Genomic DNA, 56,174 nt, shown 5'->3' on the forward strand with positions numbered 1-56,174 from the left:
CCGGCTACCGCTTCGACCGTACCACCTCGGCATCGGAACTTCCCGCTTCCCCTCTCGCGCCTCGTTCGGCTTGGCGCGAAAGAGGCGTGATTGTAGGCATAAGCTCCGTACCCCGCAAGGGGGTTTCGATAAATTTTTTGTCCCTCATAGATTCACACTCCGAGCGCCCTCGCATATTTTCTATACAGAAGACTGCCAGAAGGCCGGCAAACCGCAGAACAAACGCGGAACGGACTAAAATGACAGGTTCCTCGCATCCAACCATGTCAATCTATGCGCCAGCGAACCGCTAAACGCCTCCCTCCCGATGCCGACAAACTGGTCGGTCTGTCGCTCGCGCTGTTTGCGTCCGGCAGCCGCGTCGAAGATCGCTTCTGGGAAGCCAAGCTCGACGCCTTGCTCGCAAAGATCGTCCGCAACGGCAATCAGACCACGCTCGATGCCGCGCTCGATCATCTCCAGCAGAATCATCCGGACGCCTACGGCGCTCTCGCCGACATGGCCGAGACGCACAGCGAATCGCTGTCCGTCGAGCACGACGGCAAGCCGTACGAAGCGCTCCTCGTCGCCGTCCCAGTGCTCGCGTGGACCCGCTACATGATTCCGTCGGGCTCGCTCAAGACCGAGATCGCCGACGTGTTGCGCACCCATTTGCAAGCGCACGTGCTCGCGCAAGACACGCTCGTCGCGATGGCTCCCTTTCTCTACAGCATCGACCAGTTGCCGCGCCATCACGTCGAGACTTATCGCCTCGCCCAGCAACTCGCGCACGCGGCGCTCGGCAACCATCCGGTCAAGCTGAGCTTCGGCGACCTGCCCGAAACGTCGCCGATTCTCGCCGATCCGCGCTTCCTGCTCGCCGTCGTGGCCGCGCCCGCCGGCGCCCCGCTCTTCCGCTGGCAGGAGGAAGAGCACGGTTCGCGCATCGAGCGCGGCCAATGCCTCGAGCAATGGGCCGCGCAAGGCGGCGTCAACCTGTCCGCCGCGCTGCCCGGCTGCGAATTCGAGAGCCTGCTGCCCGACGCGTACTACTCCGCGTGCCGCGACGCAGACGAGCGAATCCGTCCGCATACCGTGCGCACCGCGATCCGCTATCTGTTCGACACGATCGGCGCCGCGCCGCAGGAACTGCGCGCCGTGATCGCCGGCTTCGGCGAGCGCCGGATCGACGAATATCGCGTCGCATTCACTCGCCGCGGCAGCAACGATGTCATCTATGGCGTCGTCTGGCCGCTCTATGGCCGCGAGAACGGCGAGACGCCGGTCGACGAAGCGACGCTCGAAGCCGAATCGCCCGCCGACGGGCCGCTCGAAGAAATCGCTTCGCTGCTGAAGGAAGCGGGCGTGACCGACATCAGGCGCCACGCCGGCCGTTTCGAACCCGAATACTGCGACGATTGCGGCGTCCCGCTGTACGCGGACCCGCTCGGCGAAATCGTCCACGCGGAGATGCCGGAGGACGCGACGCCCGCGCAGCCGCATTTCCACTAAAGCGCCGCGCCGACCGGCGCGAAAAGTCAGCCGAAGGCCGCCTCGAGCACCCGCTCGAGGCGGCCTTCGCGTTTTTGCTTGTCTGAATTTTTCTTATGACTTTCAGCTAGGCCGACATTTTGTAATGTATTTGTCATTATTGTGGAGATGGCACTCGTCGTTTTCTCGATCAATCGGATAAGCGGAGGCATTACATGAGGTTTCTGGTGCTTAATTCTGACGCTGAGCGTCGTGACGGCTTGAAAACCCTGCTGCGTCAAATCGACCGGCATGCCGGCTACAACGACGCCAAGGACTGGCGGCAGGCACAGCAGCTCATCAAACAACAGGGCTTCGACTTGATCGCGGTCGACTGGCAGGACATCAAGCGGCTCGGCGACCTGCACGCGCTTTGTCAGGCCTGCGCGCCGACGCCCGTCGCCGCGCTCACCGACGACGCGTCACCCGAGCACGCGCAGGCGCTCTTCGACGCCGGCGTGCTCGGCGTCATTCCACGTTCGACGCGCCCGCACCTCATCGTTCTCGCGCTGGAAATGGTGCTGCTCGGCGGGCGCTACGTCCCGCCGAGCGCGCTCAACCTCACCGAGCCGGCCTCACGTGCGAGGGACGGCCGCGTCGATGCGATCGTGAGCCAGCTCCCGCGCAGGAAGCGCTCGCCGTGCAGCCTGCTGTCGCCGCGCCAGGCGCAGATCATGCGTTTCGTCCACATGGGCAGCACGAACAAAATGATCGCGCGCACGCTAGGCATCAGCGAAGGCACCGTCAAGATTCATCTGGCCAGCATCTTCCAGCAACTGGGTGCGACAAATCGCGCCGCCGCGGTCGCGATCTACAACGGCTGGCTACCGCCGCATCTCGAAGTGCTGCTGTCCGCGCGCGACAGCTCGCCGAAGCCCGTGCACGGCGCGGCCGGCCCCGTGCCGCTGCGCGTGGCGAAACCGCAGCACAAGTACCCGCTTGTCGCAGAAAACGAATCGTCTGCCGAGCCGCTCGTCGCGGCCGAACCGCCCGCGCCGTTCAAAGCGAACGAATAGCCGGTAAAACCCGTGTAGAGGGTGAATCCATTCCCATCTTTCGTATTCAACGAGTAATATAAAAACATGGGTTTCCTCTACACGCCGCTTCCGTTCTGGGTCGCTGTCGGTGGCTGGATCGCCGCCGTGGCCCTGCTCGCCCTCGCGCTGTGGAAGCGCCCGTTCGGCCGTTTGCAGGATGCGACGCTGCAGCACGTGTGGCTCGCGCTCGTGACCACGATCGCGGTGCTATGGGCATCCAATGCGTGGCTCGACGACGGCCTCGTCATGCATCTGCTCGGCGCGACGCTGCTCGTCACGCTGTTCGACTGGACCCTCGCGCTCGTCGGGATGGCCGCCGTGATCGGCGTCGCGGCCGTCGTGTTCGACGCGACGTGGCAAGGCGTCGGACTCACCTATCTCGTATACGGCGCGCTGCCCGTCGCGGTGTCGACGCTGCTGCAGCGCGCCGCGCTCGCGTGGCTGCCGCACAACCTGCCCGCGCTCATCGTCGGCCAGGGCTTCGTATCGCCGGCGATCGCCGTGGGCGTCGTCGCGGCCGCGGCGGCCGGGGTGCAGATCGCGCTAGCCGAAGGCACGCTCGTCGTCGTGCCATCCGGCTATGCGCTCAACGCATTGCTGCTCGCGCTCGGCGAAGCGTGGTTCACCGGCATGGCGACCGCGCTGATCGCGGTCTACCGGCCCGCGTGGGTCACGACCTCCGACGTGCGCCGCTATCGGCTCGGCGGGCCGCGCGCATGAGCTTGGCCGTCTGACGGCAGGCGCGCCGACGCGTGCGCGCTCGGCCATGCGGACAACCGCTCTACTGCCGCGCCGGAAAATTACGCTAAGATGGAACCCTGCTCTTCATCGGGCATCTCATGTGCCTGGTGTCTCTATCGCGCTTATCTCATACCTTCTAGATGGACAGCTTTCCCGCCTCGCACCGCCTGCTCGGCGCGCTCGGCAAGCTGACGGCCTGTGTCGCGGGCCTGTCGCTCACGTTTGCCGCGCCCGCGTTCGCCGACTTGCTCGATCAACGCGCCGAACTCATCAACAAGTACGTCAACGAAATGCATGCCGATCCGCTCGTCGCGGACTGCGCCGCGCATGGCAACTTCATCGCCGGCACGTCAAGCGCCTTCGACCATGTCGAATTTCCGCCGAACGCGTTCGACAGCGGCAACGCATCGATCACGCCCTGGAACGATTCATTCGACGAAGGCAAGCAGCGCGTGAAGGTCGACAACATCGTGACCGTCGAGGGCCTCGGCGTGCGCAGCAGCGGCGGCGAGCCGGAGCACCTGAAGTTCCGCTGCGGCTACGTCGGCACGCAGATGCTCGCGTTCAGCTGGAACGATCCCGTGCCGCCCGCGAAGCCGCGCGTCGAGCGCGCGACGTCGTCGAAGAAAAAGCTTCGCGCGCACTCGGGCAAAGGCAAGATCAAGGCGAAAGCCACGGGCAAGAGCGGCAAACGGTCGGCGTCGACGAAGAAGTCCGGCGCGACGAAGAAAACCGTGAAGAAGCGGTCGACGCGAAAGTCGTGAAGCCTCCGATCGGAGGTCGGGCCGCGCGACCGCACGGACGCCCCCACGGACGACCGCACGGCCGATAGAGGCGTCTGGCGCCGCGTCGCGCTCGGCCGCCATCGGCCCGACAAAAAAGCCGGGGTGCGGCGTCGCGCTCCGGCTTTTTCATGCGCGCCCGAATCCGCTCGAACGCGCGCCCCTCACACGCGCAAGCGCGCGCTCAGGCGAACGTCTGCACGTGCTCGAGAATCGCGCCCAGCATCGCCGCACCGAGCGACGCGCTGCGCGCGCCGTTCCAGCCGACGTGCTCGTCGGGCAGGTTCGCATTGTCCTTGAACGGCATCTCGAGCGTGAGCGACAGGCAGCCGAACCGATGGCCGATGTACTTCGACGCGAGCTTGAGCGCATCTTCCTTGTACTTGCCGGGCGGATAGCCGTGCTCGTCCTGGAAATCGGGGCTCGCGCGCTTGAACGCGCCGATGAACGCGCGCTGCTCGACACGCTGCTGCTCGGTGAAGCCCGGCAGCATCTCCGAGCCGGCCGCGAACACGTACGGCAGATCTTCGTCGCCGTGGATATCGAAGAAGAGATCGCAGCCGATCGCATGAATCGCGTCGCGCACGACGAGCACCTCGGGGCTGCGCTCGGCGTCGGGCTCCATCCATTCGCGATTCAGGTTCGCGCCCGCGGCGTTCGTGCGCAGGTTGCCGCGCACGCTGCCGTCCGGATTCATGTTCGACACGATGTAGAACGTCGCGCGATCGCAGAGCTTGCGCGCGACCGGATCGCCCGACCAGTCGCCCCAGCCGACAAGCCGCTTCACGAGCCCTTCGACGAACCATTCCGCCATCGATTCGCCCGGATGCTGGCGCGCGATGATCCACACCTTCTTCTTCGCGACGCCCGCTTCGTCGGGCGTGCCGAGCACGACGAGCGACATCGGCCGCCCTTCGACGGTGCGGCCCAGCTCGACGACGTTCGCGTGCGGCATCTGCTGAACCGCGCCGAGAAATTCCGAATGCCGCTCTTCGCTGTACGGCTCGAAGTACGCGTAATAGACGCTGTCGAAATCGGGCGTATGGTCGATCGTCAGCACCTGGCCGTCAAACGAAGTCGGCACGCGGAACCAGTTGACCCGGTCGTAGCTCGCGACCGCGCGATAGTTGCGCCAGCCGGCCGGATACGCGCACGCATCCGCGTTCTCGAACGTCATCACGCAGCGCTCGCCGCGCGCGCCCGTCAGGCGGAAATAGAACCACTGCGCGAACTCGGCGCGATTGTCGCCGCGCACGCGCAGCCGGATCGCATCCGCGCGCTCGCACGACAGGACATCGATCGCGCCCGCGTCGAAATTGCTCGTGATCGAGAGAGTCATGGCATCTCCTGGTTGCGGCGGCCGCGCCGGGCCGCCGGATGTGCGTCGCGGCCAGCTTGCCCGGCCGCCGAGAATTCAAGCGCCGACGCGCCGGCGAAACACGTAGGTGTCGTCGTTCGACGCGGCTTCGTCGAACGCATAGCCTTCCGACGCGAAATCCTTCAGCGCGTCGGGCGCGCCGATCCGCCCTTCGACGATGTAGCGCGCCATCAGCCCGCGCGCGCGCTTCGCGTGGAAGCTGATGATCTTGTAGCGGCCGTCCTTCCAGTCCTCGAACACCGGCGTGACGACGCGCGCATCGAGCAGCTTCGGCCTCACCGACTTGAAGTACTCGGCCGACGCGCAATTGACGAGCACGCGCGACGCGCCGTCGCGCGACTTCAGCTCGGCGTTCAGCGCCTGCGTGATCCGCCCGCCCCAGAACGCGTACAGATCCTTGCCGCGTGCGTTCGCGAAGCGCGTGCCCATTTCGAGCCGGTACGGCTGCAGCAGGTCGAGCGGCCGCAACAGCCCGTAGAGCCCCGACAGCACACGCACGTGCCGCTGCGCGTAGTCGAGATCGTCGGCCGACAGCGAGCGCGCGTCGAAGCCTTCGTAGACGTCGCCGTTGAACGCGAGCACCGCCTGCTTCGCGTTAGCGGGCGTCGACGTGCGCGACCACTGCGCGTAGCGCTGGAAATTCAGGCGCGCGAGCGGATCGGAAATGCTCATCAGCGTCCCGATCTGCTGCGGCGACAGGCGGCGCAGCTCGCCGATCAGCTCGGCCGCGTCGTCGGCGAACTGGGGCAGCGTGTGGGTGCGAACGTGAGGCGGGGTTTCGTAGTCGAGCGATTTCGCCGGGGAGAGAACGATTATCATAGGGGCTCGCCGGCACGCCGTGCCGCGCAATCAGACGAAAACCACCGATTGTAACGAATGCCCAGCCCCGACGCTTCCCGCGCCGGTCGTCGCGTGGTGCTCGATTCGAATGTCTGGATCGACATCCTCGTGTTCGACGACCCCGCCGCCCGCCCGATCCGCGATGCCCTTGAAACGGGCGCCATCACGGCGCTCATCGACGTCCGCTGCCTGGTCGAGCTCGAACGCGTGCTCGACTACCCGCAGTTCAAGGCGCGCGCGGTCGACAAGGCGGCCGCGCTCGCGGCGCTCGCGCGCCTGTCGGAGCGCGTCGCGGGGCCCGATCGCGGCGAATCGCGCGAATCGCGCGGGTCAGCCGCGACGAACGCCGACGGCGCGTCGGCGGCCGCATCGCCCGCGCACGCGCCCGATGCCCGGAATGCGCCGGGCGGACCGGACGGCCGGCACGCGCCGGACGCGCAAACGCGCCGCGCGAGCGCGCCGCCGTCAGGCGACGCGGCGGCGGCATCGCCCGCCGAAGACGCGCCGCCACGCCCGCTGCCGAAGTGCAAGGATCGCGACGACCAGAAATTCCTCGAACTCGCCTACGCGGCGCGCGCCGACTGGCTCATATCGAAGGACCGCGCGCTTCTGAAGCTCGCACGCCGCACCGAGCGCGATTTCGGATTCCGGATCGCGCAGCCCGCGCCGTTCGCGGCCAGCGCGCTCGCAGCCGACGCATCCGAGCCGGCATGAGCGACGCGCCGCCCCGACACTTTTCGCGCAAGCCACGATGAACGCACCGCACGACATGCCTACGACGCCCACTCTCCTCTCCCGCCTGCCCGACGTCGGCACGACGATCTTCACGGTCATGAGCGCGCTCGCCGCCGAAAAAGGCGCGGTCAACCTCGGCCAGGGCTTCCCCGATTTCGATTGCGATCCTCGCATCGTCGACGCGGTCGCGCGCGCGATGCGCGACGGCCACAACCAGTATCCGCCGATGGCGGGCGTCGCGCCGCTGCGCGAGGCGATCGCGGACAAGATCGAGCGGCTCTACGGCCGCCGCTACGACGCCGCGACCGAAATCACCGTGACGGCGGGCGCGACGCAGGCGCTCCTGACCGCGATCCTTTGCGCCGTGCATCCGGGCGACGAAGTGATCGTGGTCGAGCCGACCTACGACAGCTATCTGCCGTCGATCGCGCTCGCGGGCGCAACGGCCGTGTTCGTCACGCTCGACGCGCCCGACTATGCGATTCCGTTCGACAAGCTCGCCGCGGCGATCACGCCGAAGACGCGCGCGATCCTGATCAACACGCCGCACAATCCGACGGGCACCGTGTGGCGCGAAGCGGACATGCGCGCGCTCGAGGACATCGTGCGCGGCACCAATCTGCTGATCGTGTCCGACGAGGTCTACGAGCACATGGTCTACGACGGCGCGCGACACGAAAGCGTCGCCCGCCATCCGGAGCTCGCGGCGCGCAGCATCGTCGTGTCGAGCTTCGGCAAGACGTTCCACGTGACGGGCTGGAAGATCGGCTACGTCGCCGCGCCCGCGCCGCTGATGGCCGAGTTCCGCAAGGTGCACCAGTTCAACGTGTTCACGGTGAACACGCCGATGCAGTTCGGCATCGCCGAATACCTGCGCGACCCCGAGCCGTACCTGACGCTGCCCGCGTTCTATCAGAAAAAGCGCGACTTCTTCCGGGCCGGGCTCGCGAACACGCGCTTCAAGTTGCTGCCGTGCGCGGGCACGTATTTCCAGTGCGTCGATTATTCGGCGATCAGCGATTTGCCCGAGGCGGAATTCGCGAAATGGCTGACAGCCGAGATCGGCGTCGCCGCGATTCCGGTGTCGGCGTTCTATCACGAGCCGCACGAATCGGGCGTCGTGCGCTTTTGCTTCGCGAAGCGCGAGGCAACGCTCGCGACCGCGCTCGAACGGCTCGCACGCTTGTAAGTCACGACGATCCGGCGCGTGCGCGACTTTCGCGCGCGTCGCCGCAATCGTCCGTGCTCCGCGCGCGCTCGAGCGGCCCAACGGCTCGCGCCGCCGCGCGCGACGCGGCAAGGACACGCGACGCGCGCGACGGCGAACCGCCTTCGCGCGTCGTGCCCGCATCACGCCAGCATCACGCCCATCGTCGCGTCAGCTATCCTTCGCGAGCCCCGCGATGAACGCCTTGCGCTCTTCGCTCACGCGCTTCGCGGCCGGCCGCTCCTCCTCGATGCGCTTCACGTACGACTTCCAGTCGATCCCCGCGTCGGCGACGAAATCGCGGCCGTAGACAGCCTTCGTCGCGAGCGCGACGACCGGCAAATGGATGAACGCGGCGATATCGGCGATGCAGAACGCGTCGCCGAGCACGTAAGGCGAGAATTTCGCGAGCCGCTTGAAACCGTCCAGCGCGCGCGGCATGCGCTTCTCGACGTGCGCCTTCGTGCCGTCGCTCACCTGGCCGCCGAAGAACGCCTGCGGAAACAGCTCGCGCACGTTCCATTCGAGATACAGCTCGAGCACGGCCGTGATCTCGCGCGCCTTCGCCGCCGCGAACGGATCGGCCGGAAAGATGCGCTTGTCGGGATGGATCGCGGCGAGGTATTCGACGATCGCCTGCGATTCGCTGATCGCGCCGTGCTCGGTGAGCAGATACGGCACCTTGCCGAGCGGCGTGTCGACGAACAGCGCGGGATCATCGATCGGCAGCTTGACGAGCGTTTCGTCGAACGAAATGTCGTGCTCGAGCAGTACGAACTTGACCTTGTTGTAATAGTTGGACAACGGTAAGCCACAGAGCCGCAGCATCGAAGTCTCCTTCTTCATGGGAAAAGGGCCGCGCGCGATGTATCCCGCGCGTCGGTCGGCGTGACGCCGAAAAGCACGTTCATGCTAGTCTAAAGCAACTTCGAAACGCGCCGCGCGTTTCGAGCGCCGCTTCAAAACATGCCGGCCAAGCCGGCCGGGACGATGTCCGCCCGCGCGGCGCGCGAGCGCGGCGCATCGCGCCCGACGCCTGTCGCATTCAAGGAGACTCACCGCATGAGCGCAGAACTGCTCGCGTCGCGCCCGCCGGAAAGCGAATCGACGCTCGTCCTCACGCTGTCCAACCCCGGCGCGCGCAACGCGCTTCACCCCGACATGTACGCGGCCGGCCTCGAGGCGCTCAATACCGCCGAGCGCGATCCGTCGATCCGCGCGGTCGTGCTGACCGGCGCGGACCGCTTTTTCTGCGCGGGCGGCAACCTGAACCGGCTGCTCGACAATCGCGCGAAGGAGCCCGCCGTGCAGGCGGCGAGCATCGATCTGCTCGGCGAATGGGTCACCGCGATCAACACGGTGACGAAGCCCGTGATCGCCGCCGTGGAGGGCGCGGCGGCCGGCGCGGGCTTCTCGCTCGCGCTCGCGTGCGATCTCCTCGTCGCCGCCGACGACGCGAAGTTCGTGATGTCGTACGCACGCGTCGCGCTCACGCCCGACGGCGGGGGCTCGTGGTTCCTCGCGCGCGCGCTGCCCCGCGCGCTCGCGGCCGAGATCCTGTTCGAGGGCAAGCCGGCCGCCGCAACGCGGCTGCATGCGCTCGGCGTCGTGAACCGCCTGACGAAGCCGGGCGCCGCGCGCGACGAGGCGATCGCGTGGGCCGACGAGCTCGGCAGGATGTCGCCGAACGCGCTCGCGCGGATCAAATCGCTGATCGCCGACGCGCAGACGCAGCCGCTCGCCGCGCATCTCGCCGCCGAGCGCGATCACTTCGTCGCGTCGCTGCACCATGCGGACGCGCTCGAAGGCATCACCGCGTTCCTCGACAAGCGCGCTCCTATCTACAAACGCTAACGTCCACCCATGCCCTATCAATTGCCGAAGCGCCGCCGCATCTATCTGATGCGCCACGGCGACGTCACCTATTTCGATGCGAGCGGCCGCCCGTTCGACCAGGACGCCGTGCCGCTCAACGAGCGCGGCCGCATGCAGGCGCGCGCCGCCGGGCGCGTGTTCGCCGAGCAGAACGTGCGTTTCGACCGCGTGATCACGAGCGGCCTGCCGCGCACGATCGAGACCGCGCAGCGCGTGCTTGCCGAGGCCGGCCAGCAGCTCGACATCGATATCGAGCCCGCGTGGCGAGAGATCCGCGGCGGCTTTCTCGCCGACATCCCGCCCGAGGAACAGGAAGCCGCGTTCCTGCGCGTGCTCGACGGCATCGTCGCCGAGCACACGCGCTTTCTCGGCGGCGAGACGATCGGCGAGCTGATCGACCGCGTGCTGCCGCCGCTCGCCGCACTGCGCGCGAATCCGTCGTGGGACACGGTGCTGCTCGTGCTGCACGGCGGCGTGAATTGCGCGCTGCTCTCGCATGCGACGGTGCCCGGGCATCGGCTCTTCATCGGCACGCTGTCACAGTCGGCGGGCTGCATCAACGCGCTCGACGTCGGCGAGCGCGACGACGACTGGGTCGTGCGGCTCGTCAACTATTCGCCGCCCGAGGCGCTGCACCGCGACATGCGCAACACGACGATGGAAGTGCTGTACCACCAGTTCTTGCAGAGCACGCGCGAGTAGGCGCGTCGAACGGCCCCGGAGGAGACGATGGCAGCCGAGCACGATCCGCAGTCCAAGCCGACCGATTACGCCGCATTCGAAGGCACGCGCCCTGTCGGCGACGCGCAGCGCTTCGACGCCGACGCGCTCGCCGCGTGGCTCGCGAAGCACGTCGACGGCTTCGCCGGCCCGCTTTCCGTCGAGCAGTTCAAGGGCGGCCAGTCGAATCCGACGTTCAAGCTCGTCACGCCCGCGCGCAGCTACGTGCTGCGCGCGAAACCCGCGCCCGCGGCGAAGCTGCTGCCGTCCGCGCACGCGATCGAGCGCGAGTATCGGGTAATGGCCGCGCTCGCGGGCACGGACGTGCCCGTCGCGCGGATGCTCGCGCTTTGCGACGACGAAAGCGTGATCGGCCGCGCGTTCTACGTGATGGCGTTCGTCGACGGCCGCGTGCTGTGGGACCCGTCGCTGCCCGGCATGACGCCCGCCGAGCGCGGCCGCCATTACGACGAAATGAACCGCGTGATCGCCGCGCTGCATTCGATCGATCCGCACACGGTCGGGCTCGCCGACTACGGCAAGGCCGGCAACTATCTCGCGCGCCAGATCGCGCGCTGGAGCAAGCAGTACCTCGCGTCGGAGACCGAGCCGATCGACGCGATGCACCGGCTGATCGACTGGCTGCCGCGGCATCTGCGCCCGGAAGCCGAAACCGACGCGCGCGTGTCGATCGTGCACGGCGACTATCGGCTCGACAACCTGATCTTCGATCCGCACGCGCCGCGCGTGCTCGCCGTGCTCGACTGGGAACTGTCGACGCTCGGCGATCCGCTCGCCGACTTCGCGTATCACTGCATGGCGTGGCACGTCGCGCCGGAGAGCTTTCGCGGCATCGCGGGGCTCGATCTGCCGGCGCTCGGAATTCCCGACGAAACGCATTACGTCGCGCGTTACTGCGAGCGCACGGGCCTCACGATTCCCGAGAACTGGAACTTCTATCTCGCATACAACATGTTCCGGATCGCGGCGATCCTGCAAGGCATCATGAAGCGCGTCGTCGACGGCACCGCATCGAGCGCGCAGGCGCTCGACGCCGGCCGGCGCGCGCGGCCGATGGCCGAGCTTGCGTGGCGCTACGCGCAGCGCACGCGTTAGCGGCGCGCCCTTCCCTCACCGAACCGACCGACCAGCGAGGCAGCCATGCATTTCGATTACTCCCCGAAAGTCGACGCGCTGCGCGCGCGGCTCAACGCGTTCTTCGACGAGCACATCTTTCCGAACGAGCGCGCGTTCCACGAAGAGATCGCGCGCAACCGGCGCGCCGGCAACGCATGGCAGCCGGTGGAGCTGATCGAGACGCTGAAGCCGAAGGCGCGCGCGGCGGGCTTGTGGAACCTGTTCCTCCCCGCTTCGACGCGCGGCGCGGGTCTCACGAATCTCGAGTACGCGCCGCTTTGCGAAATCATGGGCCGTGTGCCGTGGGCGCCCGAAGTCTTCAACTGCAACGCGCCCGACACCGGCAACATGGAGACGCTCGAGCGTTACGGCACCGACGCGCACAAGGCGGCGTGGCTCGAGCCGCTCCTCGACGGCGCGATCCGCTCGGCGTTCCTGATGACGGAGCCCGAAGTCGCGTCGTCGGATGCGACGAACATCCGGACCCGCATCGAGCGCGACGGCGGCGACTACGTGATCAACGGTCACAAGTGGTGGTCGTCGGGCGCGGGCGATCCGCGCTGCAAGCTCTATATCGTGATGGGCAAGACGGACCCCGACGCGCCCCGCCACGCGCAGCAATCGATGATCCTCGTGCCGTCGGAGGCGCCCGGCGTCACCGTGCATCGGCCGCTCAACGTGTTCGGCTACGACGACGCGCCGCACGGCCACATGGAGATCACGCTCGAGAACGTGCGCGTGCCGGCGTCGAACCTGCTGCTCGGCGAAGGACGCGGCTTCGAGATCGCGCAGGGCCGGCTCGGGCCGGGCCGCATCCATCACTGCATGCGGCTCATCGGGCTCGCGGAGCGCGCGCTCGAGCTGATGTGCCGGCGTGCGTCGGAGCGGATCGCGTTCGGCAAGCCGGTCGCCGCGCAGACGGTCACGCAGGAGCGGATCGCCGAAGCGCGCTGCATGATCGAACAGGCGCGGCTCCTCACGCTGAAGACCGCGTACATGATGGACACCGTCGGCAACAAGGGCGCGCGCGGCGAGATCGCGATGATCAAGGTGGTTGCGCCGAACATGGCGTGCCAGGTGATCGACTGGGCGATCCAGGCGCACGGCGGCGGCGGCGTCAGCGACGACTTCCCGCTTGCGTATGCGTACGCGTCGGCCCGCACGCTGCGTTTCGCGGACGGGCCGGACGAGGTCCATCGCAACGCGATCGCGAAGCTCGAGCTCGCACGTCACGCGCCGCCGCCCGCCTGAGGCGCGCTTCGCGCCGCGAAGCGAACACCCGGCGGGCCATGCGCGCGGCCGCCCCGCCACCGTCCCTCGACGCCGCCGCGACGCGCCGCGTCCACTCCGGCTCCCGCGCCGACGCAACGCGCGGCCCCACACGTCCGTCGCGGAAAGAACCGCGATGCGCCACCGCGAATGGGCGGCAAACCACGCGCGGACCAAAGCCGCTAAGCGCCTGCCGCAAGTACTCGCGCACCTGCGGCAGGCGCGCGACGTTCGCTCCGGTGATCGTCAAGCCGTCCGTCGCCGAGCACCCTGCCGGCGACGCGAGTGCGGCGCCGTCGAGCGTATTCGCCACGCACACGATCTGGCCCGCCGCGCAGCCCGGCGCCTGCTGCAACGCGATCGGCGTGTCGCCGATCGACGCGAGCGCATTGCGCGACACGCGCAACTGGCAGACGTTGCCGAGCGCTCGTATGCCGGCGTACTGGACTCGGGAAATCCGGTTGTCGGTCACGGACACGCCCGTCGCCTTGCCCGACCAGGTGTTGACGTCGATCGCGGCCATGTAGGCCGGCGAGCGCGTGTTGTTCGGATCGGGCAATTCGATCTCCGACACCGTGTTGTTCGACACGATGACGTTGCGCGCATCGTAGGTGTTCCAGCCGTCCTCCTGCCCCACGAGGATTCCGGCGGCCTTCTGCACGTTCTGCACCGTGTTGCCGGTGATCGTCACGTCCGCTCCGCCGACCACGGTCGCGCCGCGCCCCCAGTGGTTGCCGAGCAGCTTGTTGTTCTGGATCAGCACGTTGCTGCTGAGCTTGCCGTCCGCCTGGTAGCTGACGACCGCGACCATGTCGTCGCCGGTGTTGCGCACCGTGTTGTCGCGCACCAGCACGTTGCGCGAACCGTACGTGGCGTGGATGCCGTCGGCCAGCGTGTCCTGGACGGTGTTGCCGACAATGGCGACGTCCGCGCCGCCGAACACGAAGATGCCCGCGCTCGCGCCGCCGCGCACCGTGACGTCGAGCACCTGAACGCCCGCGCCCGTCACGTCCACCTTCGCCGATTCCGGCGTCGACAGCCGCGTCGCGCCCGTGCCGACCAGCGTGACGCCGACGAGCGTCGAATTCTGGCCGCGCATCTCGATGGTCTGGTCGGCGTCGTTCGTCGCGACGAGCGTCGCGCCGTAGCCGGACACCACGACCTGCGTGTTCCTCACGATCAGCGAACGCCCGACGGCGTACTGCCCCGGCGCGAGCACGAGGCGCTGGCCGGTCTGCAACGCATCGAGCGCCCGTTGCAGCGCGTCGGCCTGGTCGCCGCCATTGCCCGCCGGATAGACGGTGACGTCGGCGGGCGCGGCCCATGCCCGCGCCGTGCCGCCGGCGGCGAGCGCCCACGCGGCGGCGAATACGGCGAGAACTCGCTGTGATCGGTTCATCATCGTCCCCTTCCTGATCGTTGTAAGGGCACGATATGTTTTCGAAAGGTCGCATGTCCGTGCGTCAAACCACACTCGCCTGCGCCGCGCGAACCCCGCTCAGAAATAATGCAGCGTGATGAACTCGGCCGCGCAGGCCGGCACCGGCTCGCCGCCCAGCTCGACCTCCACCGACACCGCCCAGACCGCCTGCACGCCGCCCTGCTTCGCCGGCCCCGTCTCCTTCAGCGCGAAGAGCGCACGCACGCGCGAGCCGACCGGCACCGGCTTCAGGAAGCGCACGCGATTCAGGCCGTAGTTCACGCCCATCCGCTGCTCGAAGCGCAGCGTGTCCGTCATCAGCGCCGGAATCAGCGACAGCGTAAGGAAGCCGTGCGCGATCGGGCCGCCGAACGGCGACTCGCGCGCGGCGCGCTCGGGATCGACGTGGATCCACTGATGATCGTCCGTCGCGGCGGCGAACCGGTCGACGCGCGCCTGGCCGACGTCGATCCAGCCGCTCGCGAGCGGCGCCGCGCCGACCCGCGCGCGCAGCGCATCGGCCGACGCGACGAGCGGCGGATCGCTCGCGCCCGCCGTCATGCGCCCCCCTGCGGCGAACGCAACCCGAAGATCACCTTCGAGCGCACGGTGATGACGGTCTCGCCCGCTTCGTTGACGCCCTCCCATTCGGTCGTCACGATCCCGCGATCCGGCCGGCTCGCGGACAGCCGCTTGTCGAGGACCTTGCTGTACATCGTGATCGTGTCGCCCGCGCGCACCGGCTTGATCCAGCGGATCTCCTCGATGCCGGGCGAGCCCATGCTCGTCGAGCCCTGCAGCACGTTGCGCACGAGCATGCCCATGAACACCGAGCACGTGTGCCAGCCGCTCGCGACGAGCCCGCCGAACATCGACGCCTTCGCCGCTTCCGAGTCGACGTGAAAAGGTTGCGGATCGTACGCCTGAGCGAACGTGACGATCTCGTCGTCCGTGAATCGATGCTTGCCGACTTCAGTGCTGCCGCCGACTTCCAGGTCTTCGTAACTGATACCCATCGAGCTTCTCCGTGAAATGAAACGGGCGGGGGGCGCCGCCCGCTCAGGCATCCTGCAGCGCCGCGAAATCCGGCAGCGACGCAAAGCGTGCGAGGTGATGATCGACGTCGCCGAGCGTCGTTTCGATGATCGACAGGCGCTTGAACAGATGCGCGGCCGCGACTTCATCGGTGACGCCCATCCCGCCGTGCAGTTGCACCGCCTGCTGGCCGACGAAGCGCGCGGCCTGGCCGACGCGGACCTTCGCCGCCGACACCGCCTTGCGGCGCGCGTTCGCATCGTCGCTCGCGTAGCGCACCGCCGCGAGATACGTGAGCGAGCGCGCCTGCTCGGCGTGGATCAGCATGTCGACCATCCGGTGCTGCAGCGCCTGGAAGCGCGCGATCGGCACGCCGAACTGCTGGCGCGTCTTCGTATAGTCGAGCGTCGCGCGGTTGAGCGCGTCGAGCGCGCCGATCGCTTCGCCGCACAACAGCACGATCCCGTAATCCGCGATCCGCTCGAGTGCGGCCGCGTCGCGCTCGCCGCCCGCGAGCGCGCGCGCGGGCGTGTTCGACAGGCGGATCGTCGCCGCGCGCTGGCCGTCGATCGTCCGGTAGTCGACGACGTCCGCGCCCGCCGCGCCGCGTGCGATGGCGAACAGACCGATCGCGCCGTTCGGCAGCCGCGCGGGCGCGATCAGCACGTCCGCCTGCGCGCCGTGCCGGACGACCGACTTGACGCCGCTCAGCACGAATGCTTCGCCGTCGGGCCGCGCGGTCGTCTCGATCGCGAACAGATCGTGGCGCGCGTGCGGCTCGTGGAACGCGACCGCGAGCTTCGCGTCGCCCTGCGCGACACGCTCGAGGAGCGCGGCGTCCTCGCCGCCGCCCGAGCCCGCGACGCGCACCGCCTCGATCCCGACCGCCGTCGCCCAATAGGGCTCGACGACGAGCGCGCGCCCGAGCTCCTGCGTCGCGACGAGCATGTCGACGGCGCCGCCGCCGAAGCCGCCGTGCGCTTCGGGCACGGGCAGCGCGGTAAGGCCGAGCTCGGCGAACGCGCGCCACTGGTCGGCGGATACGCCCGCGTCCGAATGGACGATCGCGCGCCGCGCGTCGAAGCCGTAGCGCTCGTCGAGATACCGGCGCAGCGCGTCCGCGAATTGCTGTTGTTCTTCGCTGAAGGTGAAGTTCATGGCGGCGCTCCTCACAGTCCGAGAATCATCTGCGCGATGATGTTCTTCTGGATTTCGTTCGAACCGCCGTAGATCGACGTCTTGCGGTAGTTGAAGTAATACGCGGCGAGCGGCGCCGCGTCGTCGTCGCCCGCGACGCTGTGCTCGCGCTCGCCTTCGAGGAACGGCGCGTCGAACGGCGCGGCGAGCGGCCCGATCGCGTCGACCATCAGCTCGGTCAGCGCCTGCTGGATCTCGGTGCCCTTGATCTTCAGCATCGACGCCTCGGGCCCCGGCCCGCGCCCGCTCGCCTCGCTGCTGACGACGCGCAGCACCGTCACTTCCAGCGCCATCAGCTCGATCTCGAGCGCGGCGATCTTCGCGGCGAACACGGGATCGGCGATGAGCGGCTTGCCGTTCTTGCGCTCGCGCGACGCGATGCGCTTGAGGAAATCGAGCTCGCGCTTCGACGCGCCGACGCGCGCGATCCCGCTGCGCTCGTGCCCGAGCAGATACTTCGCATAGGTCCAGCCGCGATTTTCCTCGCCGACGAGATTCTCGACGGGCACCTTCACGTCCTCGAAGAACACTTCGTTGACTTCGTGATCCTCGTCTAGCGTGATGATCGGGCGCACGGTGATGCCGGGCGATTTCATGTCGATCAGCAGGAACGAGATCCCTTCCTGCTTCTTCGCTTCGGGATCGGTGCGCACGAGGCAAAACATCATGTCGGCGTACTGGCCGAGCGTCGTCCAGGTCTTCTGGCCGTTGACGACGTAATGATCGCCGCGGCGTTCGGCGCGCGTGCGCAGCGACGCGAGATCCGAGCCCGAGCCGGGCTCCGAGTAGCCCTGGCACCACCAGTCGGTGCCGTCGAGAATTCGCGGCAGATAGTGGCGCTTTTGCGCTTCGCTGCCGTACTTCATCAGTACCGGCGCGACCATCGACACGCCGAACGGCAGCACGGGCGGCGCGCCGATTCGCGCGCACTCCTCATCCCAGATGTGGCGCTGCGTCGCGTTCCAGCCGGGACCGCCGTACTCGGCGGGCCACGCGGAAGCGGACCAGCCTCGCGCGCCGAGCAGCCGGTGCCAGCTCGCGAAATCGTCGCGATTCAGACGCTTGTGGTTGAGAACCTTGTCGCGCAGCGCGCGAGGCAGATTCGCCTCGAGCCAGGCGCGGACTTCGGCGCGGAACGCGTCGTCGGCGGGGGAATAATCGAGATCCATGCGCAGTGTCTCCTCTGACCGCACCGGCGGCCGCCTGCGGCCGCGCAGCGATCAGCGATCGATCACTGCAGAGGCTCTTTCAGCGCGGCGGGAACCGGCAGCGGCATCACGTCGATGCCCTCTTCGGCCAAGGCTTGCGCGTCTTCGGGCGTGGTCACGCCGCGAATGTTGCGCGCGGGCGCTTCGTTGTAATGAATGCGCCGCGCTTCCTCGGCGAAGCGCTCGCCCACGTTCTCGGTCTTCGCGAGCACCTCGCGCAGCGCACGCATCGCCTGCGCCTGCAGTTCGCGCGGATCGACCGGCTGCGCCTGCGTCGCACCCGACAAATTCAGGCGCGGCGCGGACGGCATGCGGCTGACCTCGGTCGCACCGCAAGCCGGACATTCGACCAGCTTGCGGGACAACTGCGCTTCGAACTCATCGGCCGACGCGAACCAGCCTTCGAACCGATGGCCTTGCGGGCACTGTAAATCGAGGACCTTCATGCTGAATCAGGGCGTGCTGCCAGTGTATCGCAAATGGAAATTTTTTGAACGATCGTGCTAAATTCAGTCCGAAAAAGGACGCGATCGAGCGAACCGTCGCACCGATTGTATCCCTTCGCAAAATGTCCCGCTCGGCCCGACTTTATGGCCGGATCGCGTCGCCGAGCGGCCACGCGCCGGACATCGCCTTCTCCAGCCACATCGTGCCGATGATCGTCTTGACGTCGCTGATCCGGCCGGTGCGCACCCATTCGAGCAGATCCGGCAACGTCGCCGTGAACGTCTCGAGGAACTCGCCGTCGTCGAGCTTGCGCTCGCCCGCCGTCAGGCCGCGCGCGAGATAGACGTCGATGAATTCCGTCGAATACGAAATGATCGGATGAATCCGCGTGAGGAACACGTACTCGCGCGCGCTATAGCCGGTTTCCTCGCGCAGCTCGCGAACCGCGCATGCGAGCGCGCCTTCGTCCGGATCGAGCTTGCCCGCCGGAAATTCGGCCATCACCTTGCCGATCGGATAGCGGTACTGGCTCTCCATCAGCACACGGCCGTCGTCGAAGAGCGGAATGACCATCACGGCGCCCGGATGCGTCACGTATTCGCGGGTCGCATGCTTGCCGTCGGGCAGGCGCACCGTATCGCGCCTGACCTTCAGGAACGAGCCGTCGTAGACGGCTTCGCTTTCGATGCAGGTTTCGGTGAGGGTGGCGTCGTGATTCGGCAAGTCGGCCATCGGCGGCTCCGCAGTGGGGCGCGACGGCCTACGCCGTCAGCGCCGTTTGACGAGATACTGGAACGTGAAGCCGGGAAACGCGAACACCACGAAAAGACTGAAGGTGATCGCGTAGAACTGCCAGCCCTGTTCGAAGCGGTTGCCGGCGCGCGATTCGAGCCAGAAGCCCAGCGCGCCGACGACGAAATACAGCACGATCAGCTCGCCGATCCGCAGCCATGCGCTCTTTTTCGCCGTCGCCCCGCTCTTGAGCGGCACGACGGCGAACAGGCGCTGATTCAGGAACGGCAAGTTGGCGCCGGCGAGCGCCAACAGCACGATGAACCAGCCGGCCGCCGACATTACAGCGGCAGCGTGTGGCTGATCGCCTGCAGGCAGACCGTCATCAGCGGGCCCGGCACGATGCCGAGCACGACGACGGCGAGGCCGTTCAGCACGAGGATCGTGCGCTTGCACGCGTCGCCCGCGATCGGCGTCGTGTCCTGCGGCGCGTCGAAGTACATCAGCTTGACGATGCGCAGATAGTAGAACGCACCGAACAGCGACGTGATGACGGCAAGCACGGCGAGCCACGTGAGGCCGGCGTTGACCGTCGCCTCGAGGACTGCGAGCTTCGCGTAGAAGCCGACCGCCGGCGGAATGCCGGCGAGCGAGAACATCATCACCATCATCACGAACGCGAACACCGGGCTGCGCTTGTTGAGGCCCTTGAAGTCGTCGAGCGTTTCGGCTTCGAAGTCGCGACGGGCGAGCAGCATCACGACGCCGAACGAGCCGAGCGTCGTCACGAGGTAGACGATCATGTAGAACATCGCCGAGCTGTACGCGCTCGCCGCCGACGCCGGATTGCCGTTGACGACGCCCGCGAGCAGGCCGAGCAGCACGAAGCCCATGTTCGAGATCGCCGAGTACGCGAGCATCCGCTTGATGTTGCGCTGGACGATGCCGGTGATGTTGCCGACGATGAGCGACAGCGCCGCGAGGATCACGAGCATTTCCTGCCAATCGACCGCGAGCGGCAACAGGCCCATCACGAGGAAGCGCAGGCCCCACGCGAACGCCGCGACCTTCGGGCCGCCGCCGACAAAGAGCGTCATCGCGGTCGGCGCGCCCTGGTAGACGTCCGGCACCCACATGTGGAACGGCACCGCGCCGAGCTTGAACGCAACGCCCGCGACGATGAAGATCACGCCGAACAGCAGCACCGCGTCGTTGATGCGGCCCGATGCGACCGCCTTCAGCACTTCGTTCAGCTCGAGCGAACCCGTCGCGCCGTACAGCATCGAGATCCCGTACAGCACGAAACCCGAGGCGAGCGCGCCGAGCACGTAGTACTTCATCGCCGCTTCGCTCGATTGCGCCGCGTCGCGGCGCAGCGCGATCACCGCGTACAGCGACAGCGACATCAGCTCGAGGCCGAGGTACAGCGTCAGGAAGTTGTTGCCCGAGATCATCACGAGCTGGCCGAGCAGCGAGAACATGCCGAGCAGGAACACGTCGCCGCGGAACAGGTCGCGATCCTCGAGATACCTGCGCGAGTAGACGAGCGTCACGGCGAAGCCGATCGACACCACCGCCTTCATCGCGCTCGCGAACGAATCGACGACGACCATCCGCGAGAAGAAGTAGTACTGCTGCGGGTCGAGCGCTTGCAGCGCGAACCACACGCCCGCCGCGGCCGACGCGACGACCGCGATCAGATACGTGAGGCGGCGGCCGGCCGCGCCGACGAAGGTGTCGTTCAGCCACGCGACGACGATGGCGACCATCACCAGCGCATCAGGCAACAGGACATTCATAGGTGCGTTTTGCATGATCTTTGTATCCTCCGCTCGGGCTTACTGGGCCAGCGGCAGTTTCGACTGCGCGACGTGGGAGAGGAGGTTTTCCACGGAAACGTGCATCACGTCGGTAAAGGGCTTCGGATAAAGGCCCATCAGCAGCGTGAACGCGGCGAGCACGGCGAGCATCGTGAATTCGCGGCGGCTGATGTCCTTCAGCTTCGCAACGTGATCGTTCGCCACCGCGCCGAAGTACACGCGCTTGTACATCCACAGCGTGTACGCCGCACCGAGAATCAGCGTGAACGCCGCGCCGAACGCGATCCAGAAATTGAACTGGACGGCGGCGAGGATCACCATGAACTCGCCGACGAAACCCGACGTGCCCGGCAGGCCGCAGTTGGCCATCGAGAACAGCATCGCGAACGCGGCGAACTTCGGCATCACGTTGACGACGCCGCCGTAATCGGCGATCTGGCGCGAATGCACGCGGTCGTACAGCACGCCGATGCAAAGGAACATCGCGCCCGACACGAAGCCGTGCGAGATCATCTGGACGATCGCGCCTTCGACGCCAAGCTGGTTGAAGATGAAGAAGCCGAGCGTGACGAAGCCCATGTGCGCGATCGACGAATATGCGACGAGCTTCTTCATGTCCGCCTGCACCATCGCGACGAGGCCGATGTAGATCACCGCAATCAGCGACAGCGCGATCACGACGGGCGCGAAGAAGTGGCTCGCGTCCGGCGTAATAGGCAGGGAGAAGCGCAGGAAACCGTATGCGCCGAGCTTCAGCATGATCGCGGCCAGCACGACCGAGCCGCCCGTCGGCGCTTCCACGTGCGCGTCCGGCAGCCAGGTGTGCACCGGCCACATCGGCACCTTCACCGCGAACGCGAGGAAGAACGCGATGAAGAGCAGCACCTGCGGCGTCATCGCGATCTTCGCGTTCTGCCACGTAGCCAGGTCGAACGAATGCGTTTCCGTGTACAGGTAGATCAGCGCGACCAGCATCAGCAGCGAGCCGGCGAGCGTGTACAGGAAGAACTTGAACGCCGCGTACACGCGGTTCGGGCCGCCCCACACGCCGATGATGATGTACATCGGAATCAGCGTCGCCTCGAAGAACACGTAGAACAGCAGGCCGTCAGCCGACGAGAACACGCCGATCATGATCCCCGAGAGGATCAGGAACGCGGCGAGATACTGCGACACGTGCTCGGTGATCACCTCCCAGCCGGCGATCACGACGATCACCGTGATGAGCGCGGTCAGCACGACGAACCACATCGAGATGCCGTCGACGCCCAGGTGATACGTGATGTTGAAACGTTCGATCCAGCTCGTTTGCTCGACGAACTGCAGCGCGGCGGTGCTCGAGTCGAAGCCCGTGATCAGCGGGATCGTGACGGCGAGGCCGGCGAGCGAGCCGATCAGCGCGATCCAGCGCGCCGCGCCCGGATTCTTGTCGGAGCCGACCGCGAGCACGATGAGGCCGAAGACGATCGGCAACCAGATCGCGGTACTGAGAATCGGAAAAGAGTGCATTAGTCGTCCCCGCCTTATTTGCCGCCAAGCGTTACAAACAGGGTCAGGAGCCCCAGCATGCCGATGATCATGGCGAACGCGTAGTGATAGATGTAACCGGATTGGAGGAAGCGGATCACGCCGGCGAACCAGCCGATGAAGCGCGCGCTGCCGTTGACGAGGCCGTCGATCACCACGACGTCGCCTTCCTTCCACAGACCGCGGCCGATCGCGACCGAACCCTTCGCGAACACGACCTCGTTGATCTTGTCCATGTAGTACTTGTTGTCGAGCAGCGTGTAGATCGGACCGAACGCGCGACGGATCGCGGCCGGCAGATCCGGGCGCTTCAGGTACAGGAACCACGCGACGACGACGCCCGCGAGCGCGAACCAGAGCGGCAGCGACGAGATCGAATGCAGACCGAGCGCCGCCCAGCCGTGGAACTCCTCCGCCATCTCGGCGAGCGCCGGGTGGTTCTGGCCGATGAAGATCACCTTGTCGAACGCGACGCCGTGCTGGAAGAAGTCGCCGTACAGCATCGGGCCGATCGCGATCGCACCGATGACGACCGACGGAATCGCGAGCAGCACGAGCGGCAGCCAGACAACCCAAGGCGTTTCGTGCGGTTCGTGCGCGTGGCCGTGACCATGGTCATCATCATGGCCGTGATGCGCGGCCGATTCGGCGCCGTGGTTGTTGCCGAATTCCTTCGGATGACGGAAGCGCTCTTCGCCGTGGAAGACGAGGAAGTACATCCGGAACGAATACAGCGCGGTGACGAACACGCTCGCGACGACCGCGAAATACGCGAAGCCCGAGCCCGGCAGGTGCGACAGCTTCACCGCGTCGATGATCGAGTCCTTCGAGTAGAAGCCCGAGAAGAACGGCGTGCCGATCAGCGCGAGCGAGCCGACGAGCGACGTGATCCACGTGATCGGCATGTATTTGCGCAGGCCGCCCATGTTGCGCATGTCCTGATCGTGGTGCATGCCGATGATCACCGAGCCCGCGCCGAGGAACAGGAGCGCCTTGAAGAACGCGTGCGTCATCAGGTGGAACACGGCGACCGGGTACGCGGACACGCCGAGCGCGACCGTCATGTAGCCGAGCTGCGACAGCGTCGAGTAAGCGACGACGCGCTTGATGTCGTTCTGGACGATGCCGAGGAAGCCCATGAAGAGCGCCGTGATCGCGCCGATCACCGTGATGAACGACAGCGCGGCGTCGGACAGCTCGAAGAGCGGCGACATGCGCGTGACCATGAAGATGCCGGCCGTCACCATCGTCGCCGCGTGAATCAGCGCGGAGATCGGCGTCGGGCCTTCCATCGAGTCGGGCAGCCACACGTGCAGCGGGAACTGCGCGGATTTACCCATCGCGCCGATGAAGAGGCAAATGCACGCGACGGTCAGCAGGCCCCACTGGGTGCCCGGAAAATGCAGCGCCGCGAGTTCCGCGCGCTTCGCGAACACTTCGCCGTAGTTCATCGAGCCCGCGTACGCGAGGATGAGGCCGATGCCGAGCAAAAAGCCGAAGTCGCCGACGCGGTTCACGAGGAACGCCTTCATGTTCGCGTAGATCGCGCTCTCACGCGTGAAGTAGAAGCCGATCAGCAGGTACGACACGAGCCCCACCGCTTCCCAGCCGAAGAACAGCTGCAGGAAGTTGTTGCTCATCACGAGCATCAGCATCGAGAACGTGAAGAGCGAAATGTACGAGAAGAAGCGCTGATAGCCGTCCTCTTCCGACATGTAGCCGATCGTGTAGACGTGCACCATCAGCGACACGAACGTGACGACCACCATCATCATCGCGGTCAGCGTGTCGACGAGGAAGCCTACCTCGAGCTTCAGCGAGCCGACGTTCATCCATTCGTAGACGGTCGCGTTGTAGCTCGCGCCGTCCAGCACCTGGAAGAACACCATCGCGGAAAGGATGAACGAGATCGCGACGCCGAGAATCGTCACGCGGTGCGCGCCTTTGCGGCCCACCGCGTTGCCGAACAGCCCCGCAATCAGCGAGCCGGCCAGCGGAGCGAGCGGAATCGCCAGCAGCAGGTTTTCATTGAGTGTCGTTGACATAACAGCGTTGCCTGAAATTAACCTTTGAGCTGATCGAGATCCTCGACATTGATCGTGTCGAGCTTACGGAACAGAGTCACCAGAATCGCGAGGCCGATCGCGGCTTCCGCTGCGGCGACGGTCAGCACGAAGAACACGAAGATCTGGCCGTGCACGTCGCCCAGGTAGTGCGAGAACGCGACGAAGTTGGTGTTCACCGCGAGCAGCATCAGTTCGATCGCCATCAGGATGATGATGATGTTGCGGCGGTTCAGGAAAATCCCGACGATCGCGATCGCGAACAGGATCGCGCCGAGCACGAGGTAATGAGCCAAGGTCAACATAGATTCTTCTCCTCCGCTTAGCCGTTGTTCCCGCCCGACGCGGCGTCGCTCGCGGCGGTTTCCGGCTGCGGCTTGTCGGCTTGCATCTTCACGAGGCGCACGCGATCCTCGCGGCGCACCTTCACCTGCTCGGACACGCGCTGGCGCTTGCTGTCCTTGCCCTTCTGCGCGGTCAGCGCGACTGCGGCGATGATCGCGACGAGCAGCACGAGCCCCGCGATTTCGAACGCGAAGATGTAGTCGGTGTAGATGACCTTGCCGATCAGCTTCGTGTTCGGCATGCCGGCGAGCGCGCCCGCGGCCATGTCGCGCACGGGCGAGGCCGTCGCGCCGTAGCCGCGCCAGAGGATCAGCGCCGTCTCGACGACGATGATCGCGCCGATCACGGTCGCCATCGGCACGAAGCGCTTGAAGTCTCGGCGCAGCACGTCGACGTTGATGTCGAGCATCATCACGACGAAGAGGAACAGCACCATCACCGCGCCCACGTAGACGAGCACCAGCAGGATCGCGAGGAACTCGGCCTCGAGCAGCATCCAGATCGCGGCCGCGTTGAAGAACGCGAGCACGAGGAAGAGCGCAGACGCCACCGGGTTGCGCGAAGTGATCACCTTCAGCCCCGACACCACGAGGAGCAGCGAGAAGATGTAGAAGAGTACGGTCGTGAAGTCCATGATTACCGGTTCATCATTAGGCCATTGTCAGGCGCGGTTGGCTGGCACCGCCGGGCGTGCCGCGGCTTCGCCGCAGCTTGCCGGCCCGCTCCCGGGCCGGCGCATCGGATTAGCGATACCGCGCATCGGCGGCCTTCGCGGCCGCGATCTCCTTCTCGTAGCGATCACCCACCGCGAGCAGCATTTCCTTCGTGAAGTACAGATCGCCGCGCTTCTCGCCGTGGTATTCGAGGATCTGCGTCTCGACGATCGAATCGACCGGGCAGCTCTCCTCGCAGAAACCGCAGAAGATGCACTTCGTCAGGTCGATGTCGTAGCGCGTCGTGCGGCGGGTGTTGTCCGCGCGCGTCTCCGATTCGATCGTGATCGCCATGGCCGGGCACACCGCTTCGCACAGCTTGCACGCGATGCACCGCTCCTCGCCGTTCTCGTAGCGCCGCAGCGCATGCAGCCCGCGAAAGCGCGGCGAAATCGGCGTCTTCTCCTCGGGGAACTGCACGGTGAACTTGCGCTTGAACGTGTAGCGCCCCGTCAGCGCGAGTCCCTTCAGCAGCTCGGTCAGGAAGAAGGTCTTAAAAAAATGTTGGATTGCCGTCATGATTTCGTCCGCCCCTTATTTCCAGATATTCAGCGGCGACATCATCCAGAAACCGACCACGATCACCCAGATCACGCAGACCGGCAGGAATACCTTCCAGCCGAGGCGCATGATCTGGTCGTAGCGGTAGCGCGGGAACGTCGCACGGGCCCAAATGAACACCGACAGCAGCGCGAAGACTTTCAGCACCAGCCAGAAGATGCCCGGAATGAACGACAGGAATTCGAACGGCGCATCCCAGCCGCCGAGGAACAGCGTCGCCGCAAGCGCCGAGATCACGATCATGTTGATGTACTCGGCGAGGAAGAACAGCGCGAACGCCATCCCCGAGTAGTCGATCATGTGACCCGCGACGATTTCCGACTCGCCTTCCACCACGTCGAACGGGTGGCGGTTCGTCTCGGCGATGCCCGAGATGAAATAGATGACGAAGACGGGCAGCAGCGGCAGCCAGTTCCACGACAGGAAGTTGACGCCGTGGCCCGCGAAGAAGCCGTGTTGCTGCGAGCCGACGATCTCCGACAGGTTCAGGCTGCCCGCCGTCATCAGCACGAGCACGAGCGCGAAGCCCATCGAGATTTCGTACGACACCATCTGCGCGGCCGCGCGCATCGCGCCGAGGAACGCGTACTTCGAGTTCGACGCCCAGCCGGCGAGAATCACCGCGTAGACGCCGATCGACGAGATCGCCATCGCGTACAGCAGCCCCGCGTTGACGTTCGCGAGCACCGCGCCCGCCTGGAACGGGATCACCGCCCACACGGCGAACGCCGGCACGACCGTCATGACGGGCGCGATCAGATACAGCCAACGGCTCGCGGCCGTCGGATGAATCACTTCCTTCAGCAGCAGCTTCAGCACGTCGGCGATCGGCTGCAAGAGGCCCGCAGGGCCGACGCGGTTCGGACCGAGACGCACGTGCATCCAGCCGATCAGCTTGCGCTCCCACAGAATCAGGTACGCGACGCTCAGCAGGATCGCGACGGCGACGACGAGGATGCGCACGAGCGCCCACACCGTCGGCCATGCGACGCCGAGAAGCTGGGCTCCGCCCGAGTTGATCGTATCGAACAAGCTCATTTACGCCTTCTCCACCACCAGTTCACCGGACAGGCTGCCGAGCGCTGCGCCGGCAGGCGTGGCCGCCGACACGCGAACGACGGCTTCCGCAAGATTCTCGTCGCGCACGGCCGGCAACTGCACCGTGCGATCGCCCTGGCGCACGCGCACCGCGTCGCCGTTCTTCAGACCGAGCTTGTCGAACAGCGCGGCGGGCAGGCCCACCTTGTGCGCCGTCTTCGCGGCGGCCGTCAGGTGCAGCGCGCCCGCGCGGCGCGACAGCGCGTCGGCATGATAGATCGGCACGTCGGCGAGGCGCTCGAGGCCCCCGTTGGCCGCCTTCGCGGCCGCGCGCGCCGGCGCCGCCGCGGTCTTGTTCGACAGGCGCGGCGCGATCTCGCCGTCGCCGAGCGCGGCGAGGCGCACTTCTTCCGACGTCTCGTATTCGAAGTTCGGCAGGCCGAGCAGGCTGCCGAGCACGCGCAGCACCTTCCACGCGGGGCGCGTGTCGCCGAGCGGACGCACGACGCCGTTGAACGACTGCGCGCGGCCCTCCGCGTTCACGTACGTGCCGGCCGTCTCGGTGAACGGCGCGATCGGCAGCAGCACGTCCGCGTAATCGAGGCCGTACTTGAACGGCGACAGCACGACGACCGTCTCCGCCTGCTTCAGCGCGGCGATCGCCTGCGCCGGATCGGCGGTGTCGAATTCGGGTTCGACGTTCAGGAGCACGTAGCCCTTGCGCGGCTGCGCGAACGCGTCGCGCGCGTTCAGGCCGTTCGCGCCCGGCAGCGCGCCGACGAGGTGCGCGCCGACCGTGTTCGCCGCTTCCGTCAGGAAGCCGAGCGTCGCGCCCGTGTTGTCCGCGATCCACTGCGCGATCGCGTGGATCTGCGCGAATTGCGGATGCTGGACCGCGCTGTTGCCAAGCAGCACGACGCGGCGCTCGCCGTTGACGAGCGATTGCGCGACCGCTTGCGCCGCGGCCGACGCGTCGACGCCCGCGAGCGCGTCCGGCAGCGCGACGCCGCGCGCCTGCGCGACGGCGGCCGCGATGCCCGCAAGCGTGTCGAGCCATGCCGACGGCGCGGCGACGATGCGTTGCGCGGTGGGGATCAGCGCGTCGTCGCCCGTCGCGTGCAGCAGGTGCAGCTTCGCGCCGCTCTTCGCCGCCTGGCGCAGACGCGCCGCGAAGAGCGGATGATCGCGACGCAGGAACGAGCCGACGACGAGCGCGGCATCGACATCCGACAGATCGGCGATCGGCATGCCGAGCCACGGCGCGCCTTGCGCGGCCGCGGAGAAATCGGTCTGACGCAGACGGAAGTCGACGTTCGGCGTCTTCAGCTCGTGCGCGAGCTGCTTGAGCAGGAACAGTTCCTCGACCGTGCTGTGCGGGCTCGCGAGCGTGGCGAGCGCGGACGCGCCGTGGTCGTCGCTGATGCCCTTCAGGCCGCGCGCGACGTATTCGAGCGCGGTCTGCCAGTCGACTTCGCGCCACTCGCCGCCCTGCTTGATCATCGGCTTGGTCAGGCGCTCGTCGCTGTTCAGGCTTTCGTACGAGAAGCGGTCCTTGTCCGAGATCCAGCACTCGTTGACGGCTTCGTTCTCGAACGGCAGCACGCGCATCACGCGGTTGTTCTTCACTTGCACGACGAGGTTCGCGCCGACGGAATCGTGCGGGCTCACCGATTTGCGGCGCGACAGCTCCCACGTGCGGGCGCTGTAGCGGAACGGCTTGCTCGTCAGCGCGCCGACCGGGCACAGGTCGATCATGTTGCCCGACAGCTCGGAGTCGACCGTCTTGCCGACGAACGTCGTGATTTCCGAATGCTCGCCGCGGCCCAGCATGCCGAACTCCATCACGCCGGCGATTTCCTGGCCGAAGCGCACGCAGCGCGTGCAATGGATGCAGCGCGACATCTCTTCCATCGAGATGAGCGGGCCGACGTCCTTGTGGAACACGACGCGCTTTTCTTCCGCATAACGCGACGTCGACTTGCCGTAGCCGACCGCGAGATCCTGCAGCTGGCATTCGCCGCCCTGATCGCAGATCGGGCAGTCGAGCGGATGGTTGATGAGCAGGAACTCCATCACCGACTGCTGCGCCTTCACGGCCTTGTCGGATTGCGTATGGACGATCATGCCGGCCGAGACGGGCGTCGCGCACGCGGGCACGGCCTTCGGCATCTTCTCGACTTCGACGAGACACATCCGGCAGTTGGCCGCAACCGACAGCTTCTTGTGATAGCAGAAGTGAGGAATGTACGTGTCCGCCTTGTGCGCAGCCTGGATCACCATGCTGCCTTCGGGCACCTCGACCTTCTTGCCGTCTATTTCAAGTTCAACCATGATGGTGAATGGTCCTTAACCTATTACCGCTCGCCCGCGTCCGCTCGACCGGGCGCTCGAATTCTGCAATCGGGTTGCGCCGTCAGGCCGCGGCCGCGTGCGCGTGGCCGCCGACCATGCAGCGCTTATGCTCGACGTGGTACGCGAACTCGTCCCAGTAGTGCTTGAGCATCCCGCGCACCGGCATCGCCGCCGCGTCGCCGAGCGCGCAGATCGTGCGGCCCATGATGTTCTCCGCGACCGAGTTCAGCAGATCCAGGTCTTCCTGGCGGCCTTCGCCGTGCTCGATGCGGTTCACGACGCGGTACAGCCAGCCCGTGCCTTCGCGGCACGGCGTGCACTGGCCGCACGACTCTTCGTAATAGAAGTACGACAGGCGCAGGAGCGAACGCACCATGCAGCGCGTCTCGTCCATCACGATCACCGCGCCGGAGCCGAGCATCGAGCCCGCCTTCGCGATCGAGTCGTAGTCCAGATCGGTCTGCATCATGATGTCGCCCGGAATCACCGGCGCCGACGAGCCGCCCGGAATCACCGCCTTGATCTTCTTGCCGCCGCGCATGCCGCCCGCGAGCTCCATCAGCGTCGCGAACGGCGTGCCGAGCGGCACTTCATAGTTGCCCGGACGCTCGACGTCGCCCGATACCGAGAAGATCTTCGTGCCGCCGTTGTTCGGCTTGCCCATCTCGAGATAATTCTGCGGACCGACTGCGAGCAGGAACGGCACCGCGGCGAACGTCTCGGTGTTGTTGATCGTGGTCGGCTTGCCATAGACGCCGAAGCTCGCCGGGAACGGCGGCTTGAAGCGCGGCTGGCCCTTCTTGCCTTCGAGCGATTCGAGGAGCGCGGTTTCCTCGCCGCAGATGTACGCGCCGTAACCATGGTGCGCGTGCAGCTGGAACGAGAAATCCGAGCCCATGATCTTCTCGCCGAGGAAGCCCGCGCGGCGCGCTTCCTCGAGCGCCGCTTCGAAGCGCCGATACACTTCGAAGATCTCGCCGTGGATGTAGTTGTAGCCGACGGTGATGCCCATCGCGTATGCGCCGATGGCCATGCCTTCGATCAGCGCGTGCGGATTCCAGCGCAGGATGTCGCGATCCTTGAACGTGCCCGGCTCGCCTTCGTCCGAATTGCAGACGAGATACTTCTGGCCCGGGAACTGACGCGGCATGAAGCTCCACTTCAGGCCGGTCGGGAAACCCGCGCCGCCGCGGCCGCGCAGCCCCGACGCCTTCACGTCGGCAATCACCTGCTCGGGCGGAATCTTTTCTTCGAGGATGCGGCGCAGCTGCTTGTAGCCGCCGCGCGCGACGTAGTCTTCGAGATGCCAGTTCTCGCCGTCGAGGCCGGCGAGGATCAGCGGTTTGATGTGACGATCGTGGAGGGACGTCATTTCGAGAGCTCCTCAAGCAGCTGGTCGATCTTCTCGCGGCTCATGAAGCTGCACATTTTGTGGTTGTTGAGCAGCAGCACCGGCGCATCGCCGCACGCGCCGAAGCACTCGCCTTCCTTCAGCGTGAACTTGCCGTCAGGCGTCGTCTCGCCGAAATCGATGCCGAGCTTCTGCTTCAGATAGTCGGCCGTCGCTTCGGCGCCGCCGTGCGGCCCGAGCTGGCACGGCAGGTTCGTGCAGAGCGTGATCTTGTGCTTGCCGACGGGCGCGAGCTCGTACATCGTGTAGAACGTCGCGACTTCCTGGACCGCAATGGCCGGCATGCCGAGATAGTCCGCGACGAACTGCATCAGTTCGGACGACAGCCAGCCATGCTCTTCCTGAGCGACGGCCAACGCCGACATCACAGCGGACTGTTTCTGATCGGCGGGGTACTTCGCGATCGCTCGATCGATTTCTTTCAGGCCTTCAGCTGAGATCATTTTCAGACACGACTCTTTCAATTCCTACCGCACGAACAACCTGCCGCATGACCGATGCGGCAGACCTGGCGCTCACTGTTGACAGCTTGTTGCGACGGCGAGCCCGAGGCGCGCGCCGCGTGTGACTCGCCGCGCGCGGCCCGGCCGGGCCCGCGAGCGGCGCGACCGTCAGCGGTCGACTTCGCCGAACACGATGTCCTGCGTACCGATGATCGTGACGGCGTCGGCGATCATGTGCCCGCGCGCCATTTCGTCGAGCGCGGACAGATGGGCGTAGCCCGGTGCACGGATCTTGAGGCGATACGGCTTGTTTGCGCCGTCCGACACGAGATAGATGCCGAACTCGCCCTTCGGGTGCTCGACGGCCGCATACGTCTCGCCTTCGGGCACGTGAAAACCTTCCGTGAAGAGCTTGAAATGGTGGATCAGATCCTCCATGTTCGTCTTCATGCCGACACGCGACGGCGGCGCGATCTTGTGATTGTCGGTGATCACTGGACCGGGATTCTTACGAAGCCACTCAATACACTGTTTCGCGATACGCGTCGACTGGCGCATTTCCTCGACACGCACGAGATAACGGTCGTAGCAATCGCCGTTCACGCCGACCGGGATATCGAAGTCGAGGCGGTCGTACACTTCATACGGCTGCTTCTTGCGCAGATCCCATGCAATGCCGGAGCCGCGGATCATCGGACCCGTCAGGCCGAGCTGCAGCGCACGTTCCGGCGTCACGACGCCGATGCCGACGAGACGCTGCTTCCAGATCCGGTTGTCGGTCAGGAGCGTTTCGTATTCGTCGACGCACTTCGGGAAGCGCGTGAAGAAGTCGTCGATGAAGTCGAGCACCGAGCCCTGGCGCGCTTCGTTCATCCTCGCGAGCGCCTTCTCGTTGCGGATCTTCGACGCCTTGTACTGCGGCATCGCGTCCGGCAGATCGCGATAGACGCCGCCCGGGCGATAGTACGCGGCGTGCATGCGCGCGCCGGACACGGCCTCGTACACGTCCATCAGATCTTCGCGCTCGCGGAACGCATAGAGGAATACCGCCATCGCGCCCACGTCGAGCGCGTGCGCGCCGATCCACATCAGGTGGTTCAGCACGCGCGTGATTTCGTCGAACAGCACGCGAATGTACTGCGCGCGCTCCGGCACGTCGATGCCGAGCAGCTTCTCGATCGCGAGCACGTAGCCGTGTTCGTTCACCATCATCGACACGTAGTCGAGACGATCCATGTACGGCACGGACTGGATGAACGTCTTGTTTTCGGCAAGCTTCTCGGTCGCCCGATGCAACAGGCCGATGTGCGGATCGGCGCGCTGGATCACTTCGCCGTCGAGCTCGAGCACGAGGCGCAGCACGCCGTGCGCCGCCGGGTGTTGCGGACCGAAGTTGAGCGTGTAGTTCTTGATTTCAGCCATGACGCCCTCTCAATGTTTCAGACCGCCATAGCGATCCTCGCGGATCACGCGCGGTGTGATTTCGCGCGGCTCGATCGTCACCGGCTGGTACACGACGCGCTTCTCTTCCGGGTCGTAACGCATTTCGACGTAGCCGGAAACCGGGAAATCCTTGCGGAACGGGTGACCGATGAAGCCGTAGTCGGTGAGGATGCGGCGCAAGTCCGGGTGGCCTTCGAACACGATGCCGTAGAGGTCGAACGCTTCGCGCTCGTACCAGTTCGCCGAACTCCAGACATCGACGACCGACGACACGATCGGCAGATCGTCGTCGGGCGCGAACACGCGCACGCGCAGGCGCCAGTTGTTCGCGACCGACAGCAGGTGCAGGACGGCGGCAAAACGCAGCCCTTCGTAGGCCCCGTCGCCGTAGGTTTGATAGTCGACGCCGCAGAGGTCGATCAGTTGCTCGAAGCCGAGCGAGCGATCGTCGCGCAGCTGCTTCGCGACTTCGAAATAATCGTTCGCCTTCACGACGAGCGTGAGCTCGCCAACCGCTTCTACGAGGCTCACCACGCGCGCGCCGAGCGCGGCTTCGAGGTTCGCCTTGAGGGTCTCGATTTTGCTTGCCATGTTGTGGGGTGCTCGATGCTTTATTGACGGGCGATGGTGCTCGTGCGGCGGATCTTCGCCTGCAGCTGGATCACACCGTAGACGAGCGCCTCGGCGGTCGGCGGACAGCCCGGCACGTAGACGTCGACGGGCACGATCCGATCGCAGCCGCGCACCACCGAATACGAGTAGTGGTAGTAGCCGCCGCCGTTCGCGCACGACCCCATCGAGATCACCCAGCGCGGCTCGGCCATCTGGTCGTAGACGCGACGCAGCGCGGGCGCCATCTTGTTGCAGAGCGTACCCGCGACGATCATCACGTCGGATTGACGCGGGCTCGGACGAAACACGACGCCGAACCGGTCGAGGTCGTAGCGGGCGGCGCCCGCATGCATCATTTCCACTGCGCAGCACGCGAGCCCGAACGTCATCGGCCACAGCGAGCCGGTACGCGTCCAGTTGATCAGTTTGTCAGCCGTCGTGGTGACAAACCCTTCCTTCAAGACCCCTTCGATACTCATTTGCTTTCCACTCCAGACAGGCGGCGACGCGTGGCCGCCCATGCAAACCGGCGATTAGCCCGTCACTCCCAGTCGAGGCCGCCCTTCTTCCAGATATAGGCAAAGCCGAGCAGGAATTCGAGCAGGAAAATCATCATTGCGATGAAACCGGGCCAGCCGATCTCGCGCAGGGCAACGCCCCACGGAAACAGGAACGCGGTTTCGAGATCGAAGATGATGAACAGAATCGCAACGAGGTAGTAGCGCACGTCGAACTTCATGCGCGCGTCCTCGAACGCCTCGAAGCCGCACTCGTAGGGCGCGTTCTTCTCGCTGTCGGGCTTGTTGGGACCGAGGATCTTGCCGATGCTGACCAGCGCTATACCTAAACCAGTGCCCACCAGGAGGAACAACAAGACGGGGTAATAGGCTGCGAGGTTCAAGGCTATCCTCTATTGGTTGGTTCCGAGCGTTCCGGAGAATAACACCGTTCCGGGGAAAGGATCATTTCGGACTACCGGAGAACCCAAGCCGAGCGCAAGGGTAGCCCAGAAATGAAAAATGCCAGCCACACGAAGCGGCTGGCATTGAGTAACTTTGGTGCCGACGGCGAGACTCGAACTCGCACAGCTTTCGCCACTACCCCCTCAAGATAGCGTGTCTACCAATTTCACCACGTCGGCACTGCATGCAACCCGGGAAGAACTTTGTATCCCGCGAATCGCTTCAAGATTTAAATTCTAACCCGCTTCCTCAAATTGTTCAACGCACAAGCGCGAATTTTTTGAATTTATTTCGGCACGTCCTGACCAGGCGCGGACGCGGCCGACACGGCGGCCGGCGCGGATGCCGCGGGCGCCTGCGATGCCGCAACCGACGACGCCGCGGGCGCGGGAGCCGCACCGAGCACACCGACCGACGGCGCCGACTTGTACGAGCCGAGGTACGTCAGCGCGAGCGTCGCGACGAAGAAGATCGTCGCCAGAACGGCCGTCGTGCGCGACAGGAAGTTCGCCGAGCCCGTCGCACCAAAGAGACTGCCCGACGCCCCGCTGCCGAACGCGGCACCCATATCCGCGCCCTTGCCATGCTGCAGCAGCACGAGGCCGATCACGCCGAGCGCGGACAGCAGTTGGACCACGATAATCAAGACTTTCAAGTACGGCATATACATTCACCTGTTTGGTTTCAAGCAATCGGCGCACCCGCCGGCCGCCCCGCTATTCTTCGCGCGCCCGCGTCGTGCGAACGCTTACTGCGCTGCCTGGCAGATCGCCAGAAAATCGCCGCTCTTCAACGACGCGCCGCCGATCAGGCCGCCGTCGATATCGGGCTGGCCGAACAGTTCGACCGCGTTGTCGGCCTTCACGCTACCGCCGTACAGCAGCGACACGTGCTCCGCCCCCTTCGCCGCGAGCCGTGCGCGCAGGAACGCGTGCACCTGCTGCGCCTGCTCGGCCGTCGCGCTCTTGCCCGTGCCGATTGCCCAGACGGGCTCGTACGCGACGACGATGCGCGCCGCCTCGTCCGAGGACAGCGCCGCGAGCACCGCGTCGAGTTGCGCGCCGACGACCGGCTCGGTCGCGCCCGCCTCGCGCTCGGCGAGCGTCTCGCCGACGCACACGATGGGCGTCAGACCCGCAGCGAGCGCGCGCTGCGTCTTCGCCGCGACGGTCTCGTTCGACTCACCGTGATACGCACGGCGCTCCGAGTGCCCGACGATCGCGTAAGCCGCACCGAACTCCGCCACCATGCCTGCCGCGACTTCGCCGGTGTAGGCGCCCTGCTCGTGCGCGGACACGTCCTGCGCGCCCCACGCGACGCGGCCGCCCTGAAGCTGCGCCCGCGCTTGCGCGAGGTACGGGAACGGCACGCACACGCCGATGCCGACGTTATCGCCCACCGCTTGCGCGCCCTGCGCGACTTCGTTCAGCAACGCCTGGTTGCCGCTCAGGCGACCGTGCATCTTCCAGTTGCCGATCACCCGCTTGATTCTTTGTTTCGACATCGTTTGTCTCGTCGTGGACGCACCGAAGCCGGGCGTCGTGTTCATCTGGCGAAGCGAACCCGCGATTTTACTGCGGCGCTCGAGAACCGGTCAAACGACCGATGTCAAGCGTTCGCACCCCAATCGAGCACGATCTTGCCGACGTGCTCGCTGCTCTCCATCAGCGCATGCGCGTCCGCGGCCTGCGCGGCCGGCAGCACTCGATAGACGACGGGCTTCACGCGCCCGTCCTCGATGAGCGGCCACACATGCGCCTTCAGCTGCGCGGCGATGCGCGCCTTGAATTCGACGGGCCTCGGCCGCAGCGTCGAGCCCGTGATCGTCAAGCGCCGCCGCAGGATCTCGGCGAGGTTGATCTCCGACTTCGCCCCGCCGAGGAGCGCGATCACGACGAGCCGGCCGCCGTCGGCAAGCGCCGTCAGCTCGCGCGGCACGTACGCGCCCGCGACCATGTCGAGGATCACGTCGACGCCCCGATCGTGCGTGAGCGACTTCACGACCTCGACGAAATCCTCGGTCTTGTAGTTGATCGCGCGCTCCGCGCCGAGCTTCTCGCATGCGCGGCACTTGTCGTCGGTGCCCGCCGTCGCGAACACGCGAAAACCGCGCGCATGCGCGATCTGGATCGCCGTCACGCCGATGCCGCTCGAGCCGCCCTGCACGAGAAGCGTCTCCTGCGCGCCGCCTTCGCCCGCACCCAGTTGCGCGCGATCGAACACGTTGCTCCACACGGTGAAGAACGTTTCCGGCAACGAGGCGGCCTCGACGTCGGTCAATCCGCTCGGCACCGGCAGGCACTGCGCGAGCGGCGCGGCCACGTATTGCGCGTAGCCGCCGCCCGCGAGCAGCGCGCAAACGCGGTCGCCGAGCTTCAGGCCGAACGGGTTCGCCGCGGGGTCGGAAAGATCGCCGCCGACGATCTCGCCGGCGACCTCGAGGCCCGGCAGATCCGATGCGCCGGGAGGCGGCGCATAAGCGCCCTTTCTCTGGAACACGTCCGGACGGTTGACGCCGGACGCCGCCACCTTGATCAGCACCTCGCCGCGCCTCGGCTCCGGCTGCGGCCGCTCCGTCAGCTTCAGCACGTCGGGCGCGCCGAATTCGGTGATTTCGATCGCTTTCATGCACGTCGCTCCAAGATCGTGACGGGTTTGCGCACGCGATGCGCGCTCCGCAAACCGGTCCATCCTATGAAAAACGGCCGGCGCGCCTTCGCGCTGCCGGCCGTTGCGTCGCCGCTTACTGCTGCGGCGGCGTGTCCGTCTGAGCCGCCGCCTCGTTCAGCAGCGCCTTGGCCGACAGACGCACGCGACCCTTTTCGTCCGTCTGGATCACCTTGACCTTCACCTGCTGGCCTTCCTTCAGGTAGTCGTTGATGTCCTTCACGCGCTCGTTGACGATCTCCGAGATGTGCAGCAGACCGTCCTTGCCCGGCAGCAGGTTCACGATCGCGCCGAAATCGAGCAGCTTCAGCACGGTGCCTTCGTACACCTGACCGACTTCGATCTCGGCCGTGATGTTCTCGATGCGCTTCTTCGCTTCGGCCATGCCTTCGCTGTTCGTGCTCGCGATCGTCACGACGCCGTCATCCGAGATGTCGATCGTCGTGCCGGTCTCTTCGGTCAGCGCGCGGATCACCGAGCCGCCCTTGCCGATCACGTCGCGGATCTTTTCCGGGTTGATCTTGATCGTGATCATGCGCGGCGCGAATTCCGACAGCTGCGTGTTCGCTCCGGCGACCGCTTCCTTCATCTTGCCGAGGATGTGCATGCGGCCTTCCTTCGCCTGCGCGAGCGCGACCTGCATGATTTCCTTCGTGATGCCCTGGATCTTGATGTCCATCTGCAGCGCGGTCACGCCGTCGGCCGTGCCGGCCACCTTGAAGTCCATGTCGCCGAGGTGATCTTCGTCGCCGAGGATGTCGGTGAGCACCGCGAACTTGTTGCCTTCGAGGATCAGGCCCATCGCGATGCCCGCGACGTGCGCCTTCATCGGCACGCCGGCGTCCATCAGCGCGAGGCAGCCGCCGCACACCGACGCCATCGACGACGAACCGTTCGATTCGGTGATTTCCGACACGACGCGGATCGAGTAGCCGAATTCGTCGGCGCTCGGCAGACACGCGACGAGCGCGCGCTTCGCGAGGCGGCCGTGGCCGATTTCGCGGCGCTTCGGCGAGCCGACGCGGCCCGTTTCGCCGGTCGCGAACGGGGGCATGTTGTAGTGGAGCATGAAGCGCTCGCGATACTCGCCTTCGAGCGCGTCGATGATCTGCTCGTCACCCTTCGTGCCGAGCGTAGCGACGACGAGCGCCTGCGTCTCGCCGCGCGTGAACAGCGCCGAGCCGTGCGTGCGCGGCAGCACGCCCGTGCGGATCTCGATCGGGCGCACGGTGCGCGTGTCGCGGCCGTCGATGCGCGGCTCGCCGCTCAGGATCTGGCCGCGAACGATCTTCGCCTCGAGGTCGAACAGGATGTTGCCGACCGTTGCCTTGTCGGCCGCGACCGTGCCGGCCGCCGTCGCTTCTTCTTCCAGCTTCGCCGACGTCGCTGCGTACACTTCCTTCAGCTTCGTCGAACGCGCCTGCTTGTCGCGGATCTGGTAAGCGGCGAGCAGTTCCGGCTGGGCGAGCTCGGTCACGCGTGCGTTGAGCGCCTCGTCCTTCGGCACCGGCTGCCAGTCCCACTCGGCCTTGCCGCCTTCGCGCACGAGCTCGTGGATCGCGTCGATCGCGGTTTGCATCTGCTCATGGCCGAACACGACCGCGCCGAGCATCACGTCTTCAGGCAGTTGCTCCGCTTCCGATTCGACCATCAGCACCGCACGCTCCGTGCCCGCCACGACGAGGTCGAGGCGCGACGCCTTGATCTGCTCGCGCGTCGGGTTCAGCACGTATTCGTTGTTCACGTATGCGACGCGCGCGGCGCCGACCGGGCCGTTGAACGGCAGGCCGGACACGGCGAGCGCGGCCGATGCGCCGATCAGCGCCGGGATGTCGGCCGGGATTTCCGGGTTCACCGACAGCACGTGAATCACGACCTGCACTTCGTTATAGAAGCCTTCCGGGAAGAGCGGGCGCAGCGGACGGTCGATGAGGCGCGAGGTCAGCGTTTCGTGCTCCGAAGGACGGCCTTCGCGGCGGAAGAAGCCGCCCGGGATCTTGCCTGCCGAGTAGGTCTTCTCGATGTAGTCGACGGTGAGCGGGAAGAAATCCTGGCCCGGCTTCGCCGACTTCGCGCCGACGACGGTCGCGAGGACGACGGTGTCCTCGATATCGACGAGCACGGCGCCGCTAGCCTGGCGCGCGATCTCGCCGGTTTCGAGGCGCACCTTGTGCTGGCCCCATTGGAATTCCTTCACGACTTTGTTGAACAGAGACATGGTCGCTCCTTTCGTTCGTTATCGGACGCCGTGCGCGGACAAAGCCGGCACGGCGGCAGCGCGACCGGGCCACATGGGAAGAGGTGTGTTTTTTATGCCATTCCAGCGCCGTGCTCGCCGCCCGGCGTCGAGCGGGACGCGAACAGCGCGCTGGAATGACACAAAGCTCAACCCTTGTGCGCCTGGCCGGTTGTGGGCTTCGACAGCCCGGCGGCAAGCATCGTGCATGCCGCGAAAAAACAAAATGCCTGTATCAGCAGACTGACACAGGCATCTTGCTGAGGCGAGCAACGCCCCGATTACTTACGCAGACCCAGCTTCTCGATCAGCGCGCGGTAACGGTCGGCATCCTTGCCCTTGAGGTAGTCGAGCAGCTTGCGACGGCGGCTCACCATACGCAGCAGGCCGCGACGGCTGTGGTGATCCTTCGCGTGGGTCTTGAAGTGACCCGTCAGTTCCGTGATGCGCGCCGTCAACAGCGCGACCTGCACTTCGGGCGAGCCCGTATCGTTGGTGCCGCGCGCGAACTGAGCAACGACTTCCGATTTCTTGATATCAGCAACAGACATTTGATTTCCTTTCGACTGAACAGGCGGACACGGAAGAAAGGCCGTGCCGTGATTTACAACCGGCGCAAATTGTAGCACAGGTCGCTCGGCCGGCGAAGCCCGCCTTTCACGGGCGTTTCATACGGCATGCGGCGGACGCCGCGCCCCGCGTGGGCGGCAGCTCGAGCACCGTCCGGAAGCCGTAGCCCGAGCCCGCGTTGTCGAAACGCACGCCCGGCGCGCCGACGCGGTCCATTTCGATCACATAAAGGGGTTGAATCAATTGATGATCGGCCGCGCGCATCTGCGCCGGATGGAATCCGTCGTCGTACCGCATTCCCTCGAGCGCCTTCGCGACGGCGACCGGATCGGCCGAGCCCGCGCGCGTCATCGCCGCGGCCAGCATCTCGATCATCTCGCTCATCCGCCGCACCGGATAGTCGTCCCGCGGCGCCGGGAAACGCGCGCGAAACGCCCGGTAGAACGCGTCGGACTGCGCGCCGCCCGCATTCGGGTGCCAATCGGCCACGGCGAGCACGCGCTTCACGCCCGCGTCGCCGAGCGCGGCCGGCGCATCGAGGCTGTTGCCGTAGAACGTGTAGAACTTCGTCGCGAGCCCCTGCTCGCGCGCCGCGCGCACGAGCAGCGTCAGATCGTTGCCCCAGTTGCCCGTGACGACCGCGTCCGCGCCGCTCGCACGAATCTTCGCGACGTACGGCGAAAAATCCTTCACGCGCCCGATCGGATGAAACTCGTCGCCGACGATCGCGATGTCCGGACGCCGCGCGCTCAACGCGGCACGCGCGAGCGCGCTGACGTCGCGCCCGAAACTGTAGTCCTGATTCAGCAGATAAACCTTCCCCACCGCGCGGTCGCGCGCGAGCACGTCGGCAAGCGCATCCATTCGCATGCCGGCGTGCGCGTCGAAGCGGAAGTGCCAGAAGCTGCAATCGCGCTCCGTCAGCGCGGGATCGTCAGCCGAATAGTTGAGGAACAGCGCGCGATGCCCGGGATCGCGGGCGTTGTGCTTATCGAGCGCGGCGACGAGCGCCGCCGCGACGGCCGAGCCGTTGCCCTGCGCGACGAAACCGATCCCCTTGTCGGTCGCGGCGCGCAGCTGGACGAGCGCTTCCTCGACGCCGCCCTTGCTGTCCAGCACGACGAGTTCGAGCGGATGGACGCCGTCGCGCAGCCGCACGCCGCCTTGCGCGTTGACGCGTTCGACGCCGAAGCGCAGATTGCGCTCGACCGCCGCGCCCGCGTTCGCGAACGGTCCCGACACCCCCTCGACGAGCGCGATCCGGATCGGCTCGCCCGTCGCGCCGGCCGACGCGGGCAACGGCATCGCCAATGAAAGCGCCGCCGAGGCGGCGGCGGCAAAACGCATCCAATAGGAAGACATTGCGTGATTTCCTGCGCAGTCGGTTCGTCGAGCGCTGGATCATAGGCGAGCGCCCGGCGGGCCGGCAAGCCGCACGAGCGCACGACGCGAGGAATGCCGGCGGACATCGACCGTCCGAACGGTCGGCTGGACAACGCCTCGGCCGCGGCCCGCCGCGCCCGCCCTCGGCTCCGGAGGCCGCCCGAAACCGCGGCATCGCTTTCGCCGCGCCGTTCCGCCGCGGATGCCGGGCCGCGCAAACTTTTCCGGGCCGGTACGCGCACGCGGTGGCCCGCCGTGATAAAACGTCGCCATCCCCGCCTCATGGAGAAACGTATGCTCGCTCGTCTCCCGGTTCTGTTCGCTTGCGCGGCGGCGCTTCTCGCCGGCTGCGCGCAGCCGTGGCAGCAGTTTCGCGCCGGAGAGGATTCGTCGGCGATCGTCGCTCGAATGGGGCCGCCGCGCGAAGTCTACGATCTGCCGAACGGCGGCAAACGCCTGATGTGGCCGACCCAGCCGATGGGCGAGGTCACGACGGCCGCCGACATCGACGCTCACGGCAGGATCGTCAACGTTCGGCAGGTGCTGCAACCGCTCGAGTTCTACCGCGCCGAGATCGGCAAGTGGACCAAGACCGACGTGCTCGTGAACTTCGGCCGTCCGGTCGAGACGTCGTACTTTCCGCTGATGAAGCGCGAAGTCTGGACCTATCGCTACCTCGAAGACAACGTCTGGTACATGCTCTACAGCTTCTACTTCGACGACAACGGCATCCTGCGCCTCACGCAGAAGACGCCCGATCCGCTGCACGATCCCGACCGCCGCTCGCTGTTCTGATCCCCCGCCGCCGGCCGCCCGGCCGGCGCCCCCCCTTTCGGGAAGTCATTTAATGCACGCGGGCTCTTAAATGACTTTTTTATCATTTTCAGATTGGCTTTTTAAAATTTTTGTCATCTTTCATGACGCGGCAATATCGTGGTTATCGCGTCGATGAAATCAAAATCCCCAAAATCCCCTGCCGCCCCATCCCCGCTGGACGGGCGTCTCACGCCCATTTCGGTGCGACATGCACTCTTTCCAGCCACTTGCTTTTCACGGTTGGTGCAATCGCCCTATCCCTGAAAATAAATTGCAACAGAATATTTCAAATTGAACTTCCGATTACAAGTTCCCCCTAATATCACACACAACAACCTTTCAATTTAGAAAGCCAATGGTTCCGCGCCGATGCATGTTTGCGTCGCCGCTACCGCACGCATAAGAAGGAATCCTCAATGAATCGCCCGAAAAGCATGCTCGTCGCCAATATCGCCTGGGCCAGCGAGACGTCCGAGCGCTCGCCCGACTTCTTCGACACGCTGTCGCGCGGCCAGAATCCGCGCGTGCTGTGGATCGGCTGCGCCGACAGCCGCGTGCCGGCCGAAACCATCACGCAGAGCGCGCCAGGCGAACTATTCGTTCACCGAAACATCGCGAACATCTTCCAGCCCGACGACGACAACTGCGCGAGCGTGCTCGAGTACGCGGTCAAGGTGCTGAAGGTCGATCACGTGATCGTCTGCGGGCACTACGGCTGCGGCGGCGTGCGCGCGTCGCTGCTGCCGCCGTCGCACGAGCTGCCGCACGTGAACCGCCGGATCGCGCCGCTGTGCGCGCTCGCCGGCCGCCATCGCGCGGAGCTCGACGGCGTGCCGCCCGACCAGGCCGCCGACCGGCTCGCCGAGCTCAACGTGCTCGAGCAGGTCCGCCTGCTGCGCAGCTCGCCGATCATCCGCGACGCCGATCCCGCCCCGCTCGTGCACGGCTGGATCTTCTCGCTCGCCGACGGGCGTCTCAAGGAACTCGCGTCCGGCTACGCGGCCGCCGAACCGGCGCCGCAAGCCGAACGCGCAGAAGCGGCGGCCGCCTGATAGGCCCGCACCGCCGCACGCACTCAAGCCTCAACCCGTTTTTCTCCGTTCACTATGAAGAATCTACGCGCTTACTTTTCCACGTTTCCGCGCGACTTCGTGGCCGGCACCGTCGTGTTCCTCGTCGCGCTGCCGCTCTGTCTCGGAATCGCCAACGCATCCGGCGTCGAGCCGTTCGCGGGCCTCGTGTCCGGCATCGTCGGCGGCCTCATCGTCGCCGTGCTGAGCGGCTCGCCGCTATCCGTCAGCGGCCCCGCCGCGGGCCTCGTCGTGATCGTCGTCGACGGCATCGCGCAGCTCGGCAGCTTCCAGGCGTTCCTGCTCGCCGTGCTGCTGTCAGGCGTGATCCAGTTCGGCTTCGGTCTCCTGAAGGCCGGCCGGTTCGCCGCATACGTGCCGTCGCCCGTGATCAAAGGCATGCTCGCCGCCATCGGCATCCTGCTCATCGTCAAGCAGATGCCGTTCGCGCTCGGCCTGTCGGGCGACGGCGACTCACCGGGCCACGCGGTGCTCGCGTCGAGCGCGATCGCGTTCGCGTCGCTCGCGCTCCTCGCCGTGTGGGAGACCCGCGCGATGCGCCGCTTCGCGTTCGTGCGCCTCGTGCCCGCGCCGCTCGCCGTCGTGATCCTCGGCATCGGCGCCACGGTTCTGCTCGGCTTCGTCTCGCCGAATTTCGCGCCGCCCGCCGAGCACCGGGTCGCGCTGCCCGAGCTCGCTTCGTTCGCCGCGCTCGGCAATGCGCTGAAGACCGTCGACCTCGGCCCGAACTTCGCGTACCTGCTGAGCCCGGACGTGTGGCGCATCGCGATCACGATTGCCGTCGTCGCAAGCCTCGAGACGCTGCTCAGCCTCGAAGCGGTCGAGCAGATCGATCCGAAACGCCGGCCGTCGCAGCCGAATCGCGAGCTGAAGGCGCAAGGCATCGGCAACCTCGTCGCGGGCGCGATCGGCGGCCTGCCGATCACGTCGGTGATCGTGCGCAGCTCGGTCAACGTGAATGCAGGCGCGCAAAGCCGGATGTCCGCGATCGTGCACGGCGTGATGCTCGTCGTCAGCGTGTTCGCGCTCACCGGGCTGCTGAACCTGATCCCGCTCGCGAGCCTCGCGGCGATCCTGATCCACACGGGCTTCAAGCTCGCGAAGCCGGCGCTCTTCACGTCGGTCGCGAAGCAGGGCCCGGGTGCATTCCTGCCCTTCGCGGTGACGATCGCGGGCGTGCTCGCGATCGACCTCCTCGCCGGCATCGCGCTCGGCCTCGCGTGCTGCGTGCTGGCCGTCGCGTGCGCGAATCTGCGCAGCCCGGCGACGCTCGCGCAGCACGACGACCACTATCTGCTGTCGTTCCGCAAGGACGTGTCGTTCCTCGGCAAGGTGCAGATCAAGCAATATCTCGCGCAGATTCCGGATCGCGCGGTCGTCATCATCGACGCGACCCGCGCCGACTACATCGACCACGACGTGCGCGAGATGATCGACGCGTTCGTTGCGGAAGCGCCGCTGCGCGAGATCACGGTCGATTACCGGCGCCAGGTTCAGCACGCGCGCGGCGGCGGCTTGCGCTCGTTCTTCCGCAGCCCGACGACGCAGTAAGCGCCTGGGCCGGCCGGCATGCGCCGGCCCGTCGCGCAGTAAAAAAAACGCCCCGCGAGGCCATCGGCCCGCGGGGCGTCGTTCGTTCGCGGCACGGCGGCGATGCCGCCGCGCTCGCGTATCGCGCGTCACGCGCGCTGCGGATTCAGCTTGTCGACGTTCGAATACAGCTTGTTGAGCGCGGCGATGTACGCCTTCGCCGACGCCGCGACGATGTCCGGATCGGTGCCGACGCCGTTGACGATCCGCCCGCTCTTCGACAGGCGCACCGTCACTTCGCCCTGCGCCTGCGTGCCCGTCGTGATCGCGTTGACCGAATACAGCAGCAGCTCGGCGCCGCTGCCGACTTCGGTCTCGATCGCGTTGAACGTCGCGTCGACGGGACCGTTGCCGCTCGCCTCGCCCGCCACTTCGTCGCCGTCGACCGCGAACACGACCTTCGCCTGCGGCCGCTCGCCCGTCTCCGAGCGCTGCGCGAGCGACACGAACTTGTAGTGCTCGTGCTCGTGCGCGAGCGCCGATTCCTCCTCGGTGACGATCGCGATGATGTCCTCGTCGAAGATCTCGGCCTTGCGGTCGGCGAGATCCTTGAAGCGGGCGAACGCGGCGTTCAGCTCGGTTTCGCTGTCGAGCGACACGCCGAGCTCCTGCAGGCGCTGCTTGAACGCGTTGCGGCCCGACAGCTTGCCGAGCACGATCTTGTTCGCGGTCCAGCCGACGTCTTCCGCACGCATGATCTCGTACGTGTCGCGCGCCTTCAGCACGCCGTCCTGGTGGATACCCGACGCGTGCGCGAACGCGTTCGCGCCGACGACCGCCTTGTTCGGTTGCACGACGAAACCGGTGATCTGCGACACGAGCTTCGACGCCGGCACGATCTGCGTCGTGTCGATGCCGAGCTCGAGACCGAAATAGTCCTTGCGGGTCTTCACGGCCATCACGATTTCCTCGAGCGACGTGTTGCCCGCGCGCTCGCCGAGGCCGTTGATCGTGCATTCGACCTGGCGCGCGCCGCCGATCTTCACGCCGGCGAGCGAGTTCGCGACCGCCATCCCCAGATCGTTGTGGCAGTGCACCGAGAAGATCGCCTTGTCCGAGTTCGGGATGCGCTCGCGCAGCGTCTTCACGAGGTTGCCGTACAGCTCCGGCACGCCGTAGCCGACCGTATCCGCGATGTTGATCGTCGTCGCGCCCTCGGCGATCACCGCTTCGAGCACGCGGCAGAGGAAATCCATGTCGGAGCGGCTGCCGTCTTCCGGCGAGAACTCGATGTTGTCGGTGAACTTGCGCGCGAAGCGCACCGCGAGACGCGCCTGCTCGTACACCTGGTCGGGCGTCATCCGCAGCTTCTTCTCCATGTGCAGCGGCGACGTCGCGATGAACGTGTGAATCCGGAAGCTGTCCGCAGGTTTGAGCGCGTCGGCCGCGCGCTGGATGTCCTTGTCGTTCGCGCGCGCGAGTGAGCAGATCGTGCTGTCCTTCACTTGCGACGCGATCGCTTGGATCGCGTCGAAATCGCCGTTCGAGCTGGCCGCGAAGCCGGCTTCGATCACGTCGACCTTCATGCGCTCGAGCTGCTTCGCGATGCGGATTTTCTCTTCCTTCGTCATCGACGCACCGGGCGATTGCTCGCCGTCGCGCAGCGTCGTGTCGAAAATGATCAGCTTGTCTGTCATGGGGACTCCAGGTGTCGAATGGGGAAACACACGTGATGAAGCTCGCGCCGCCACCGCAGGCGACGCTAGACAGCAGACGAAGCTCGACGGAGGGCGAAAACGGTCAGCGCGGCAGGCGCGCTAGCGCTAGCGCTAGCGCGCGTAGCGGCGCACCGGCTAGAAGAAGGGAGAGGCGGGAAAATGCGGTCATGGCGTCGAATATAGCGGCATTCCCGGCCGCGCGCAATCGGCGGCTTTCCGAGGGCCGGAACACCGCGCCGCGCGCCGCCCGGGCAAGACTCGCGCAACCAAACGGCGGCCCCGCGCGCCGCCGTCTCGGGTGCGCTTCCGGCAAGAACCGGGCGCGAACCGGGCTCATTCCGGCGCGCAAGCGCGCGTCAGTGCTCCCGCTGCGACGAGCGCGCCGGATTGGCGCGGCCGCGCACGGCCATATAGGCCCAGAACACGTAGCCGGACAATCCATACAGCACGAACAGGCCGAACAGCATCAGCGGCGGATCGGACGACACGAGCACGAACGCGACGACGACGAGCAGGATCGCCGCGAACGGCACCCGGTGCCTCACGTCGAGCGCCTTGCCGCTGTAGAACGGCGCGTTCGACACCATCGTCACGCCCGCGTAGACCGTCAGCGCGAACGCGACCCACGGCAGCCAGCCGAGCTTCATCGGCACGCGGTTGTCGGTCGCGAGCCACACGAAGCCCGCGATCAGCGCCGCGGCGGCCGGGCTCGGCAGCCCCTGGAAGAAGCGCTTGTCGACGACGCCGATGTTCGTGTTGAAGCGCGCGAGGCGCAGCGCGGCGCCCGAGCAGTAGACGAACGCGGCGAGCCAGCCCCAGCGGCCCAGATCCTTCAGCACCCACTCGTACATCACGAGCGCGGGCGCGACGCCGAACGACACCATGTCGGACAGGCTGTCGAACTGCTCGCCGAACGCGCTCTGCGTGTGCGTCATGCGCGCGACGCGGCCGTCCATCCCGTCGAGCACCATCGCGGCGAAGATCGCGATCGCCGCGGTTTCGAAGCGCACGTTCATCGCCTGCACGACGGCGAAGAAGCCGCAGAAGAGCGCGGCCGTCGTGAACGCGTTCGGCAGCAGATAGATGCCGCGCGTCCTCAGGAACTGCTGGCGCGCGGCACGCCGGCTCTCGACGGGCGCGACGTCCTGCGCGACCGATTTGTTGTGACGAAACGACCTCGGCCACGGAGCGTTGCCGTTGCGCGGCCGGCGCGGTTTGAATGCGGCCATCGATACGCCTTCCCGATTACTGTTGTTCGGGCAGTTCGGCGAGGATCGTCGACGATGCGGACACCTTCTCGCCGATCGACACGCGCGCGCGGCTGCCCTTCGGCAGATACACGTCGACGCGCGAGCCGAAGCGGATGAAGCCGTAGCGCTGGCCGCGCGTCACGGGCTCGCCCGCGCGCACGTAGCAGAGAATCCGGCGGGCGACGAGGCCCGCGATCTGCACGGCCGTCACGGTGTGGCCCGCCCCCGTCTGGATCACGACCGCGTTGCGCTCGTTCTCGGCCGACGCCTTGTCGAGCGCGGCGTTCAGAAACGCGCCCGGGAAATATTCGACCTTCTGCACCGCGCCGTCGACGGGCGAGCGCTGCGAATGGACATTGAACACGTTCATGAACACGCTGATCTTCAGCGCTTCGCGATTCGCATACGGATCGTGCGCCGTCTCGACCGCGACGATGCGGCCGTCGGCCGGGCACAGCACCGCGTTCGCCTGCGTCGGAATCGGCCGCGGCGGATCGCGGAAGAACTGGACCACGAAGACGAGCAGCAGCCAGAACGGCCAAGCGAGGCCGAACCCGCCAACGGCGTGGATCAACAGCGCGACGACGGCCGCGATCGCGATGAACGGCCAGCCTTCGCGCGCGATGATCGGATGAGGATAGTTCATGGTTCGTTCTTCGATGAATTGCAAAGCCCGTAGGATAGCAAAAGCCGCCCTCGGCTCCGGTGCCTTCGGGCGGCTTTTTGACGTCGGCCCCCGATTCGGGGCGCCGGATGGGTCGCGCAGCTTAGTTCTTCGACTGGTCGACCAGCTTGTTCTTCGCGATCCACGGCATCATCGCGCGCAGCTTCGCGCCGACCTGCTCGATCTGGTGCTCGGCCGTCAGGCGGCGGCGCGACTGCAGCGTCGGCGCGCCCGCCTTGTTCTCGAGGATGAAGCTCTTCGCGTATTCGCCCGTCTGGATGTCGGTCAGGCACTGCTTCATCGCCTTCTTCGTCTCTTCCGTGACGACGCGCGGGCCCGTCACGTACTCGCCGTATTCGGCGTTGTTCGAGATCGAGTAGTTCATGTTCGCGATGCCGCCTTCGTAGATCAGGTCGACGATCAGCTTCAGCTCGTGCAGGCACTCGAAGTACGCCATTTCCGGCGCGTAGCCCGCTTCGACGAGCGTCTCGAAACCCGCCTTGATCAGCTCGACGGTGCCGCCGCACAGCACGGCCTGCTCGCCGAACAGGTCGGTTTCCGTCTCTTCGCGGAAGTTGGTTTCGATGATGCCGGCGCGGCCGCCGCCGTTCGCCGCCGCGTACGACAGCGCGATGTCGCGCGCCGCGCCCGACTTGTCCTGCGCAACCGCGATCAGGTGCGGCACGCCGCCGCCCTGCGCGTACGTGCCGCGCACCGTGTGGCCCGGCGCCTTCGGCGCGACCATGATCACGTCGAGATCCGCGCGCGGGATCACCTGGCCATAGTGGACGTTGAAGCCGTGCGCGAACGCGAGCGCCGCGCCTTGCTTGACGTTCGCATGCACTTCCTGCGCGTAGACGGCGGCGATCTGCTCGTCCGGCAGCAGCATCATCACGACGTCGGCGCCCTTCACGGCTTCGGCGACTTCCTTGACCGTGAGGCCGGCGTTCTCGGCCTTGCTCCACGACGCGCCGCCCTTGCGCAGGCCGACCGTCACGTTCACGCCGCTGTCCTTCAGGTTCAGCGCGTGCGCATGGCCTTGCGAGCCGTAACCGATGATCGTCACCTGCTTGCCCTTGATGAGGGAGAGGTCGGCGTCCTTGTCGTAGAAAACTTTCATGATTGTTCCTTCGCTGATTCAGTGAAATTCGTGAGTGAAGCCGGGCTCTGACGGCGCACCCGGCTCGTTCGGCGCGGCGGCGTCACACCTTCAGAATGCGCTCGCCTCGACCGATGCCCGAGCTGCCGGTGCGCACGGTCTCGAGAATCGAGCCCGCGTCCAGCGCCTGAATGAATGCGTCGAGCTTGTCGCTCGCACCCGTCAATTCGATCGTGTAGGTCTTCTCGGTCACGTCGATGATGCGGCCGCGGAAAATGTCCGCCATCCGCTTCATTTCTTCGCGCTCCTTGCCCACTGCCCTCACCTTGATGAGCATCAGCTCCCGCTCGATGTGTGCACCGTCGGTCAGGTCCACCACTTTCACCACCTCGATCAGGCGGTTCAGATGTTTCGTGATCTGTTCGATCACGTCGTCGGAGCCGATGGAAACGATGGTCAGGCGCGACAGCGATTGGTCTTCGGTCGGCGCCACCGTCAAGGTTTCGATGTTGTAGCCGCGTGCGGAGAACAGACCGACCACGCGCGACAGCGCGCCCGGTTCGTTTTCCAGCAGGACGGAAATGATGTGTCTCATGTTCGCTTCTTCCAGAATATATCCGTGTCGATTAGCCTGCGCCGCGCACCGCCGCGTGCCGCGCCGCCCTTCGTGAAGGCGGCCGCCCGCGCACCGGGCGCGCGTCGCGCCGTTACAGGTCTTCCGATCCGAGCAGCATCTCGGTGATGCCCTTGCCGGCCTGGACCATCGGCCAGACGTTTTCGGTCGGATCGGTCTGGAAGTCGAGAAACACGGTGCGGTCCTTCAGGCGCAGCGCTTCCTTCAGCGCCGGCTCGACGTCCGCGGTCTTTTCAATACGCATGCCGACGTGGCCGTACGCCTCGGCGAGCTTCACGAAATCCGGCAGCGCATCCATGTACGAATGCGAATAGCGCTTGCTGTATTCGATCTGCTGCCACTGGCGGACCATGCCGAGGTAGCGGTTGTTCAGCGACAGGATCTTCACGGGCGTGTCGTACTGCAAGCAAGTCGACAGCTCCTGGATGCACATCTGGATCGAGCCTTCGCCCGTGATGCACAGCACGTCGTCGTCCGGGTGCGCCATCTTCACACCCATCGCCGCCGGCAGGCCGAAGCCCATCGTGCCGAGGCCACCGGAATTGATCCAGCGGCGCGGCTTGTTGAAGCGGTAGAACTGCGCGGCCCACATCTGGTGCTGGCCGACGTCGGAACACACGAACGCGTTGCCGTCCGTCAGCTCCCACGCCTTCTCGACCACGTACTGCGGCTTGATGATCTCGCTTTCACGGTCGTACTTCAGGCAGTCCTTCGCGCGCCAGGCTTCGATGTCCTTCCACCACTGCGCGAGCGCTTCGGTGTCGGGGCCGTGCTCGGCCGTCTGCAACTGCTCGATCAACTCCTTCAGCACTTCCTTCACGTCGCCGACGATCGGGATGTCGACCTTCACGCGCTTTGAAATCGACGACGGGTCGATGTCGATGTGAATGATCTTGCGCGGACGCGACGCGAAGTGCACCGGGTCGCCGATCACGCGGTCGTCGAAGCGCGCGCCGATCGCGATCAGCACGTCGCAGTGCTGCATCGCCATGTTCGCTTCGTACGTGCCGTGCATGCCGAGCATGCCGAGGAATTTCTTGTCCGACGCGCGATAGCCGCCGAGCCCCATCAGCGTGTTCGTGACGGGATAGCCGAGCAGATCGGCGAACTGGTTCAGCTCGCGCGACGCGTCGGCGAGAATGATGCCGCCGCCCGTGTAGATGTACGGACGCTTCGCGGACAAAAGGAGCGACACCGCCTTGCGGATCTGCCCCGAGTGGCCTTTCGTGACCGGGTTGTAGGAGCGCAGCGACACGCTCTTGACGGGCTCGTACTCGCACGGCGTCTTCGACACGTCCTTCGGAATGTCGATCAGGACGGGGCCGGGCCGGCCGGTGCGCGCGATGTAGAACGCCTTCTTGACGGTTTCCGCGAGCTCGCGCACGTCCTTCACGAGGAAGTTGTGCTTCACGCAAGGACGCGTGATGCCGACGGTGTCGCACTCCTGGAACGCGTCCTGGCCGATCGCCGCGGTCGGCACCTGGCCGCTGATCACGACGAGCGGAATCGAATCCATGTAGGCGGTGGCGATGCCCGTCACCGCGTTCGTGACGCCCGGGCCGGACGTGACGAGGCACACGCCGACCTTGCCCGTCGAGCGCGAATACGCGTCCGCGGCGTGCACGGCCGCCTGCTCGTGGCGCACGAGCACGTGTTGAATCTTGTCTTGCTTGTACAGCTCGTCGTAGATGTAGAGGACCGAGCCGCCAGGGTAGCCCCAGATGAATTCGACGTTTTCGTCGGCCAGTGCCTTCATGAGCACGGTGGCGCCGATGGAGCCGGTTTTCTGAGGGGAAAGGGATTCCGACGTGGAGAATTCCGCGCTGGGCATGTTCATCTTGGACCTTTCGAATTTTCGGCAAAAAATTGATCGGGTGCTCTCTGCCGGGCTTGTGGCTCGGGTTCAAGCGGCGCGTCCAGTTGAAAGGCGGGCTTCATGGGCCAGCCTCAAATGTGACCATCACTTATGTTGCGAACTGGCAACGATAGCGGGTCCCCGGCAGGCGGTCAAGCGGAAAATCCCGCGGCGCATCAATCGTCTCGTCGCAACGGCGGCAAGCGCCCGGCCGACGCCGGCGGCGAACCGTCGCGCACGCGCGTTTCGGCAGCCTGACAGCCCGAACAGGATGCCCTGCGCCGCGAAAATTTGTTAGCATCCGCGGGTTTTACGAATTTTTTCCGATCTTTTCACGCCGCAAGAACGCAGCGCAGACCTTCACGGAATGGCATCAGACAAGGAACTCGCGGACTTTCTGGCGGGCGTCGAAAGGCGCGCGTTCAAGCAGGCTGCATACGCGGTGCGCGACGACGACGCGTCGCTCGACATCGTGCAGGACGCGATGATCCGGCTCGCGGAGAAATACGGCGAGCGCCCGGCCGCCGAGCTGCCGCTGCTTTTTCAGCGGATTCTCCAGAACGCGATCCACGACTATTTCCGCAGACAAAAGGTGCGCAACACCTGGGTCAGCCTGTTCTCGTCGCTGAACAACACCGACGACGACGAGTTCGACCCGCTCGAGACGCTCGAATCGGCGGACGGCGACGGCGTAGAGAGCGGCGAGACGCGGCTCGAGCGCGAGCAGGTGCTCGCCCTCATCGACGATGAAATCCAGAAGCTTCCGGCACGTCAACGGGAAGCCTTCCTGATGCGTTATTGGGAGGATATGGATGTCGCCGAGACAGCCGCCGCCATGGGGTGTTCGGAAGGCAGCGTCAAGACGCACTGCTCCCGGGCCACTCACACATTGGCGTTGGCGCTCAAGGCCAAAGGAATCACGCTATGAGCTCCGCTCCCGTAACGAAAGAAGAACTCGAATTCGCCCTCAAGGTGCGCCGCGCGCTCGACGAGCGTGCGGCCTCGCTGCCCGCCGCGACGACGGAGCGGCTCGCCGCCGCGCGCCGCGCCGCGCTCGCGCGCAAGAAGCCCGATGCCGCGATCGTGCTCGTGCCGGCGCTCGCCGGCAGCGCCGGCACGCTCGAGCTGCGCCCGCCCGACGAGCCGCGCCGCCAGTCGCTCGCGCGCCGGCTCGCCCGCGCGTGGCCGCTCGCGCTGCTGCTCGCGGGCCTCGTCGGCATCGCGTACTGGGAAGACATGCAGCGCACCGCGGAGCTCGCGGACATCGACGCCGCGATGCTGAGCGACAACCTGCCTCTCAACGCGTATCTCGACCACGGGTTCAACGCGTATCTTTCGCACACTCACTAACGCCAACGCATCAAGAAGAGGAACGCACGGGTGAGTCAAAAACGGGGATTGGCTGTCTTTTTCGGTTGCGTGATCGCGCTCGTCGTCGCGTACGCCGCCACCTACCCGCGCTTTCACCCACAACCGGCCGCGGTGGCGGCGGCGAGCGCGCCGGCGATCGCGTCGGCCGCGAGCGCGCTGTCGGCCGACTTCCCGCCGCTGCCGCCGTCGAGCCCGCTCTCCTGGGCGCGCCTCACGCCGCAGCAGCACGTCGCGCTCGCGCCGTTCGCGAATCAATGGGATTCGTTCAGCGACGAGCGCAAGCGCAAATGGCTGAAGATCGCGGCGCGCTTCCCGAAGATGTCGCCTGAAGCGCAAAAGCGCCTGCAGGAACGGATGACCGAGTGGGTCCGGATGACGCCCGAGCAGCGCCGCGTCGCGCGCGAGAACTACCTGGTGTCGAAGGACCTGTTGTCCGCGCAGGCCCGCGAGAAGGCGTGGACGGCTTACCAGCAGCTGTCGCCCGAGCAGAAGGAGAAGCTCGCGGCGGCCGAGCGCCGGCGCCGGCCGACCGTCGTCAGCGCGCCGCCCACCGGCAAGACCGATCGCGACATCAACCGGCTCGTCAACGCGCACGACCGCCATCCTGCAAGCGCCTCCGCCGCGAGCACCGCGCCGCCGGCGGCCAGCGGGCCCGCCGCGACGCCCGCTGCGGCGTCGACGACGACGGGCGCCGTCACGCCGCCCGCCGCGCCGACGCCCGTGTCGCCGTCCGAGGCGCCGTCGCTCTTCAACGGTTCGTAAGCGTCCGTGACGACGCCCGCGATGCCATCCGAGCCGTCGCCGCCGAGCGTGCGGCGCCGGCTCGCCGCCCTCGCCTACGAAAGCCTGCTGCTCTTCGGCGTCGTGTTCTTCGCCGGCCTCGCGTTCGGCGTGACGCTGCAACAGCGCAACGGCCTCGAACGCCACAACCTGCTCGCCGTGTGGATCGCGGTCGTCGTCGGCGCGTACTTCGTCTGGTTCTGGACGCACGGCGGCCAGACGCTGCCGATGAAGACCTGGCGGCTGCGCGTCGAGACCGCGCGCGGCGCGCCGCTGTCGGCCGGCCGGGCGCTCGTGCGCTACGCGCTCGGCTGGCTGTGGTTCCTGCCGCCGCTTGCGCTGCACCCGCTCGCGGGCTTTTCCGTGCCGCGCACGCTCGCGGCCGCGGCCGTCTGGTTCGCGCTGTGGACGCTCGCCGCACGGCTGCATCCGAGCCGCCAGTTCCCGCATGATCGCCTCGCCCGCACCCGCATCGTCGATGCGCCCCGCCGCGCCTGATTCCCCGTAATAAGAACGTCTCGTGACTGTCACGGCACAGTCACGCCCGCATGGCGCAATGCCGATAACATCAATCGGCGCGAGTCATGCATGGGCAAAAAAACGTCCGCGACCTCCTTCTTCCGTGATCCTGCCGGCCTGCACGCCGCCAGTGCCTTTCTGTCCGGCTCGGCCGCGAGCGACACGCTCGCGCCGGCCCGCCCTCCCGCCGCGAGCGCCACGCGGCACGACGACCACGAGCCCGCCTCGCACCGCTACCGGACGATCTGGCTGTCGGACATCCACCTCGGCACGAGCGGCTGCCAGGCCGGCTACCTGCTCGACTTTCTCAAGCACAACGAATCGGAATATCTGTACCTCGTCGGCGACATCATCGACGGCTGGCAGCTGAGGAAGGGCTGGTACTGGCCTCAGGCGCACAACGACGTCGTGCAGAAGATCCTGCGCAAGGCGAGGAAGGGCACGCAGGTCGTCTACATTCCCGGCAACCACGACGAAGGCGCGCGCCAGTTCTGCGATCTCGCGTTCGGCGAGATTCACGTGCGCGGCGAGGCGTTCCACACGACGCTGTCGGGCAAACGTTTGTGGGTCGTCCACGGCGACCTGTTCGACGGCGTGATCCAGCACGCGAAGTGGCTCGCGTATCTCGGCGACACGCTGTACACGCTGATCCTCGTGCTGAACCGCTGGTTCAACCGGATCAGGAGCCGCTTCGGCTTTCAGTACTGGTCGCTGTCGCAATACCTGAAGCACCAGGTGAAGAACGCCGTGAACTTCATTTCGTCGTTCGAAGCAGTGATGACCGACGAGGCGCGCCGCCGCGGCTGCGACGGCGTCGTCTGCGGCCACATTCACAAGGCCGAGATCCGCGACATCGACGGCGTGCTGTACTGCAACGACGGCGACTGGGTCGAGAGCCTGTCCGCGCTCGTCGAGACGATGGAAGGCGAGCTGAAGATCGTCTACTGGACCGTGTTGCGCACGCCGTCCGCCACTCAATCGCGCAAGACGAAAACCGCCACCGCCTGATCCCGAAGAGGACCGCCAGCGATGAAAATCATGATCGTCACCGACGCATGGGAACCGCAAGTCAACGGCGTCGTGCGCACGCTGAAGAGCACCGCGCGCGAGCTCATCGCGCTCGGCCACCGCGTCGAGCTCATCACGCCGCTCGAGTTCCGCACGGTGCCGTGCCCGACCTATCCTGAAATCCGCCTGTCGATCCTGCCGTACCGGCGGCTGCGCGAGCGCCTGAACGCGTTCGAGCCGGACGCGCTGCACATCGCGACGGAAGGCCCGCTCGGCCTCGCCGCGCGCCGCTACGCGCGCGCGCGCAAGCTGCCGTTCACGACCGCGTACCACACGCGCTTTCCGGAATACGTGCAGGCGCGCTTCGGCGTTCCGCTGTCGGCGACCTACCGTTTCCTGCGCTGGTTCCACGGCGCGTCGCTCG

General features: G+C 66.2%; 55 protein-coding genes, 1 tRNA gene and 1 pseudogene (1 of these 57 running past the window's edge). 19 read left to right on the forward strand and 38 right to left on the reverse strand.

The window, feature by feature from the left end; genetic code table 11:
• Positions 1–273 precede the first annotated feature (273 nt).
• The 4 genes from X946_RS11180 to X946_RS11195 all read left to right on the forward strand — a co-directional run bounded on the left by X946_RS11180 (position 274) and on the right by X946_RS11195 (position 4,051).
• A complete protein-coding gene (locus X946_RS11180; protein WP_038747194.1) occupies positions 274–1,491 on the forward strand; it encodes a DUF2863 family protein in 1,218 nt (405 codons plus the stop codon).
• 194 nt (positions 1,492–1,685) lie between these two features.
• Positions 1,686–2,525: a helix-turn-helix transcriptional regulator gene (locus tag X946_RS11185; protein ID WP_038747197.1), complete on the forward strand. Its 840-nt coding sequence runs from the start codon at positions 1,686–1,688 to the stop codon at positions 2,523–2,525.
• A 66-nt stretch (positions 2,526–2,591) separates the two neighbouring features.
• On the forward strand, positions 2,592–3,266 hold the full coding sequence (locus X946_RS11190; protein WP_038747199.1) for an energy-coupling factor ABC transporter permease: 675 nt from the start codon (positions 2,592–2,594) through the stop codon (positions 3,264–3,266).
• A gap of 161 nt (positions 3,267–3,427) precedes the next feature.
• Entirely contained in the window at positions 3,428–4,051 is a 624-nt protein-coding gene (locus tag X946_RS11195) for a BspC domain-containing protein (RefSeq protein WP_038747201.1), read from the forward strand.
• Between the two features lie 202 nt (positions 4,052–4,253).
• On the opposite strand, the gene X946_RS11200 is transcribed toward X946_RS11195, so the two are convergent.
• The gene (locus X946_RS11200) at positions 4,254–5,408 is read right to left on the reverse strand and encodes a M14 family metallopeptidase (RefSeq protein ID WP_038747205.1); all 1,155 of its coding nucleotides are present in this window, start codon (positions 5,406–5,408) and stop codon (positions 4,254–4,256) included.
• A 75-nt stretch (positions 5,409–5,483) separates the two neighbouring features.
• Complete coding sequence (gene yaaA, locus X946_RS11205; RefSeq protein ID WP_038747208.1) at positions 5,484–6,266, reverse strand: peroxide stress protein YaaA; 783 nt, start codon at positions 6,264–6,266, stop codon at positions 5,484–5,486.
• 93 nt (positions 6,267–6,359) lie between these two features.
• Between yaaA and X946_RS11210 the strand changes: the two genes are divergently transcribed.
• Both X946_RS11210 and X946_RS11215 read left to right on the forward strand, forming a co-directional pair.
• Positions 6,360–7,001: a PIN domain-containing protein gene (locus X946_RS11210; protein WP_059574602.1), complete on the forward strand. Its 642-nt coding sequence runs from the start codon at positions 6,360–6,362 to the stop codon at positions 6,999–7,001.
• A 37-nt stretch (positions 7,002–7,038) separates the two neighbouring features.
• Positions 7,039–8,211 carry a pyridoxal phosphate-dependent aminotransferase gene (locus X946_RS11215; protein ID WP_038747213.1) on the forward strand — a complete coding sequence of 391 codons (1,173 nt, stop codon included), beginning with the start codon at positions 7,039–7,041 and terminating at the stop codon, positions 8,209–8,211.
• A gap of 189 nt (positions 8,212–8,400) precedes the next feature.
• On the opposite strand, the gene X946_RS11220 is transcribed toward X946_RS11215, so the two are convergent.
• The gene (locus X946_RS11220; protein ID WP_038747364.1) at positions 8,401–9,057 is read right to left on the reverse strand and encodes a glutathione S-transferase; all 657 of its coding nucleotides are present in this window, start codon (positions 9,055–9,057) and stop codon (positions 8,401–8,403) included.
• 234 nt (positions 9,058–9,291) lie between these two features.
• Between X946_RS11220 and X946_RS11225 the strand changes: the two genes are divergently transcribed.
• From X946_RS11225 to X946_RS11240, 4 genes are read left to right on the forward strand one after another with little or no spacing between them, the layout of a single operon-like run.
• Positions 9,292–10,083 (forward strand): oxepin-CoA hydrolase, alternative type, encoded by a 792-nt coding sequence (locus X946_RS11225; RefSeq protein WP_038747368.1) that lies wholly within the window; start codon positions 9,292–9,294, stop codon positions 10,081–10,083.
• A 9-nt stretch (positions 10,084–10,092) separates the two neighbouring features.
• Positions 10,093–10,806 (forward strand): histidine phosphatase family protein, encoded by a 714-nt coding sequence (locus tag X946_RS11230; RefSeq protein ID WP_038747216.1) that lies wholly within the window; start codon positions 10,093–10,095, stop codon positions 10,804–10,806.
• 27 nt (positions 10,807–10,833) lie between these two features.
• Positions 10,834–11,940, forward strand: coding sequence for a phosphotransferase (locus tag X946_RS11235; RefSeq protein WP_038747218.1), 1,107 nt, complete (start codon positions 10,834–10,836; stop codon positions 11,938–11,940).
• A gap of 45 nt (positions 11,941–11,985) precedes the next feature.
• Positions 11,986–13,212 carry an acyl-CoA dehydrogenase family protein gene (locus X946_RS11240; protein WP_038747221.1) on the forward strand — a complete coding sequence of 409 codons (1,227 nt, stop codon included), beginning with the start codon at positions 11,986–11,988 and terminating at the stop codon, positions 13,210–13,212.
• Positions 13,213–13,420: 208 nt separating this feature from the next.
• Here the strand turns inward: X946_RS11240 and X946_RS11245 are convergent.
• The 29 genes and pseudogenes from X946_RS11245 to X946_RS11385 all read right to left on the reverse strand — a co-directional run.
• A pseudogene (locus X946_RS11245) lies at positions 13,421–14,632 on the reverse strand (right-handed parallel beta-helix repeat-containing protein); the annotation flags it as partial.
• Positions 14,633–14,728: 96 nt separating this feature from the next.
• Positions 14,729–15,211, reverse strand: a complete 483-nt coding sequence (locus X946_RS11250) for a MaoC family dehydratase (RefSeq protein ID WP_038747224.1) — start codon at positions 15,209–15,211, stop codon at positions 14,729–14,731.
• Positions 15,208–15,666, reverse strand: coding sequence for a MaoC family dehydratase (locus X946_RS11255; RefSeq protein ID WP_038747227.1), 459 nt, complete (start codon positions 15,664–15,666; stop codon positions 15,208–15,210). Before X946_RS11255 ends, X946_RS11250 begins: the two co-directional genes overlap by 4 nt.
• A 43-nt stretch (positions 15,667–15,709) precedes the next feature.
• The gene (locus X946_RS11260; protein ID WP_038747229.1) at positions 15,710–16,843 is read right to left on the reverse strand and encodes an acyl-CoA dehydrogenase family protein; all 1,134 of its coding nucleotides are present in this window, start codon (positions 16,841–16,843) and stop codon (positions 15,710–15,712) included.
• Positions 16,844–16,854: 11 nt separating this feature from the next.
• Positions 16,855–18,051 (reverse strand): acyl-CoA dehydrogenase family protein, encoded by a 1,197-nt coding sequence (locus X946_RS11265; RefSeq protein ID WP_038747232.1) that lies wholly within the window; start codon positions 18,049–18,051, stop codon positions 16,855–16,857.
• Positions 18,052–18,113: 62 nt separating this feature from the next.
• Complete coding sequence (locus tag X946_RS11270) at positions 18,114–18,536, reverse strand: DUF1178 family protein (protein WP_038747235.1); 423 nt, start codon at positions 18,534–18,536, stop codon at positions 18,114–18,116.
• A gap of 142 nt (positions 18,537–18,678) precedes the next feature.
• Positions 18,679–19,269, reverse strand: a complete 591-nt coding sequence (locus X946_RS11275; protein ID WP_038747238.1) for an NUDIX domain-containing protein — start codon at positions 19,267–19,269, stop codon at positions 18,679–18,681.
• Positions 19,270–19,305: 36 nt separating this feature from the next.
• Positions 19,306–19,611 (reverse strand): DUF2818 family protein, encoded by a 306-nt coding sequence (locus tag X946_RS11280; RefSeq protein ID WP_038747240.1) that lies wholly within the window; start codon positions 19,609–19,611, stop codon positions 19,306–19,308.
• On the reverse strand, positions 19,611–21,068 hold the full coding sequence (nuoN, locus tag X946_RS11285; protein WP_038747242.1) for an NADH-quinone oxidoreductase subunit NuoN: 1,458 nt from the start codon (positions 21,066–21,068) through the stop codon (positions 19,611–19,613). Before nuoN ends, X946_RS11280 begins: the two co-directional genes overlap by 1 nt.
• 39 nt (positions 21,069–21,107) lie before the next feature.
• Positions 21,108–22,598: an NADH-quinone oxidoreductase subunit M gene (locus tag X946_RS11290; RefSeq protein ID WP_038747244.1), complete on the reverse strand. Its 1,491-nt coding sequence runs from the start codon at positions 22,596–22,598 to the stop codon at positions 21,108–21,110.
• 14 nt (positions 22,599–22,612) lie between these two features.
• Complete coding sequence (gene nuoL, locus X946_RS11295) at positions 22,613–24,661, reverse strand: NADH-quinone oxidoreductase subunit L (protein WP_038747245.1); 2,049 nt, start codon at positions 24,659–24,661, stop codon at positions 22,613–22,615.
• 17 nt (positions 24,662–24,678) lie between these two features.
• On the reverse strand, positions 24,679–24,984 hold the full coding sequence (nuoK, locus tag X946_RS11300; RefSeq protein ID WP_004185739.1) for an NADH-quinone oxidoreductase subunit NuoK: 306 nt from the start codon (positions 24,982–24,984) through the stop codon (positions 24,679–24,681).
• Positions 24,985–25,001: 17 nt separating this feature from the next.
• Positions 25,002–25,658: an NADH-quinone oxidoreductase subunit J gene (locus X946_RS11305; RefSeq protein ID WP_038747247.1), complete on the reverse strand. Its 657-nt coding sequence runs from the start codon at positions 25,656–25,658 to the stop codon at positions 25,002–25,004.
• A gap of 109 nt (positions 25,659–25,767) precedes the next feature.
• On the reverse strand, positions 25,768–26,256 hold the full coding sequence (gene nuoI / locus X946_RS11310; protein ID WP_038747248.1) for an NADH-quinone oxidoreductase subunit NuoI: 489 nt from the start codon (positions 26,254–26,256) through the stop codon (positions 25,768–25,770).
• Between the two features lie 15 nt (positions 26,257–26,271).
• Positions 26,272–27,336: an NADH-quinone oxidoreductase subunit NuoH gene (nuoH, locus tag X946_RS11315; RefSeq protein ID WP_038747250.1), complete on the reverse strand. Its 1,065-nt coding sequence runs from the start codon at positions 27,334–27,336 to the stop codon at positions 26,272–26,274.
• Entirely contained in the window at positions 27,337–29,667 is a 2,331-nt protein-coding gene (nuoG, locus tag X946_RS11320) for an NADH-quinone oxidoreductase subunit NuoG (RefSeq protein WP_038747253.1), read from the reverse strand.
• An 82-nt stretch (positions 29,668–29,749) separates the two neighbouring features.
• Positions 29,750–31,060, reverse strand: coding sequence for an NADH-quinone oxidoreductase subunit NuoF (nuoF, locus tag X946_RS11325; RefSeq protein WP_038747256.1), 1,311 nt, complete (start codon positions 31,058–31,060; stop codon positions 29,750–29,752).
• A complete protein-coding gene (nuoE, locus tag X946_RS11330) occupies positions 31,057–31,542 on the reverse strand; it encodes an NADH-quinone oxidoreductase subunit NuoE (RefSeq protein ID WP_038747259.1) in 486 nt (161 codons plus the stop codon). Before nuoE ends, nuoF begins: the two co-directional genes overlap by 4 nt.
• Positions 31,543–31,710: 168 nt before the next feature.
• Positions 31,711–32,964 (reverse strand): NADH-quinone oxidoreductase subunit D, encoded by a 1,254-nt coding sequence (locus X946_RS11335; RefSeq protein ID WP_038747262.1) that lies wholly within the window; start codon positions 32,962–32,964, stop codon positions 31,711–31,713.
• Between the two features lie 9 nt (positions 32,965–32,973).
• Positions 32,974–33,576 carry an NADH-quinone oxidoreductase subunit C gene (locus X946_RS11340; protein WP_038747263.1) on the reverse strand — a complete coding sequence of 201 codons (603 nt, stop codon included), beginning with the start codon at positions 33,574–33,576 and terminating at the stop codon, positions 32,974–32,976.
• Between the two features lie 20 nt (positions 33,577–33,596).
• Positions 33,597–34,076: a NuoB/complex I 20 kDa subunit family protein gene (locus X946_RS11345; protein ID WP_004186402.1), complete on the reverse strand. Its 480-nt coding sequence runs from the start codon at positions 34,074–34,076 to the stop codon at positions 33,597–33,599.
• A gap of 62 nt (positions 34,077–34,138) precedes the next feature.
• A complete protein-coding gene (locus X946_RS11350) occupies positions 34,139–34,498 on the reverse strand; it encodes an NADH-quinone oxidoreductase subunit A (RefSeq protein WP_004186624.1) in 360 nt (119 codons plus the stop codon).
• Between the two features lie 155 nt (positions 34,499–34,653).
• Positions 34,654–34,738: transfer RNA gene (locus X946_RS11355), tRNA-Leu, on the reverse strand.
• Between the two features lie 107 nt (positions 34,739–34,845).
• On the reverse strand, positions 34,846–35,223 hold the full coding sequence (secG, locus tag X946_RS11360) for a preprotein translocase subunit SecG (protein WP_038747374.1): 378 nt from the start codon (positions 35,221–35,223) through the stop codon (positions 34,846–34,848).
• Between the two features lie 84 nt (positions 35,224–35,307).
• A complete protein-coding gene (gene tpiA, locus X946_RS11365) occupies positions 35,308–36,108 on the reverse strand; it encodes a triose-phosphate isomerase (RefSeq protein WP_186448538.1) in 801 nt (266 codons plus the stop codon).
• Positions 36,109–36,167: 59 nt separating this feature from the next.
• Positions 36,168–37,187 carry an NAD(P)H-quinone oxidoreductase gene (locus X946_RS11370; protein ID WP_038747266.1) on the reverse strand — a complete coding sequence of 340 codons (1,020 nt, stop codon included), beginning with the start codon at positions 37,185–37,187 and terminating at the stop codon, positions 36,168–36,170.
• Between the two features lie 115 nt (positions 37,188–37,302).
• Positions 37,303–39,444 (reverse strand): polyribonucleotide nucleotidyltransferase, encoded by a 2,142-nt coding sequence (pnp, locus tag X946_RS11375; protein WP_038747269.1) that lies wholly within the window; start codon positions 39,442–39,444, stop codon positions 37,303–37,305.
• A gap of 299 nt (positions 39,445–39,743) precedes the next feature.
• Positions 39,744–40,013: a 30S ribosomal protein S15 gene (rpsO, locus tag X946_RS11380; RefSeq protein WP_038747271.1), complete on the reverse strand. Its 270-nt coding sequence runs from the start codon at positions 40,011–40,013 to the stop codon at positions 39,744–39,746.
• A gap of 106 nt (positions 40,014–40,119) precedes the next feature.
• Complete coding sequence (locus tag X946_RS11385; RefSeq protein ID WP_038747274.1) at positions 40,120–41,394, reverse strand: branched-chain amino acid ABC transporter substrate-binding protein; 1,275 nt, start codon at positions 41,392–41,394, stop codon at positions 40,120–40,122.
• A gap of 303 nt (positions 41,395–41,697) precedes the next feature.
• Here X946_RS11385 and X946_RS11390 point away from each other — a divergent pair, with 303 nt between their 5' ends.
• From X946_RS11390 to X946_RS11400, 3 genes are all read left to right on the forward strand, one after another.
• The gene (locus X946_RS11390; RefSeq protein ID WP_038747277.1) at positions 41,698–42,210 is read left to right on the forward strand and encodes a hypothetical protein; all 513 of its coding nucleotides are present in this window, start codon (positions 41,698–41,700) and stop codon (positions 42,208–42,210) included.
• 437 nt (positions 42,211–42,647) lie between these two features.
• A complete protein-coding gene (locus X946_RS11395; RefSeq protein ID WP_038747279.1) occupies positions 42,648–43,283 on the forward strand; it encodes a carbonic anhydrase in 636 nt (211 codons plus the stop codon).
• Between the two features lie 54 nt (positions 43,284–43,337).
• Positions 43,338–44,873, forward strand: a complete 1,536-nt coding sequence (locus X946_RS11400) for a SulP family inorganic anion transporter (protein WP_038747282.1) — start codon at positions 43,338–43,340, stop codon at positions 44,871–44,873.
• Positions 44,874–45,001: 128 nt separating this feature from the next.
• Here X946_RS11400 and X946_RS11405 read toward each other — a convergent pair whose 3' ends face one another.
• From X946_RS11405 to X946_RS11430, 6 genes are all read right to left on the reverse strand, one after another.
• Positions 45,002–46,549, reverse strand: a complete 1,548-nt coding sequence (locus X946_RS11405; RefSeq protein ID WP_038747284.1) for a 2-isopropylmalate synthase — start codon at positions 46,547–46,549, stop codon at positions 45,002–45,004.
• A gap of 377 nt (positions 46,550–46,926) precedes the next feature.
• On the reverse strand, positions 46,927–47,799 hold the full coding sequence (gene pssA, locus X946_RS11410) for a CDP-diacylglycerol--serine O-phosphatidyltransferase (protein WP_038747289.1): 873 nt from the start codon (positions 47,797–47,799) through the stop codon (positions 46,927–46,929).
• Positions 47,800–47,815: 16 nt separating this feature from the next.
• On the reverse strand, positions 47,816–48,466 hold the full coding sequence (locus tag X946_RS11415; protein ID WP_038747292.1) for a phosphatidylserine decarboxylase: 651 nt from the start codon (positions 48,464–48,466) through the stop codon (positions 47,816–47,818).
• Between the two features lie 121 nt (positions 48,467–48,587).
• Positions 48,588–49,604: a ketol-acid reductoisomerase gene (ilvC, locus tag X946_RS11420; RefSeq protein WP_038747295.1), complete on the reverse strand. Its 1,017-nt coding sequence runs from the start codon at positions 49,602–49,604 to the stop codon at positions 48,588–48,590.
• A gap of 82 nt (positions 49,605–49,686) precedes the next feature.
• Entirely contained in the window at positions 49,687–50,178 is a 492-nt protein-coding gene (gene ilvN, locus X946_RS11425; RefSeq protein ID WP_004186134.1) for an acetolactate synthase small subunit, read from the reverse strand.
• Between the two features lie 112 nt (positions 50,179–50,290).
• Entirely contained in the window at positions 50,291–52,054 is a 1,764-nt protein-coding gene (locus tag X946_RS11430; RefSeq protein WP_038747298.1) for an acetolactate synthase 3 catalytic subunit, read from the reverse strand.
• 385 nt (positions 52,055–52,439) lie between these two features.
• Between X946_RS11430 and X946_RS11435 the strand changes: the two genes are divergently transcribed.
• From X946_RS11435 to X946_RS11460, 6 genes are all read left to right on the forward strand, one after another.
• Positions 52,440–53,000 (forward strand): RNA polymerase sigma factor, encoded by a 561-nt coding sequence (locus X946_RS11435; protein ID WP_038747300.1) that lies wholly within the window; start codon positions 52,440–52,442, stop codon positions 52,998–53,000.
• Positions 52,997–53,422 carry a DUF3619 family protein gene (locus X946_RS11440; protein WP_038747303.1) on the forward strand — a complete coding sequence of 142 codons (426 nt, stop codon included), beginning with the start codon at positions 52,997–52,999 and terminating at the stop codon, positions 53,420–53,422. Before X946_RS11435 ends, X946_RS11440 begins: the two co-directional genes overlap by 4 nt.
• A 30-nt stretch (positions 53,423–53,452) precedes the next feature.
• Positions 53,453–54,205: a DUF3106 domain-containing protein gene (locus X946_RS11445; RefSeq protein ID WP_038747305.1), complete on the forward strand. Its 753-nt coding sequence runs from the start codon at positions 53,453–53,455 to the stop codon at positions 54,203–54,205.
• A 6-nt stretch (positions 54,206–54,211) separates the two neighbouring features.
• Entirely contained in the window at positions 54,212–54,721 is a 510-nt protein-coding gene (locus X946_RS11450) for an RDD family protein (protein ID WP_161788657.1), read from the forward strand.
• Positions 54,722–54,811: 90 nt separating this feature from the next.
• Entirely contained in the window at positions 54,812–55,750 is a 939-nt protein-coding gene (locus X946_RS11455; RefSeq protein ID WP_038747307.1) for a UDP-2,3-diacylglucosamine diphosphatase, read from the forward strand.
• Positions 55,751–55,771: 21 nt separating this feature from the next.
• A protein-coding gene (locus X946_RS11460) for a glycosyltransferase family 4 protein (protein ID WP_038747309.1) crosses the window boundary here: on the forward strand, positions 55,772–56,174 show its start. The gene runs 632 nt beyond the window's last position; only the first 403 of its 1,035 coding nucleotides appear in the window; its start codon is at positions 55,772–55,774; its stop codon lies off the right edge, out of view.

It is taken from the genome of Burkholderia sp. ABCPW 111 (genome assembly GCF_000773065.1).
Classification (GTDB): Bacteria; Pseudomonadota; Gammaproteobacteria; order Burkholderiales; family Burkholderiaceae; genus Burkholderia; species Burkholderia savannae.

What these genes read in the sequence shown, in the direction of transcription:
- X946_RS11405 (WP_038747284.1), bottom strand. Translation starts at nt 46,549, where the DNA reads ATGACAGACAAGCTGATCATTTTCGACACGACGCTGCGCGACGGCGAG.
- X946_RS11430 (WP_038747298.1), bottom strand. Translation starts at nt 52,054, where the DNA reads ATGAACATGCCCAGCGCGGAATTCTCCACGTCGGAATCCCTTTCCCCT.
- X946_RS11200 (WP_038747205.1), bottom strand. Translation starts at nt 5,408, where the DNA reads ATGACTCTCTCGATCACGAGCAATTTCGACGCGGGCGCGATCGATGTC.
- X946_RS11440 (WP_038747303.1), top strand. Translation starts at nt 52,997, where the DNA reads ATGAGCTCCGCTCCCGTAACGAAAGAAGAACTCGAATTCGCCCTCAAG.
- X946_RS11280 (WP_038747240.1), bottom strand. Translation starts at nt 19,611, where the DNA reads ATGTCGGCGGCCGGCTGGTTCATCGTGCTGTTGGCGCTCGCCGGCGCC.
- X946_RS11435 (WP_038747300.1), top strand. Translation starts at nt 52,440, where the DNA reads ATGGCATCAGACAAGGAACTCGCGGACTTTCTGGCGGGCGTCGAAAGG.
- X946_RS11195 (WP_038747201.1), top strand. Translation starts at nt 3,428, where the DNA reads ATGGACAGCTTTCCCGCCTCGCACCGCCTGCTCGGCGCGCTCGGCAAG.
- X946_RS11370 (WP_038747266.1), bottom strand. Translation starts at nt 37,187, where the DNA reads ATGAAAGCGATCGAAATCACCGAATTCGGCGCGCCCGACGTGCTGAAG.
- X946_RS11385 (WP_038747274.1), bottom strand. Translation starts at nt 41,394, where the DNA reads ATGTCTTCCTATTGGATGCGTTTTGCCGCCGCCGCCTCGGCGGCGCTT.
- nuoG (WP_038747253.1), bottom strand. Translation starts at nt 29,667, where the DNA reads ATGGTTGAACTTGAAATAGACGGCAAGAAGGTCGAGGTGCCCGAAGGC.
- nuoH (WP_038747250.1), bottom strand. Translation starts at nt 27,336, where the DNA reads ATGAGCTTGTTCGATACGATCAACTCGGGCGGAGCCCAGCTTCTCGGC.
- pssA (WP_038747289.1), bottom strand. Translation starts at nt 47,799, where the DNA reads ATGGCCGCATTCAAACCGCGCCGGCCGCGCAACGGCAACGCTCCGTGG.
- X946_RS11305 (WP_038747247.1), bottom strand. Translation starts at nt 25,658, where the DNA reads ATGGACTTCACGACCGTACTCTTCTACATCTTCTCGCTGCTCCTCGTG.
- X946_RS11335 (WP_038747262.1), bottom strand. Translation starts at nt 32,964, where the DNA reads ATGGCTGAAATCAAGAACTACACGCTCAACTTCGGTCCGCAACACCCG.
- rpsO (WP_038747271.1), bottom strand. Translation starts at nt 40,013, where the DNA reads ATGTCTGTTGCTGATATCAAGAAATCGGAAGTCGTTGCTCAGTTCGCG.
- X946_RS11215 (WP_038747213.1), top strand. Translation starts at nt 7,039, where the DNA reads ATGAACGCACCGCACGACATGCCTACGACGCCCACTCTCCTCTCCCGC.
- X946_RS11190 (WP_038747199.1), top strand. Translation starts at nt 2,592, where the DNA reads ATGGGTTTCCTCTACACGCCGCTTCCGTTCTGGGTCGCTGTCGGTGGC.
- tpiA (WP_186448538.1), bottom strand. Translation starts at nt 36,108, where the DNA reads ATGAACACGACGCCCGGCTTCGGTGCGTCCACGACGAGACAAACGATG.
- nuoE (WP_038747259.1), bottom strand. Translation starts at nt 31,542, where the DNA reads ATGATCTCAGCTGAAGGCCTGAAAGAAATCGATCGAGCGATCGCGAAG.
- X946_RS11180 (WP_038747194.1), top strand. Translation starts at nt 274, where the DNA reads ATGCGCCAGCGAACCGCTAAACGCCTCCCTCCCGATGCCGACAAACTG.
- X946_RS11390 (WP_038747277.1), top strand. Translation starts at nt 41,698, where the DNA reads ATGGAGAAACGTATGCTCGCTCGTCTCCCGGTTCTGTTCGCTTGCGCG.
- X946_RS11230 (WP_038747216.1), top strand. Translation starts at nt 10,093, where the DNA reads ATGCCCTATCAATTGCCGAAGCGCCGCCGCATCTATCTGATGCGCCAC.
- X946_RS11340 (WP_038747263.1), bottom strand. Translation starts at nt 33,576, where the DNA reads ATGGCAAGCAAAATCGAGACCCTCAAGGCGAACCTCGAAGCCGCGCTC.
- X946_RS11455 (WP_038747307.1), top strand. Translation starts at nt 54,812, where the DNA reads ATGGGCAAAAAAACGTCCGCGACCTCCTTCTTCCGTGATCCTGCCGGC.
- X946_RS11250 (WP_038747224.1), bottom strand. Translation starts at nt 15,211, where the DNA reads ATGACGGCGGGCGCGAGCGATCCGCCGCTCGTCGCGTCGGCCGATGCG.
- X946_RS11260 (WP_038747229.1), bottom strand. Translation starts at nt 16,843, where the DNA reads ATGAACTTCACCTTCAGCGAAGAACAACAGCAATTCGCGGACGCGCTG.
- ilvN (WP_004186134.1), bottom strand. Translation starts at nt 50,178, where the DNA reads ATGAGACACATCATTTCCGTCCTGCTGGAAAACGAACCGGGCGCGCTG.
- X946_RS11185 (WP_038747197.1), top strand. Translation starts at nt 1,686, where the DNA reads ATGAGGTTTCTGGTGCTTAATTCTGACGCTGAGCGTCGTGACGGCTTG.
- X946_RS11225 (WP_038747368.1), top strand. Translation starts at nt 9,292, where the DNA reads ATGAGCGCAGAACTGCTCGCGTCGCGCCCGCCGGAAAGCGAATCGACG.
- X946_RS11415 (WP_038747292.1), bottom strand. Translation starts at nt 48,466, where the DNA reads ATGAACTATCCTCATCCGATCATCGCGCGCGAAGGCTGGCCGTTCATC.
- X946_RS11395 (WP_038747279.1), top strand. Translation starts at nt 42,648, where the DNA reads ATGAATCGCCCGAAAAGCATGCTCGTCGCCAATATCGCCTGGGCCAGC.
- X946_RS11400 (WP_038747282.1), top strand. Translation starts at nt 43,338, where the DNA reads ATGAAGAATCTACGCGCTTACTTTTCCACGTTTCCGCGCGACTTCGTG.
- nuoF (WP_038747256.1), bottom strand. Translation starts at nt 31,060, where the DNA reads ATGACGTCCCTCCACGATCGTCACATCAAACCGCTGATCCTCGCCGGC.
- X946_RS11265 (WP_038747232.1), bottom strand. Translation starts at nt 18,051, where the DNA reads ATGGATCTCGATTATTCCCCCGCCGACGACGCGTTCCGCGCCGAAGTC.
- X946_RS11235 (WP_038747218.1), top strand. Translation starts at nt 10,834, where the DNA reads ATGGCAGCCGAGCACGATCCGCAGTCCAAGCCGACCGATTACGCCGCA.
- X946_RS11255 (WP_038747227.1), bottom strand. Translation starts at nt 15,666, where the DNA reads ATGGGTATCAGTTACGAAGACCTGGAAGTCGGCGGCAGCACTGAAGTC.
- nuoN (WP_038747242.1), bottom strand. Translation starts at nt 21,068, where the DNA reads ATGAATGTCCTGTTGCCTGATGCGCTGGTGATGGTCGCCATCGTCGTC.
- X946_RS11345 (WP_004186402.1), bottom strand. Translation starts at nt 34,076, where the DNA reads ATGAGTATCGAAGGGGTCTTGAAGGAAGGGTTTGTCACCACGACGGCT.
- yaaA (WP_038747208.1), bottom strand. Translation starts at nt 6,266, where the DNA reads ATGATAATCGTTCTCTCCCCGGCGAAATCGCTCGACTACGAAACCCCG.
- nuoI (WP_038747248.1), bottom strand. Translation starts at nt 26,256, where the DNA reads ATGACGGCAATCCAACATTTTTTTAAGACCTTCTTCCTGACCGAGCTG.
- pnp (WP_038747269.1), bottom strand. Translation starts at nt 39,444, where the DNA reads ATGTCTCTGTTCAACAAAGTCGTGAAGGAATTCCAATGGGGCCAGCAC.
- nuoL (WP_038747245.1), bottom strand. Translation starts at nt 24,661, where the DNA reads ATGTCAACGACACTCAATGAAAACCTGCTGCTGGCGATTCCGCTCGCT.
- secG (WP_038747374.1), bottom strand. Translation starts at nt 35,223, where the DNA reads ATGCCGTACTTGAAAGTCTTGATTATCGTGGTCCAACTGCTGTCCGCG.
- ilvC (WP_038747295.1), bottom strand. Translation starts at nt 49,604, where the DNA reads ATGAAAGTTTTCTACGACAAGGACGCCGACCTCTCCCTCATCAAGGGC.
- X946_RS11270 (WP_038747235.1), bottom strand. Translation starts at nt 18,536, where the DNA reads ATGAAGGTCCTCGATTTACAGTGCCCGCAAGGCCATCGGTTCGAAGGC.
- X946_RS11220 (WP_038747364.1), bottom strand. Translation starts at nt 9,057, where the DNA reads ATGCTGCGGCTCTGTGGCTTACCGTTGTCCAACTATTACAACAAGGTC.
- X946_RS11240 (WP_038747221.1), top strand. Translation starts at nt 11,986, where the DNA reads ATGCATTTCGATTACTCCCCGAAAGTCGACGCGCTGCGCGCGCGGCTC.
- X946_RS11275 (WP_038747238.1), bottom strand. Translation starts at nt 19,269, where the DNA reads ATGGCCGACTTGCCGAATCACGACGCCACCCTCACCGAAACCTGCATC.
- nuoK (WP_004185739.1), bottom strand. Translation starts at nt 24,984, where the DNA reads ATGTTGACCTTGGCTCATTACCTCGTGCTCGGCGCGATCCTGTTCGCG.
- X946_RS11290 (WP_038747244.1), bottom strand. Translation starts at nt 22,598, where the DNA reads ATGCACTCTTTTCCGATTCTCAGTACCGCGATCTGGTTGCCGATCGTC.